57 protein-coding genes, 1 pseudogene and 1 riboswitch (1 of these 59 running past the window's edge) are annotated in these 57,671 nt (G+C 47.5%); of the genes and pseudogenes, 45 read left to right on the top strand and 13 right to left on the bottom strand.

Annotated elements, in window-relative coordinates; genetic code table 11:
• Positions 1 to 34: the start of an ABC transporter permease gene (locus tag QUB77_RS17970; RefSeq protein WP_333175563.1), read on the bottom strand. Its footprint begins 818 nt before the window's first position; only the first 34 of its 852 coding nucleotides appear in the window; the start codon lies at positions 32 to 34; its stop codon lies off the left edge, out of view.
• Between the two features lie 106 nt (positions 35 to 140).
• A complete protein-coding gene (locus QUB77_RS17965; RefSeq protein WP_333175566.1) occupies positions 141 to 1,208 on the bottom strand; it encodes an ABC transporter substrate-binding protein in 1,068 nt (355 codons plus the stop codon).
• A gap of 144 nt (positions 1,209 to 1,352) precedes the next feature.
• A riboswitch (guanidine-I (ykkC/yxkD leader) is annotated at positions 1,353 to 1,507 on the bottom strand.
• A 512-nt stretch (positions 1,508 to 2,019) separates the two neighbouring features.
• Here QUB77_RS17965 and atzF point away from each other — a divergent pair.
• From atzF to QUB77_RS17935, 6 genes are all read left to right on the top strand, one after another.
• Positions 2,020 to 3,834 (top strand): allophanate hydrolase, encoded by a 1,815-nt coding sequence (gene atzF / locus QUB77_RS17960; protein ID WP_333175568.1) that lies wholly within the window; start codon positions 2,020 to 2,022, stop codon positions 3,832 to 3,834.
• A gap of 40 nt (positions 3,835 to 3,874) precedes the next feature.
• Positions 3,875 to 4,618 carry a calcium-binding protein gene (locus QUB77_RS17955; RefSeq protein WP_333175570.1) on the top strand — a complete coding sequence of 248 codons (744 nt, stop codon included), beginning with the start codon at positions 3,875 to 3,877 and terminating at the stop codon, positions 4,616 to 4,618.
• Positions 4,619 to 4,906: 288 nt separating this feature from the next.
• A complete protein-coding gene (gene truB / locus QUB77_RS17950) occupies positions 4,907 to 5,848 on the top strand; it encodes a tRNA pseudouridine(55) synthase TruB (RefSeq protein WP_333175574.1) in 942 nt (313 codons plus the stop codon).
• 149 nt (positions 5,849 to 5,997) lie between these two features.
• The gene (yidD, locus tag QUB77_RS17945; RefSeq protein WP_333175577.1) at positions 5,998 to 6,228 is read left to right on the top strand and encodes a membrane protein insertion efficiency factor YidD; all 231 of its coding nucleotides are present in this window, start codon (positions 5,998 to 6,000) and stop codon (positions 6,226 to 6,228) included.
• 216 nt (positions 6,229 to 6,444) lie between these two features.
• Positions 6,445 to 7,659, top strand: a complete 1,215-nt coding sequence (locus QUB77_RS17940; protein WP_333175580.1) for a response regulator — start codon at positions 6,445 to 6,447, stop codon at positions 7,657 to 7,659.
• A gap of 105 nt (positions 7,660 to 7,764) precedes the next feature.
• On the top strand, positions 7,765 to 8,763 hold the full coding sequence (locus QUB77_RS17935; protein WP_333175582.1) for a glycosyltransferase: 999 nt from the start codon (positions 7,765 to 7,767) through the stop codon (positions 8,761 to 8,763).
• Positions 8,764 to 8,899: 136 nt separating this feature from the next.
• Here QUB77_RS17935 and QUB77_RS17930 read toward each other — a convergent pair whose 3' ends face one another.
• From QUB77_RS17930 to QUB77_RS17920, 3 genes are all read right to left on the bottom strand, one after another.
• Positions 8,900 to 9,472: a Uma2 family endonuclease gene (locus tag QUB77_RS17930; protein ID WP_333175696.1), complete on the bottom strand. Its 573-nt coding sequence runs from the start codon at positions 9,470 to 9,472 to the stop codon at positions 8,900 to 8,902.
• Positions 9,473 to 9,480: 8 nt separating this feature from the next.
• Positions 9,481 to 9,810, bottom strand: coding sequence for an iron-sulfur cluster assembly accessory protein (locus QUB77_RS17925; RefSeq protein WP_333175585.1), 330 nt, complete (start codon positions 9,808 to 9,810; stop codon positions 9,481 to 9,483).
• 102 nt (positions 9,811 to 9,912) lie between these two features.
• Positions 9,913 to 10,332, bottom strand: a complete 420-nt coding sequence (locus QUB77_RS17920) for a cupin domain-containing protein (protein ID WP_333070612.1) — start codon at positions 10,330 to 10,332, stop codon at positions 9,913 to 9,915.
• A gap of 1,102 nt (positions 10,333 to 11,434) precedes the next feature.
• Here QUB77_RS17920 and gltB point away from each other — a divergent pair.
• The 3 genes and pseudogenes from gltB (at position 11,435) to QUB77_RS17905 (ending at position 17,489) form a co-directional block, all read left to right on the top strand.
• Positions 11,435 to 16,021, top strand: a complete 4,587-nt coding sequence (gene gltB, locus QUB77_RS17915) for a glutamate synthase large subunit (protein WP_333175589.1) — start codon at positions 11,435 to 11,437, stop codon at positions 16,019 to 16,021.
• Positions 16,022 to 16,108: 87 nt separating this feature from the next.
• Positions 16,109 to 16,663: a GNAT family N-acetyltransferase gene (locus tag QUB77_RS17910; RefSeq protein WP_333175592.1), complete on the top strand. Its 555-nt coding sequence runs from the start codon at positions 16,109 to 16,111 to the stop codon at positions 16,661 to 16,663.
• Positions 16,664 to 16,797: 134 nt separating this feature from the next.
• Positions 16,798 to 17,489 (top strand): annotated as a pseudogene (locus tag QUB77_RS17905) (IS1 family transposase).
• Positions 17,490 to 17,621: 132 nt separating this feature from the next.
• Here QUB77_RS17905 and QUB77_RS17900 read toward each other — a convergent pair.
• The 8 genes from QUB77_RS17900 to QUB77_RS17865 form a co-directional block, all read right to left on the bottom strand.
• Positions 17,622 to 18,572: a DUF5996 family protein gene (locus QUB77_RS17900; RefSeq protein WP_333175595.1), complete on the bottom strand. Its 951-nt coding sequence runs from the start codon at positions 18,570 to 18,572 to the stop codon at positions 17,622 to 17,624.
• 34 nt (positions 18,573 to 18,606) lie between these two features.
• A complete protein-coding gene (locus QUB77_RS17895) occupies positions 18,607 to 18,882 on the bottom strand; it encodes a UBP-type zinc finger domain-containing protein (protein WP_190440354.1) in 276 nt (91 codons plus the stop codon).
• A 36-nt stretch (positions 18,883 to 18,918) separates the two neighbouring features.
• Entirely contained in the window at positions 18,919 to 19,497 is a 579-nt protein-coding gene (locus tag QUB77_RS17890; protein WP_333175598.1) for an antibiotic biosynthesis monooxygenase, read from the bottom strand.
• A gap of 69 nt (positions 19,498 to 19,566) precedes the next feature.
• Positions 19,567 to 21,123, bottom strand: a complete 1,557-nt coding sequence (locus QUB77_RS17885; protein WP_333175600.1) for an iron uptake porin — start codon at positions 21,121 to 21,123, stop codon at positions 19,567 to 19,569.
• A 159-nt stretch (positions 21,124 to 21,282) separates the two neighbouring features.
• The gene (ycaC, locus tag QUB77_RS17880) at positions 21,283 to 21,945 is read right to left on the bottom strand and encodes an isochorismate family cysteine hydrolase YcaC (RefSeq protein ID WP_333175603.1); all 663 of its coding nucleotides are present in this window, start codon (positions 21,943 to 21,945) and stop codon (positions 21,283 to 21,285) included.
• A 162-nt stretch (positions 21,946 to 22,107) separates the two neighbouring features.
• Positions 22,108 to 22,806 (bottom strand): hydrolase, encoded by a 699-nt coding sequence (locus QUB77_RS17875; RefSeq protein ID WP_333175604.1) that lies wholly within the window; start codon positions 22,804 to 22,806, stop codon positions 22,108 to 22,110.
• A gap of 236 nt (positions 22,807 to 23,042) precedes the next feature.
• Positions 23,043 to 23,198: a hypothetical protein gene (locus QUB77_RS17870; protein ID WP_333175606.1), complete on the bottom strand. Its 156-nt coding sequence runs from the start codon at positions 23,196 to 23,198 to the stop codon at positions 23,043 to 23,045.
• 91 nt (positions 23,199 to 23,289) lie between these two features.
• Positions 23,290 to 23,610, bottom strand: coding sequence for a WD40 domain-containing protein (locus tag QUB77_RS17865; RefSeq protein ID WP_333175608.1), 321 nt, complete (start codon positions 23,608 to 23,610; stop codon positions 23,290 to 23,292).
• A gap of 75 nt (positions 23,611 to 23,685) precedes the next feature.
• Here QUB77_RS17865 and QUB77_RS17860 point away from each other — a divergent pair, with 75 nt between their 5' ends.
• The 36 genes from QUB77_RS17860 to QUB77_RS17685 all read left to right on the top strand — a co-directional run bounded on the left by QUB77_RS17860 (position 23,686) and on the right by QUB77_RS17685 (position 57,158).
• Positions 23,686 to 24,867, top strand: a complete 1,182-nt coding sequence (locus QUB77_RS17860; RefSeq protein WP_445251756.1) for an RNA-guided endonuclease InsQ/TnpB family protein — start codon at positions 23,686 to 23,688, stop codon at positions 24,865 to 24,867.
• Between the two features lie 150 nt (positions 24,868 to 25,017).
• Positions 25,018 to 32,043, top strand: a complete 7,026-nt coding sequence (locus tag QUB77_RS17855; RefSeq protein ID WP_333175611.1) for a PAS domain S-box protein — start codon at positions 25,018 to 25,020, stop codon at positions 32,041 to 32,043.
• A gap of 12 nt (positions 32,044 to 32,055) precedes the next feature.
• Complete coding sequence (locus QUB77_RS17850; protein WP_333175614.1) at positions 32,056 to 32,685, top strand: response regulator transcription factor; 630 nt, start codon at positions 32,056 to 32,058, stop codon at positions 32,683 to 32,685.
• Between the two features lie 218 nt (positions 32,686 to 32,903).
• A complete protein-coding gene (locus QUB77_RS17845; protein WP_333175617.1) occupies positions 32,904 to 33,461 on the top strand; it encodes a DsbA family protein in 558 nt (185 codons plus the stop codon).
• Positions 33,462 to 33,648: 187 nt separating this feature from the next.
• A complete protein-coding gene (locus QUB77_RS17840) occupies positions 33,649 to 33,831 on the top strand; it encodes a hypothetical protein (protein WP_333175620.1) in 183 nt (60 codons plus the stop codon).
• The gene (locus QUB77_RS17835; protein WP_333175623.1) at positions 33,828 to 34,655 is read left to right on the top strand and encodes an SDR family oxidoreductase; all 828 of its coding nucleotides are present in this window, start codon (positions 33,828 to 33,830) and stop codon (positions 34,653 to 34,655) included. Before QUB77_RS17840 ends, QUB77_RS17835 begins: the two co-directional genes overlap by 4 nt.
• 89 nt (positions 34,656 to 34,744) lie before the next feature.
• Positions 34,745 to 35,101 (top strand): AraC family transcriptional regulator, encoded by a 357-nt coding sequence (locus QUB77_RS17830; protein ID WP_333175626.1) that lies wholly within the window; start codon positions 34,745 to 34,747, stop codon positions 35,099 to 35,101.
• Between the two features lie 135 nt (positions 35,102 to 35,236).
• The gene (locus QUB77_RS17825) at positions 35,237 to 36,136 is read left to right on the top strand and encodes a pirin family protein (protein ID WP_333175630.1); all 900 of its coding nucleotides are present in this window, start codon (positions 35,237 to 35,239) and stop codon (positions 36,134 to 36,136) included.
• Between the two features lie 113 nt (positions 36,137 to 36,249).
• Positions 36,250 to 37,272 carry an LLM class flavin-dependent oxidoreductase gene (locus QUB77_RS17820; RefSeq protein ID WP_333175634.1) on the top strand — a complete coding sequence of 341 codons (1,023 nt, stop codon included), beginning with the start codon at positions 36,250 to 36,252 and terminating at the stop codon, positions 37,270 to 37,272.
• A 58-nt stretch (positions 37,273 to 37,330) separates the two neighbouring features.
• Positions 37,331 to 37,519, top strand: coding sequence for a hypothetical protein (locus QUB77_RS17815; RefSeq protein WP_333175637.1), 189 nt, complete (start codon positions 37,331 to 37,333; stop codon positions 37,517 to 37,519).
• A 100-nt stretch (positions 37,520 to 37,619) separates the two neighbouring features.
• Positions 37,620 to 38,213: a nuclear transport factor 2 family protein gene (locus tag QUB77_RS17810; protein ID WP_333175640.1), complete on the top strand. Its 594-nt coding sequence runs from the start codon at positions 37,620 to 37,622 to the stop codon at positions 38,211 to 38,213.
• Between the two features lie 74 nt (positions 38,214 to 38,287).
• Positions 38,288 to 38,776 (top strand): RidA family protein, encoded by a 489-nt coding sequence (locus tag QUB77_RS17805; RefSeq protein WP_333175643.1) that lies wholly within the window; start codon positions 38,288 to 38,290, stop codon positions 38,774 to 38,776.
• Entirely contained in the window at positions 38,773 to 39,849 is a 1,077-nt protein-coding gene (locus QUB77_RS17800) for a zinc-dependent alcohol dehydrogenase family protein (RefSeq protein ID WP_333175645.1), read from the top strand. The genes QUB77_RS17805 and QUB77_RS17800 overlap by 4 nt, the downstream gene beginning before the upstream one ends.
• A gap of 245 nt (positions 39,850 to 40,094) precedes the next feature.
• Positions 40,095 to 40,448, top strand: a complete 354-nt coding sequence (locus QUB77_RS17795) for a nuclear transport factor 2 family protein (RefSeq protein ID WP_333175647.1) — start codon at positions 40,095 to 40,097, stop codon at positions 40,446 to 40,448.
• Between the two features lie 129 nt (positions 40,449 to 40,577).
• Positions 40,578 to 41,333 (top strand): SDR family oxidoreductase, encoded by a 756-nt coding sequence (locus QUB77_RS17790; RefSeq protein ID WP_333175648.1) that lies wholly within the window; start codon positions 40,578 to 40,580, stop codon positions 41,331 to 41,333.
• A gap of 132 nt (positions 41,334 to 41,465) precedes the next feature.
• Positions 41,466 to 42,149, top strand: coding sequence for a type 1 glutamine amidotransferase domain-containing protein (locus QUB77_RS17785; RefSeq protein WP_333175650.1), 684 nt, complete (start codon positions 41,466 to 41,468; stop codon positions 42,147 to 42,149).
• Between the two features lie 135 nt (positions 42,150 to 42,284).
• Entirely contained in the window at positions 42,285 to 43,205 is a 921-nt protein-coding gene (locus tag QUB77_RS17780) for an NAD(P)/FAD-dependent oxidoreductase (RefSeq protein WP_333175653.1), read from the top strand.
• Positions 43,206 to 43,530: 325 nt separating this feature from the next.
• Complete coding sequence (locus tag QUB77_RS17775; protein WP_333175654.1) at positions 43,531 to 44,427, top strand: alpha/beta hydrolase; 897 nt, start codon at positions 43,531 to 43,533, stop codon at positions 44,425 to 44,427.
• A gap of 57 nt (positions 44,428 to 44,484) precedes the next feature.
• The gene (locus QUB77_RS17770; protein ID WP_333175656.1) at positions 44,485 to 44,679 is read left to right on the top strand and encodes a hypothetical protein; all 195 of its coding nucleotides are present in this window, start codon (positions 44,485 to 44,487) and stop codon (positions 44,677 to 44,679) included.
• Positions 44,680 to 44,753: 74 nt separating this feature from the next.
• On the top strand, positions 44,754 to 45,617 hold the full coding sequence (locus QUB77_RS17765; RefSeq protein ID WP_333175658.1) for a dioxygenase family protein: 864 nt from the start codon (positions 44,754 to 44,756) through the stop codon (positions 45,615 to 45,617).
• Between the two features lie 30 nt (positions 45,618 to 45,647).
• Positions 45,648 to 46,112, top strand: coding sequence for a lipocalin-like domain-containing protein (locus QUB77_RS17760; protein ID WP_333175660.1), 465 nt, complete (start codon positions 45,648 to 45,650; stop codon positions 46,110 to 46,112).
• A gap of 592 nt (positions 46,113 to 46,704) precedes the next feature.
• Positions 46,705 to 47,274 (top strand): DUF981 domain-containing protein, encoded by a 570-nt coding sequence (locus QUB77_RS17755; RefSeq protein ID WP_333175662.1) that lies wholly within the window; start codon positions 46,705 to 46,707, stop codon positions 47,272 to 47,274.
• Between the two features lie 50 nt (positions 47,275 to 47,324).
• Complete coding sequence (locus tag QUB77_RS17750) at positions 47,325 to 48,242, top strand: dioxygenase family protein (protein ID WP_333175664.1); 918 nt, start codon at positions 47,325 to 47,327, stop codon at positions 48,240 to 48,242.
• 255 nt (positions 48,243 to 48,497) lie between these two features.
• On the top strand, positions 48,498 to 49,334 hold the full coding sequence (locus tag QUB77_RS17745; protein WP_333175666.1) for an alpha/beta hydrolase: 837 nt from the start codon (positions 48,498 to 48,500) through the stop codon (positions 49,332 to 49,334).
• A 105-nt stretch (positions 49,335 to 49,439) separates the two neighbouring features.
• Positions 49,440 to 50,333 (top strand): pirin family protein, encoded by an 894-nt coding sequence (locus QUB77_RS17740; RefSeq protein ID WP_333175669.1) that lies wholly within the window; start codon positions 49,440 to 49,442, stop codon positions 50,331 to 50,333.
• A complete protein-coding gene (locus tag QUB77_RS17735) occupies positions 50,326 to 50,739 on the top strand; it encodes a hypothetical protein (RefSeq protein ID WP_333175670.1) in 414 nt (137 codons plus the stop codon). The genes QUB77_RS17740 and QUB77_RS17735 overlap by 8 nt, the downstream gene beginning before the upstream one ends.
• Positions 50,740 to 50,797: 58 nt before the next feature.
• Positions 50,798 to 51,187, top strand: a complete 390-nt coding sequence (locus QUB77_RS17730) for a cupin domain-containing protein (protein ID WP_333175672.1) — start codon at positions 50,798 to 50,800, stop codon at positions 51,185 to 51,187.
• 17 nt (positions 51,188 to 51,204) lie between these two features.
• A complete protein-coding gene (locus QUB77_RS17725) occupies positions 51,205 to 51,516 on the top strand; it encodes an SgcJ/EcaC family oxidoreductase (protein WP_333175674.1) in 312 nt (103 codons plus the stop codon).
• 30 nt (positions 51,517 to 51,546) lie between these two features.
• Positions 51,547 to 51,735 carry a hypothetical protein gene (locus tag QUB77_RS17720; RefSeq protein ID WP_333175676.1) on the top strand — a complete coding sequence of 63 codons (189 nt, stop codon included), beginning with the start codon at positions 51,547 to 51,549 and terminating at the stop codon, positions 51,733 to 51,735.
• 183 nt (positions 51,736 to 51,918) lie between these two features.
• Positions 51,919 to 52,644, top strand: coding sequence for an alpha/beta hydrolase (locus QUB77_RS17715; protein WP_333175678.1), 726 nt, complete (start codon positions 51,919 to 51,921; stop codon positions 52,642 to 52,644).
• A gap of 255 nt (positions 52,645 to 52,899) precedes the next feature.
• Complete coding sequence (locus QUB77_RS17710) at positions 52,900 to 53,325, top strand: RidA family protein (protein ID WP_333175680.1); 426 nt, start codon at positions 52,900 to 52,902, stop codon at positions 53,323 to 53,325.
• Positions 53,326 to 53,695: 370 nt separating this feature from the next.
• Entirely contained in the window at positions 53,696 to 54,271 is a 576-nt protein-coding gene (locus QUB77_RS17705) for a TMEM175 family protein (protein WP_333175682.1), read from the top strand.
• A 207-nt stretch (positions 54,272 to 54,478) separates the two neighbouring features.
• Positions 54,479 to 55,228 (top strand): SDR family oxidoreductase, encoded by a 750-nt coding sequence (locus QUB77_RS17700; RefSeq protein ID WP_333175684.1) that lies wholly within the window; start codon positions 54,479 to 54,481, stop codon positions 55,226 to 55,228.
• Positions 55,229 to 55,298: 70 nt separating this feature from the next.
• A complete protein-coding gene (locus QUB77_RS17695; RefSeq protein ID WP_333175686.1) occupies positions 55,299 to 56,231 on the top strand; it encodes a zinc-binding dehydrogenase in 933 nt (310 codons plus the stop codon).
• A gap of 69 nt (positions 56,232 to 56,300) precedes the next feature.
• Positions 56,301 to 56,678 carry a hypothetical protein gene (locus tag QUB77_RS17690; RefSeq protein WP_333175688.1) on the top strand — a complete coding sequence of 126 codons (378 nt, stop codon included), beginning with the start codon at positions 56,301 to 56,303 and terminating at the stop codon, positions 56,676 to 56,678.
• A gap of 78 nt (positions 56,679 to 56,756) precedes the next feature.
• Positions 56,757 to 57,158, top strand: a complete 402-nt coding sequence (locus QUB77_RS17685) for a RidA family protein (RefSeq protein WP_333175690.1) — start codon at positions 56,757 to 56,759, stop codon at positions 57,156 to 57,158.
• Positions 57,159 to 57,671: the final 513 nt, after the last annotated feature.

Genomic DNA, 57,671 nt, shown 5'->3' with positions numbered 1-57,671 from the left:
ATTGGATCGATCGGGATTCTGGATTTGGTGGCATGATTTAATGGCCGAATGGTTGAGCGAGTAATTTTAGTAGCTTTTTGGTATAAATAAATAATAAGGTTGAAACTTTGTTGTGTCTGCCAAATCGTAAATTCGGCCTCCTAGCTTTTGCCTTCTGCATAAGCTTTGATAAAGCGATCGTCAAATAATGTGCTGATATCGGGTTGGGTTTTTGCTAAATTTACATCAACGAGAAATTTAGTCATTTCTGCCGCCGCAAACTGTAATGATGTCATGTCATTTCCCGGTTGAAAGGCTTTCAAGTTTTCCTCGATCGTAAATATCTTAGTGCCGTTTTCATATTCTTTGTATTCCTCAACGCTAACTCCGGCGCGGTTGGCGAGAATCTCGTAAGATTTGTCGGGATTTGATTTCATGTAGTCCAATGTTGCAAACCATGAATTGACCAGGGCTTGCACTCGATCGGGGTGTTCGTTGATAAACTTTCGGGTGAATACCAAATGGTCGGAAATCGCCCCCGGAAAATCTTTTGAACTAAACAGTTCCTTGCTGTTCGATCGTTTTAATGCCTGCGTGGTAAACGGCGCAAATACTGCCACCGCATCGACTTGCCCTCCCACGAAAGCCGCCGCAGCTTTGCCAGTTTCCAGCGGTACAAATTGAATATCTTGCACTGATAAGCCTGCTTTTCTCAGCCCTAACAACAATAGAAAGTGATCGACTGTACCTTCCTCGGCTGCCACTTTTTTGCCTTTCAAATCGGCAACGGAATTGATGCCTTCGGCGACAATCACTTTGTCATTTCCCGTCGAGTTGTCGTTGACTAAAACAATTACTTGGTCGGCACCGCCCGATATGGAGTTTACGGTATCGCCGAGGGTTTGGCTGTTAGCATTTATCTGTCCTGCTGTGAGGGTGCTGATGGATTCTAAGTAGCCGTCAAACCATTTTAAGTCTACAGCAACATTGTTGGCTTCAAATATCTTTTGTTCTTTGGCAATTTGCCAAGGAAACCAGCCGGGCCACGCGCTGAATCCGAGGCTAACTGCATCAGCGCTTACTGAAGAAGCTGCTTCGCTTTCTGTCGTAGTTTTGATATAAATTGCCGGGTTGACGCAGCCGACAGCGAAAAACAAAGTGATGAAAAATAGGGCACAGTAGGATAAAGGCGATCGCGTTATTTTTGGGGAGCAATATCGGATATTCATAAAATATTCTGGTTGCTGGTTAGAGGTGAATATGTCGATCGAGCTTTTGCACCTTCTTTGGCTTCCTTAGCTTCTGCAAACCCCCCTGATATATAAGGATAAAGCCCGAGAGCTAACGAACCGAGTCTTGATGACCGATCGCGTTTCTCCCGGGCTTTTATCCCGCCGTGTAACTGGCTAGTGTTCCCCTCAAATTAATAAAATTTTGGGACAACCAGTCTGCTTCTCTCGGACCAGCACTTGAACTTTCTAAGCTGAGTTAGAAACAGATTCAAATCGGAACCCTAGAAGCTGTTAAATTTTTTCCGTTTTTGTCTGTATAAGTCCTGTTTGCAACCCAAGGAGTTATGCGAGACTGTCACTTACAGCAATCTACTTAGCTTTTTGAAAGGTAAGCATACTGTAGCTTGCAATCTTACTAGATTGCTACGTTTCAAACGGTAACAGCAAACTTGATGATAAAATGTGTAAAAGGTTACAAAAAACGGTTTTTCTCGGATTTGTCAAATTAAAGTTTTTGGAAGATTAAACCCGGCGGTTGGAAATCGGGAAGTTTACGGGTACACAAAGACGAAACCCGCAAGGTCAGGGTTGAATATTTCTTGAGAAATACTTCGAGCGCCATAGACTAGATGCGAGTATGGGTGGGGGCGGGTTTATGAGATTGTAGATTATGGGCAATTATTGCTGGTGAACCCGCCCCTACAAAATTTAACATCATACCAGTCCGAATCTCTCCGGAAATGATATGAAGTCAACTCTTCAATCTAAAATCTAAAATCTAAAATCTAAAATCGACTGACGGTGCACTATGGAAAAATTTAACTACAGCAACAGTCTGGACATTCATTCGCTGCTCGATCGCTACCGCACAGGGTCGATCGCGCCTGCAGATGTAATCGCCACCGTGTACGATCGGATCGAACGCTATGCAGATCCGGCAGTATGGATTTATTTAGCACCGCAGGCGGAAACCCTCGAACGCGCCAAAGCCTTGGAAAACCTAGACCCGCAAAAATTGCCGCTTTACGGGATACCTTTTGCGATCAAAGATAATCTCGATTGGGCGGGCGTTCCCACTACGGCGGGATGTCCGCAGTTTGCTCGCACTCCAGCGCGATCGTCCGCAGTTGTAGAGCGTTTGTGCGCGGCAGGTGCGATCGCGGTCGGCAAAACAAACATGGATCAGTTTGCCACAGGATTAGTCGGAACCCGCACGCCTTATGGAGTTTGCCGCAATCCCTTCGATTCGCGCTACATTCCGGGCGGATCGAGTTCCGGTTCCGCAGCAGCAGTCTCGGCCGGATTGGTGAGTTTTGCTCTGGGTACCGATACCGCAGGATCGGGGCGCGTTCCCGCTGCTTTTACCAACATTGTCGGGCTGAAGCCAAGTTGCGGCTCGATCGGCACTCGCGGCCTGCTGCCGGCAGTGCGATCGCTCGATTGCGTTTCTGTGTTCGCTCTCACCTGTGCGGATGCAGCCTCCGTGCTGCAAGCAGCCAGCGGTTTTGACGCTGAGGATGCGTTTTCTCGTCGCCCTGAAACGAAAGTTTTGCCGGATTTATCCAGCTTGCGGGTGGGGGTTCCCGGAGACGGGGAACTCGAATTTTTCGGGAATGCAGAAGCCGAACAGCGCTACCGGGATGCGATCGCGCGCTTGCAATCTTTGGGCTGCACGATCGCACCTATTGACTTCAAACCCTTTGCGGATGCTGCCGAACTGCTTTACGGCGGGCCTTGGGTAGCAGAAAGGTTGGCCGCGATCGGCGATTTCCTCGACGCGCACCCAGATGCGATCGATCCGATAGTCTACGAAATTATCAGCGGCGGCAAACGCTACGATGCCGTCTCTGCCTACCGCGCGTCGTACCGGTTGGCCGAACTCCGCCAACAGGCAGAAATTCAGTGGCAGTCAATGGATGTGTTGGCGGTTCCCACGACAGGCACTATTTATACTGTCGCAGAAGTTGCAGCCGAGCCGATCGTGCTCAACACCAATCTGGGGCGCTACACAAACTTTGCAAATTTGCTCGATTTGTGTGCGATCGCAGTTCCCAGCGGGTTTCAAAGCAGCGGATTGCCCGCAGGATTAACACTGATGGCTCCTGCGTGGCACGATTTATCGCTCTGCAGCCTGGGATCTGCTTTCCACGATCGCTTGGGGGGAACTATGGGCGCAACCAACCTGCCACTGCCAACAGTCCCCGAACCCGCCAGCGCAGCCAAATCTTTCTCAGAAGAACGAGTCAAAATAGCTGTAGTTGGCGCTCATTTGAGCGGTGAGCCGCTGAATTATCAACTAATCGAGGGGGGAGGCGTTTTGGTTCGCGCCTGCCGTACCAGCCCGATTTACAAGCTGTACGCTTTGACGGGTACTGCTCTGGGCAAGCCGGGATTGGTGCGTCAGATAGAGGGCGGTAGCGCGATCGAGGTGGAAGTTTGGGAGTTGTCGATCGCCGCTTTCGGCGGATTTGTCGCTAAAATTCCCCCGCCGCTGGGAATTGGTACGCTGGTGCTGGAGGACGGCTCCACGGTGCAGGGCTTTTTGTGCGAATCTTATGCTGTGGCGGATGCGATCGATATTTCTCATCTCGGCGGTTGGCGAGGTTATAAATTCCGCTTTTAAGTTAAGTTAGAATGGCAAATTTCTACGCATCTTCAGAATCATGCCAATAGCAGTGCCACTTGTACCAATTCCCGTCACAACCCCAACCCCCACCGGCGGTACCAGTCCCGGAGGGACACCTGGCGGCACTCGTGGCACCAGCGGCCCCGACTCTCTCAGGGGTAGTGCGGGCGCTAACTTGATATTTGGTTTGGGTGGCCCTGACAGCATTTTTGGCTTAGGCGCAGACGATAGCCTCTACGGCGGCGACGGCGATGACTCACTGCTGGGCGACGTTGGCGATGACATACTGTTCGGGGGTGCCGGCCGCGACAGCGTTTTGGGCGGCGCCGGCGACGATACTTTCTACGGCGGCAAAGGTTCTGACTCAATGCTGGGCGACGTTGGCAATGATTTGCTGTTTGGCAACCAAGATACCGATACTTTGTTGGGCGGCGCGGGTAATGACACGTTTTTTGGGGGTGCCGGCGATGACTCGCTGTTTGGTGGCATCGGCGATGACTGTTTATCGGGCGATCGCGGGCGAGATACTTTAACTGGCGGCACCGGAAACGATACTTTTGCGATCGGGCGTCAGGCAGATGGGGATGTGATTACAGACTTTACTGATGTTACCGATCGAATTCGCTTGACTGCCGGCCTCACCTTTGGCGAACTCACCATTTCCGCTGGACCCGGAACTACGACCAGTACAATTATTCAGCTTACAAGCAGTAAGGAAACTCTGGCTACTTTATTCGGAGTTGCGCGCACTTCTATCAGTCAGGCGGACTTTATTTTTTAATGGGTAATTGGGAATTGGGAATTGGGAATTGGGAATTAATAATTGGGCTGGCGGGTACTTTGTAGTTTTAAGTTTTCAATGTTGAACTTTTTAACTCTAAACCGCTTTCTCCTTGTGAGTAAAGTTAGCTTTAGTGTTCCCAAACAAAGCAATCTCAAAAATTTTCATCTTCCTTTTTCCTGCTTCCTTCTCTCCGTTAAATGTCGTACACTGATTCGTTGCCTTCTTCCTTCTTCCCTCTTCCCTCTTCCTTCTTCCTTCTTCCCTCTTCCTTCTTCCCTCTTCCTAATGACTACTGACGGTTTTCTCAATCTCAACAAACCTGCCGGCATGACATCTCACGACTGCGTGGGGCGAGTGCGCCGGCTATTGAAACTCAAGCGAGTCGGACACGGAGGAACCCTCGATCCTGCTGTGACTGGCGTTTTGCCGATCGCCCTGGGCAAAGCAACCAGACTGCTGCAATATCTCCAACACAATAAAGCTTACCGAGGCACGATTCGCTTTGGCTTAACTACTGCTACTGACGATTTAGAAGGAGAAATTATCCATTCTCGACCGGTGCCAGAGTTGAGTTTGGAAAAAGTGCAAGCTGCACTGCCAAAATTTATAGGAAAAATCGATCAATTTCCACCGAGTTTTAGTGCGGTTCAGGTGGGAGGAAAACGCCTTTATGAGTTAGCTAGAAAAGGCGAAACTGTAGAAGTTGCTGCTAGAAATGTTGAGGTTTTTCGGCTGGAAATCTTGGATTGGCGGCCGGGGGATTTTCCTGAATTGGATTTGTCGATCGCCTGCGGGGCGGGTACTTACATTCGGGCGATCGCGCGGGATTTGGGTGCGGTGTTGAATACAGGCGGTACTTTGGCTTGTTTGACTCGCACCGAAAGTAGCGGTTTTTCGATCGAGGAAAGTCTCAGTTTTGAACAATTGGAACAGCAATTGCAGGAGGATAAATTCTGCCCGATTTTGCCATCGGCGGTTTTGGGACATTTAGGTGCGATCGTCCTTTCCCCTGAATATACCAAACGCTGGTTTCAAGGACAGCGCCTCCCGATTCCCGAAACACCCATAGGGGGAGAGGAGAAAAGTACGAAGAATCCCCCCGACAACCCACTAATCCAACCTCCCTATCCCTTGCAGGTGTACGATCGAGACGGTAATTTTTTAGGTATCGGTCAAGTAGCAAACTCAGAGACAAGTACCATATTATCTCCTCAAATTGTGCTGTAGCTATCTAAAATAAAAATGAAAATAGGTATAATTGGTACGGGAAAAGTTGGCGGAACTCTAACCGCTGAGAATGTCTTCGATTCACCTAGCTGACAGCGGTACGGGACGAGATTTTGCTATTAATCTAATCAATCGCTGAGGTAAAAATTGTGAAAATATTGCTGATCGGATTAATCCGAGGCTACAAAATGGGGATTTCTCCTTACCTGCCTAACGCCTGTAGATTTCAGCCAAGTTGTTCGCAATACGCGATCGAAGCAATAGAAAGATTTGGGCCTGCCCGCGGCAGCTCAATGGCAGTTAAGCGAATTTTGCGCTGTCATCCTTTTCATCCAGGAGGTTACGATCCAGTACCTCCCAAAGATAGCGATGGCAATTAGTTATTAGTTAGAAGCCGGATTTTAGTTATTAGTTAATAGTGCAAAGAGGCGTGGCATCCTACTGGCTAAAACTACCGAGGGGAATCAGTCCCTGATGGGGTTGAATTCGCACAATTAGTGGTTTTTCTTAACCCAAATTCAGTAATATCACTGTTATCTTTCAAAACTCAGCAGCTATATAATGGTACAAACAGAGTACAGGGGATGCGAGTTGATATGTCTGCTACCGCAATCGGATACAAAATGTTGTCCCATACTCTGGCTGTACTCAGCCAGAAACAAGCAACAGGGAAACTGCTGTTAGAGCAAGGAGAACAACAGTGGCAACTTTACTTTTTTCAGGGTAGTTTGGTGTATGCCACGGGAGGAGCGCACAGAGCGAGGCGCTGGTACAGGGCGATCGGGCAACACTGTCGAAACTTTCAAGTGGATCTCAGAAACATCGATGCTGGAGAACTGTGGGAATATCAACTGCTTCAGCGAGGGATAGCAGCCAGCGAAATGAGTCTCGAACAAGCTAGGGCGATCGTCCACACCAGCCTTTCCGAAGTCTTATTTGCTTTGATCGGTCAATCGGGTTTGCGCCGGGAGTGGCGTCCGTCCCAGAAATATTTTTCTACAATTACTTCTTCTTTGCTGCTGTCTTTAACAGAAGTAGAGAAAGTTCTGTGTTGTACAGAAGAAATTTGGCAGAAGTGGAAAGCAATGGGTTTGTGGCTGGTAGATCCAGAACAAGCACCGCTTTTAAAACCGTCGGCCCAGTTGCAGCAAAATCGATTTAGTTCTAATTCTTTGATTGCTTTGGGTAACGTATTCAACGGCGAGAATACTCTTTGGGATATTGCATTTAAGAAAAAGCAGTGCGTGACAGTGGCAACTCGCGCTTTAGTTAATTACATCAAACAAGGTTTAGTAAATTTCCGAACAGTACCAGACTTGCCGTCGCCTATAGAACAGTGGCGCCTGGCCGCAGCTATTGCAGGGCCGGGTCGCCCTTTGATTGCCTGTATCGATGACAGTCCGACAGTATGCGAATTTTTAGAGCAAATTTTGTTGCCGGAGGGTTATCGAGTCCTAAAAATTCAAGACCCGATGCAGGGAGTTGGTATCCTCGCCAAACAAAAGCCTGCTTTAATTTTTATGGACGTGGTGATGCCGAAGACAAGTGGCTTTGCTTTGTGCAATTTTTTGCGAAAAACACCTGCTTTTCGGGAAACTCCGATCGTGTTTTTGACCGGTCAAGACGGTATAATTGACCGCACGCGAGCGAAATTGACAGGTGCTTCGGATTTTTTGAGCAAGCCAGCCAATCCCGAACAGGTTTTGCAAATAGCTGACAAGTATTTGAAGGTAAAAGGCGATCGCTACCCTTTCGCAATTCGCCCCAATGATTTACTGAACTCGCACCAACTTTCCTTGGCAAATTCTTGACCCCAAATTAATGAACACAAGAAGCCCTTACAGGGTGCGTCAGGAACTGACGCACCCTAAGCTCATTGTAAAATAGAGACGCAATCGAATTTAAGATAATTAATTATGAATAATGTTACGATCGATCGCACTCCGCAAGTGAGCGTAGTAATTCCGGCTTACAACTGCGCGGATTACGTCGGCCAAGCAGTAGATAGCGTTCTGCACCAAACCTATACAGACTGGGAAATTATTGTAGTAGACGACGGCTCCAAAGATGACACTAGATTAGTTTTAGAGAAATATGGCGATCGAATTCGCTACATTTACCAACAAAATCAAGGAGTTTCGATTGCTAGAAATCGCGGCATCGAGCTAGCCAGAGGAGAATTTATCGCTTTTCTTGATGCTGACGACTACTTTTTTCCCGACAAATTAGCAGCACAAATGGCTGTATTTGCAGCGCGACCAAATCTAGGAATAGTCCACAGCGGCTGGCGTCTAGTTAATAGTATAGGCGAACCCCTAAAAGATGTCAAACCCTGGCAAAATGTCCCTAAATTAGACTTAGAAATGTGGCTGCGGTGGAAACCAGTATTACCCAGCGCGATGGTATTTCGCCGTCAGTGGTTAGAGCGCGCCGGCGGATTTGATCCTCGATTTCCCCCGGCGGAAGATACAGATTTAGTGCTGCGTTTAGCCTTAATGGGATGCGAAGCAGAGTGGTTGCAGCAAGTAACTGTTTGCTACCGCCAACACGAACAAAGCGCCATGTACAAAGGTTTACCGCAGGCTAAATCCCTCGCCGCAGTCATGGACAATTTTTTTGCCCGCCCCGAATTGCCGGATAAAATACGTTTGTTGGAAAAGCAAATCAAGTACAGTACCTTAGTTTGGATTGCTTGGTATTTGTACCGCACCGGTCATTCTGTTGAGATGGGAGACTTTTTGCAGCGTTCTTGGAATTATACGCCTTATTTGCCTGTGGAAACAGTAATTAATTGGGCGGAAGCTTTCGCCGAGTTTTCGCAGGATGCGGGAAATGAATTCGATGCAGATTTATTAGCTCAATCTCCTGAGTGGCAGCAGTTAATGCAGTGGGTTATTCTCGGTACACCAGCTTGATTAAAAGCTTTTCCATTGCACTCATATCGTTTACGGTTGCAGAGGAATTATTTAACCGCAGAGAGCGCAGAGGACACAGAGGAAGAGAAGAGAGGCTTTTGGCATTTCTTGCAATGTCAAACCTGCATAAACTCGATCAGGATTCAATTTGAGTTTCTGCTTCTGTAAAAATTGGTGGCCACAGTTCAGAAATTGGCAATTCCCAACCAGGGAAAAGTTCGGCTACTGTCAAAATATCTTCATTTCCTAACACAATTGGTTCACCTTCCTGACGATAAACTGTTACAGTTTCTTCGTCCGGGTCAATCAGAATTCCCACTTGTGCTCCGAGTTCTAGAAAATTTAGAATCTTTTTTTCGAGCGGTTTAATGCGATCGCTCTGTGATTTAATTTCTACTACCAAGTCGGGGACTAATTCTCCGAAATAACGCGGACTTTGCCTGAGACGTGCAGCCCGCACAAAAGAAACATCAGGTGCTGTGAGGTTAGCATCGGGTAAAATAAAGCCGCCTGCGGAGTCAAAAACTCGACCCAGACGGCGAGGATTTACCCAAACGAAAAGAAAGGCACTCAAGCGAATGCCAATTTCACTAGATACAATATCTGACGGCCCCACAATGATAATCTTCCCGCTTTCTAGTTCAACTTGGTAGTCTTGACCGGCTTCTTTGAAGGTTTTTTGGACTTTTTCTAAGTCTTTGAGTGTCATCATATTGATTATTCCTTAGCCGAAAAGGAGTTGCCACAGCTACAGCTTTGGGCGGCATTGGGATTGTGAAATCGGAAACCTCCGCCCATCAAGTCTTCTGAATAATCCAAGGTGAGCTCATTGAGATATTTTAAGTGCTGGGGGTCGATCGCCACTTGAACTCCCTCCGACTCGCATACCGCGTCTTCTGGGGCTGGCGCATCGTCAAATGCCATTGTATAAGACAAACCGGAGCAGCCGCTCGATTCCACACCCAGACGAAATAAAGCATTGGGGTTTGGATGCTTCGACTTGAGGCGCGTTACTTCTGTCGCTGCTGTTTTGCTCAGATGAATCATTATGAGTAATTTGTAGTTTGTAATTTGTAAGTGGAATGTAGGGTGCGCAATGCGCACCTTACCCGCAGTAGGGTGCGCATTGCGCACCTTACTTTGAGTTAGTTACTTAGCCTTTTCATTACGAGCATAATCGTCTTGAAAGCGGATAATATCATCTTCTCCGAGATATTCACCATTCTGCACCTCAATTAAAACCAGGGGGATAACTCCCGGATTTTCCAGGCGGTGAGAAGTGCACTGAGGAACGTAGGTAGACTGATTTGTAAACAGAACTTGTTCAGTGTCGCCACAAGTAACTTTTGCAGTACCTGAAACCACAATCCAGTGTTCGCTGCGGTGGTGGTGCATTTGCAGGCTGAGGCGGTGTCCCGACTTAACTTCGATCCGCTTAATTTTATATCCTGGGCCTTCTTCTAGAGTCGTAAATGAGCCCCAAGGCCGCAATTCTGTAGCGGCTATTGCGTTGGGTGCTGCAGGTGCGTGCAGGGTAGATACTTGAGAAATTTCTTGAATCTGAACCATGATTTTTACTCCTTGAGGATTGCTTGCTGAATCCTTTGGTAAACGACGTTGTTTTTTGAGATTAACTAATCTATAGTTAAAACCGAAGCCCACCTGCGGGGACTGGTTAGCCGACTGTAGAGTTTTGCAAGAGTTATGCTCAGCCCGATCGACTTGCCTTAACAACCATAGCAAAACCAACATAGCTGTTGTCACCTGTTATTAGATTGATTGCCCCAATCTACATCAAATCTTCATAGAAACGGCGCTGGTTCTTGAATATTGATTAAAGGTGAATCCTAATCCAGCTCTTGAGACTGCTGTGGCAAAACTTCTAGCATCTGGTTAGAGACCCTCTGGGCTCAAACCTAGTATAATAGTTAGACTTGAATAAGTTTGGATAATTTCTGTGAAGCAGTGATAAGTAAACCGAACGTCATATAGCGATCCTCGCATCCTTTGTGAATTTCTTACTCCCTCCCCTTGATAAGGGGAGGGTTGGGGTGGGGTCAAAAATTTACGACTCCTGCAAGGATTGCTATAGAGTTTTTTCAATTCTGCAACCAGGGTGGGAGAAAGCAGCCGAAAGCTATCTAACCAGGCTTTGAGTCGATCGACTTTTTGCAATTTTTCAGAAATACTCATTGCTGATGAGAAGGCAAAATGCTGGTCGAGAATGTCACCCACACGCTGAGGATACAGTCGCATTAACAATGCTATAAACTCATTTCTCAAGAACAGGCTTTCCGGCCTGTTCCACAGAGAGTAAATTTTGTGGGCTAGGCATCTTGCTCGCCCTTGAAAAGCTTATTAACAAGGGTGCAAGATGTGAGTTGGTATCGGAATTACTCATCTCTCTTCTCTTTTTCTGCGCTCTCTGCGGCCTCTGCGGTTTAATAATTCACAGAATTGAAGAGTCTTTAAGCATAAATCTTTAATCTCCGGGTTCCCTAGTTAAATTATCGGCTTTAACTATTTTTTACTCGGATGGAATAAGCTTTGATTTTTGGGTACATCTACCCAATTGAGTAGATCCACATATAATACATGATACTAGAGCGATCGGCATCCCACCCTCTACTCTAGATCAACATCTTTTCGCCACTTTGACAGGAGCATCAAAATGAACAGCAACGGACTGCCACAAAAGCAAGGTCTGTACGATCCGCAGTTCGAGCACGACGCTTGCGGAGTCGGATTCATCGTACACATGAAGGGTAACAAATCCCACGAAATTGTCGAGCAGGCACTGACAATCCTCTTGAACCTCGACCACCGGGGCGCGTGCGGCTGCGAACCCAACACCGGAGACGGGGCGGGGATTTTGATGCAGGTGCCCCACAAGTTTCTAAAGAAAGTAACAGCGGCCCTAAACATCGAACTTCCCGAAGCCGGCGAATACGGCGTTGGCGCGATTTACTCGTCGCCAAATCAAACTGAACGGGAAAACGGCAAACGCATTTTTGAGGAAATCGCCGCCGAAGAAGGCCAGGAAGTGCTCGGCTGGCGCGATGTTCCCACCGACAACTCCTCCCTCGGCGACACCGCCAAATCTAGCGAACCCTTCATGCAGCAAGTGTTCCTCCGGCGCGCCGCAGGTATCGATGAGGCGGCTTTTGAGCGGAAACTGTACGTCATCCGCAAACGGGCTCACAATGCCATCCGCAGGACTAACACAGACCCATACTGGTATAATTCCACACTCTCTTGCCGAACGATCGTCTACAAGGGTATGTTAATGCCGGTGCAAGTGGGAGATTACTATCCCGAACTGCACGACCCCGACATGGAAAGCGCTCTAGCCCTGGTTCACTCGCGCTTCAGCACGAATACTTTTCCGAGTTGGGAACGATCGCACCCTTACCGCTACATCGCTCACAACGGCGAAATTAACACGATGCGCGGCAACATTAACTGGATGCACGCGCGACAATCGCTGTTCGAGTCGGAACTATTCGGCGATGACTTAAAGAAAATCCCCAATTTAATCAATATCGAAGGCAGCGACTCGACGATTTTTGACAATGCTTTGGAATTGCTGAATTTGGCCGGGCGTTCTTTGCCGCACGCTGTAATGATGATGATTCCCGAACCTTGGACAGCCCACGAGTCCATGAGTGACGAGAAAAAAGCTTTCTACGAATACCATTCTTGCTTGATGGAACCTTGGGACGGCCCAGCTTCGATCGCATTTACCGATGGTACTTCGATCGGGGCCGTGCTCGATCGCAACGGTTTGCGCCCTTCCCGCTACTGCGTCACCAAAGACGACTTGGTAATTATGGCATCGGAAGCGGGAGTTTTGCCGATCGCCCCAGAACGAATTGTATCAAAAGGCCGCTTGCAACCGGGGCGGATGTTCCTGGTAAATACCGAGGAAGGCCGCATCGTCTCTGACGAAGAAATTAAGACCAAAATCGCCACAGAACACCCGTACCGCGAGTGGATCGACCAACACATGGTCGAAATCGCCAAACTCAAAGATGCGCCGGCAGTAGCAGAATCTCATCCCGAAACATTATTGCAGCGGCAAATGGCCTTTGGCTACACCTTTGAAGAACTGCGGTTGCTGTTAGCGCCGATGGCGAAAGATGGCGTGGAAGCTGTCGGCGCGATGGGTGCGGATACGCCGCTGGCGGTGCTTTCCAATCGGCCAAAACTGCTTTATGAATACTTCCAGCAGTTGTTTGCTCAAGTTACCAATCCGCCGATCGATTCTATCCGCGAAGAAATTGTAACTTCTGCCGAAACTACGATCGGCGCTGAACGCAATTTGCTCAAACCGGAACCGGAAAGCTGTCATTTAATTGAACTGAAAACGCCAATTCTCAGCAATGAAGAATTAGCTAAGCTCCAACACGTAAATGAGGGCAATTTCAAGTCACTCACCGTGCCGATTTTGTTTGACCCCAAAAGCGGTGTAAAAGGTCTAGAACAGGCGTTAGAAGACGTTTTTGCAGCAGCAGACAGCGCGATCGCCTCCGGGGTGAATATCCTCATTTTGAGCGATCGGGGTACCAGTCCAGACAAAGCCCCAATTCCGGCGCTGCTGGCAGTTGCGGGCCTGCACCACCACTTGATCCGTAAAGGTACGCGCACGCGGGCGGGACTCGTGCTCGAATCCGGCGAACCGAGGGAAGTGCATCACTTTGCGACACTTATTGGATATGGTTGCGGCGCGATTAATCCGTATTTGGCCTTTGAGACGATCGCCGATTCGATCCGCGAAGGATTGCTGCTAAATGTCGAGTACAAAACAGCTTGCAAAAACTACATCAAAGCCGCAACTAAAGGCGTGACGAAAGTTGCCTCGAAAATTGGGATTTCCACAATTCAAAGTTATCGCGGCGCGCAGATTTTTGAGGCGATCGGCTTAAACAAATCCGTAGTCGATAAATACTTTGCTTGGACAGCCTCGCGGATTGAAGGCGTAGACCTCGAAGTCATCGCCCAAGAAGCTATTTTACGCCACAATCACGCATTCCCCGATCGCCCAGCCAGCGGACATACTCTCGATGTTGGCGGCGAATATCAGTGGCGGAAAGAAGGCGAGGCGCATTTGTTTAGTCCGCAGACAATTCACGCCCTGCAAAAGTCGGTGCGCGATGGCAGTTATACGCTTTTCAAACAGTATTCTGGGCTGGTAAACGAACAAAACCAACAGCATTTTACCTTGCGCGGTTTGTTGCAATTCAAACAGCGGGAATCGATACCCATTGAGGAAGTTGAACCGATCGAATCTATTCTCAAACGCTTTAAAACTGGGGCGATGAGTTATGGTTCGATTTCTAAAGAAGCCCACGAATCGCTAGCAGTAGCGATGAACCGCATTGGTGGCAAATCGAACACCGGTGAAGGCGGCGAAGATCCCGATCGCTACACTTGGACGAACGATCGCGGCGACTCGAAAAACAGCGCGATCAAACAAGTTGCTTCCGGGCGTTTCGGCGTTACCAGCTTGTACCTTTCCCAAGCGCGGGAACTGCAAATCAAGATGGCGCAAGGCGCGAAACCAGGTGAAGGCGGACAGTTGCCCGGTAAAAAAGTATACCCGTGGATTGCCAAGGTGCGAAACTCGACTCCGGGTGTGGGTTTGATTTCGCCTCCTCCTCACCACGACATTTATTCGATCGAAGATTTGGCCGAATTGATTCACGACTTGAAAAATTCCAACCGGGAAGCGCGGATTAGCGTCAAATTGGTGTCGGAAGTTGGAGTCGGGACGATCGCGGCGGGTGTTGCGAAAGCCCACGCCGATGTCGTGTTGATTTCCGGCTACGACGGCGGTACCGGCGCTTCGCCGCAAACTTCGATCAAACACGCGGGATTACCTTGGGAATTGGGACTGGCGGAAACTCACCAAACTTTGGTACTCAACAATCTCCGCAGCCGGATTGTGGTGGAAACTGACGGTCAAATGAAAACCGGCCGCGATGTAGTAATTGCTGCACTGCTTGGCGCTGAGGAATTCGGTTTTGCGACGGCGCCGCTGGTGACATTGGGCTGCATCATGATGCGCGTTTGCCACCTAAACACTTGCCCCGTGGGCGTTGCAACGCAAGACCCGCTGCTGCGGAAAAACTTTACCGGCGACCCAGAGCACACGGTAAACTTTATGACCTTCGTCGCGCAGGAAGTCCGGGAAATTATGGCGCAGTTGGGCTTCCGCACGCTAAATGAAATGGTGGGGCGGACTGATGTTTTGGAACCTCAGCAAGCTGTGGAACACTGGAAGGCTAAGGGTTTGGATTTCTCGAAAATCCTTTATCAGCCGGAAGTTGGGGCGGATGTCGGGCGCTATTGCCAGATGGCGCAGGATCACGGGTTGGAAAAGTCTCTGGACATGAGTGTACTGCTGGATTTGTGCAAAGGTGCGATCGAAAATGGCGAAAAAGTACACGCCAAACTGCCGATTACCAATGTCAACCGCGTTGTCGGCACAATTCTCGGCAACGAAATCACCAAACGCCACTGGGAAGGTTTGCCGGATGACACGGTGCACCTGCACTTCCAAGGCAGCGCTGGGCAAAGCTTTGGGGCTTTTGTGCCCAAGGGTGTCACCCTGGAGCTCGAAGGCGAAGCTAACGACTATTTGGGCAAAGGGCTCAGCGGTGGCAAAATCATCTTGTATCCGTCGCCAGATTCTACCTTCGTCGCAGAGGAAAACGTGATTGTCGGTAACGTAGTGCTTTACGGCGCGACTTCCGGCGAGGTTTTCATCCGAGGGATTGCGGGGGAACGTTTTGGGGTGCGCAACTCCGGCGTTAATGCAGTAGTTGAAGGTGTGGGCGATCACGGTTGCGAGTACATGACTGGTGGCAAAGTTGTAGTTTTGGGTGAAACCGGGCGCAATTTTGCAGCGGGTATGAGTGGCGGTGTTGCTTACATTTTGGATGAAGCGGGGGATTTTGCTACTCGCTGCAATATGTCAATGGTGGATTTGGAAAAATTGGAGGATGTTGAGGAAATTAGCGATTTGCGGCAGATGCTTCAAACTCACGTTGATTTGACGGGAAGTGCGAAAGCATCGAAGGTTTTAGCCAATTGGGACTCGATGGTGCCGCTGTTTGTGAAGGTGATGCCGAGGGATTACAAGCGGGTGTTGCAGGCTATTGAAAGGGCGATCGCATCGGGTTTAAGCGGTGATGATGCGCTGACGGCTGCGTTTGAAGAAAATGCTCGCGATGTCGCTCGGATTGGCGGCAGCTAGGGTTAGGATGGGTGCGCAGTGCGCACCTTACCGATGAAACAAGGGGCTTAAAGCCCCTTGTCCGAGTTCCTACACACTATGTTTGCAATGGAAGATCTAATTTTTAGAGAAGCCGATCGAGATGACATACAGGCGATCGTCAATATTCACAATTCTAATGCGCGCGGTCAAAATACGTCGATCGAGCGCGGCTTTTTGCTAACAAAAATTACTGAAGATGAGATTGTCAAAAGCTTAAATAATTCAGGCAGATATTTTGTTGCAGCTACAACCGATGGGGAAATTCTGGGATTTGTGGCTATATCACAACCCAAAATATCTGATGAAATGTTGAATAAAATTATCTGGAAAGATGAGGCTTTTAAGAAAAGAGTCACAAGCGATCGGCATTTTTATCTCCAAGTAGTAGCAACAAAGTTAGATTGCATGGGTAGAGGTGTTGCTCGATTTATGTATGAAAAAATTTATAAGATTTTTCCCAATTCATTCATTTCGCTGTTTATTGTTACCCACCCAATAGCTAATAATCGTTCACTCATGTTTCACCAAAAGCAGGGATTTGAACAAATAGGAAATTTGCAAATAGACCAATTTCTAGATTTACCAAATTATGAAAGTATTTTGCTGTTTAAAGAAACTTGAATCTGAGGATACTATAAACTATATAGCAATCCTAAATCATTATCAAGACTATAATAGAATTATATACAATACTTAATTGTGATCATAAAAAAATGGGCGTTGCATAATAGTGATATGAATTGAGGTTAAATCTAATGAAATGTCCTGAATGTGGCTCCAGCCATATCCGTAAAAAGGGCAAGATGAGAGGGAAGCAAAATCATATTGGTGTCGATTGTCATCGTCAGTTTATTGATGTTTACACAATCTCCAAAGGATACTCAGATGAAATTAAAGCGCAATGTTTGAAAATGTATGTCAACGGCATGGGATTTCGAGGTATTGAGCGCGTCACAGGAGTCCATCACACCACCGTCATTAATTGGGTCAGACAAGTAGGAGAACGCCTACCGTCCGCCTATGACGAGCGAGACCACTCCAGAAGTGGGGGAGTTGGATGAACTAGAAACTTTTGTAGGGCAAAAAAAAATCTGGTTGTGGACAGCAGTAGACCACTTTAAGCCAGAAATCTTAGGGTGGGTTTTGGGCGACCGAGCATGCGAAGACCTTTGCCCCCTTGTGGGAGCTTGTAGCAACATGGAATTGTTATTTTTATGTCACGGACGGCTGGCCAGTCTATCCAGGATTTATTCCAGATGGAGATCAGAGCCCACCGCAAGACTTACATGACCAGGGTAGAAGGTGAAAACACACGGTTACGGCATTACGAAAGCCCGACTGCATCGCAAGACACTTTGTTATTCAGTCGTCAGATGAAATGCTGAGACACTCGATCAGATTGTTGCTACACTACGTCAAGTTCTGGGATGTGCCAATTCCTCAATGATTCATGGCATCATTCAGCAACGCCTACCTTGTCGTTGCAATCCCCAACTTTTTTCCACTATCGCGTCCAATAAACCAGTCTGCGAAACAGTCCTACATTTCACCATTTAAGATCTGCCAGTTAAACGTCAATTTAAGGATGCAGTTGCGACTTAAATGTCAACTGCTTGAGTTCTTCTTGATTCCAGTTGCCGAACTTGGCGGCAGCTTCGTAGGTGCTTTGCAAGAACTCTAACAACATCTGATCCGGTGATTCTGCCTCGCGGACAGCGTCATAGGGCAAAATAAACTCGCCCAATTCTTGACTGTAAAATGCAGCATCGGGACGAATCGTAGCCTGCTTAAACCCATCGGGTTCTGGGTACGCATAGGAATAAAACGCTGGGTATGATAATCCGGCTCCGGGCCAAAATCCGGCACTACTGACTTCCTGGGAATAGGCTTCCTTTGCTACAGCATCTGGTAGATTTGGCACCCCTCCTGGATGTTCAGGAGCCGATCGCCCAGAAAAGCGAGTCACTGCTAAATCAAAACTTCCCCAGAAAAAATGAACCGGACTAACCTTGCCGGAAAAATGTGAACGAAATTCTCGAAAGACTCGATCGGACTGTAGCAGCACTCGCCAGCATCGATTGGCATAATCCGCATCATAAGCGGCATGAGTTTCATCCTGCTCAAATCGAATTGGGTCTGGGACTTCATTCGGTTTGGTGTTGATCGTGATGTGAATATCCAATGCTCTGAGAGTTTCCATCACGGTTTGATAAAAATCAGCGACCGAGCGAGGGTAGAGTGCGATCGCTCGTCTTGCCCCTTCGCTGGTTTGAATCAGCAGCTCATGATCAATGAAATCAAAGTCGATCTGAAAGATGCGGCTGCCATAGGGAATCGTGGAAGTGGTCAGTCCCCGAACGGTTAAATAGAGGGGAATATGCCAGGAATGATTAATCCACGGAGTTTGGGCAAATCGGATTTTGCCGATGATTTGAGTCCACATGTGCAAGGTGGCATAGGTCTCTTGCCATGCGTCCAGGGGTAAACTCGGCCAAATATCCGTTGAGGTCAGGGTAGGCTGATTTGACATTATGGTTTCCTCGCGAGTAGAAAAGGGCGCGCAATCAATAGTTCTTCTGTTGTTCATCGGCAAAACACCACAGCCATTGTTCTCCCAATTCGGCTGAACTGATCACCGCATGTCCGCTTTCTTCGTAATGACGGCGTGCGTGCTGATTTTTAGACGAGTCGCAGCACAACATTTTGCCGCAGGTTTGACAAATTCTTAAATGTACCCAGCGATCGCCAACTCGCAGGCATTCCTCACAGCGGAATACCGGGTAATTGGCTTTTGAAATCATAGTCTCTAGTGTCAGTTCGTTCAGGTGTTGACAAGACATGGAAGATTCCTGTGAATGTGCAAGATATGTACTCGATCAAGTGGAATACAGCCATTTGCGAAAGAGGTGAGTGAGGCGCGGCATAATCACATAGGTCAGCAGGGCAACCGTTAGACCTGTCACCAACAACGTTCTGAGCAATACCGGAAGCCCCGCTAGGAGTGGTACTAGCAAACGATTGAGAATAGATATCGTAAAAAACACTGCCAGCCATGTGACGATCGCCATTTTGTAGCGCGGGGGTGGAGCCTTCATCGGCTTGTCAGGAAGCGTAAACCAGGTTTCCAGCCCAGTCAGGGTTTGAATTGCTTCTGGCTTTTCAATTAAGGGTTGTAGTCGCTCAATCCATTCTTGCCGAATATCTGATTCAATCCAGGTTTTGAGATTGTTGTAGCAATCGAACTTGAGAATGACCACGTATTCAGAATGATCGTGATCATGAGGTCGAATCGTGCTGACACCTAAATGTCCCTTGAATTTTCGTGCATCTGCGGCGATGCCATGAAACCATGCTTCATAACCTTGTTCACGTCCTGGTTTCACGATATGAGAAATCACGGCGGTGACTAGATAGTTTTCTTGACTGGTATTGCTCGCCAATGGTTCTTCCAACATAGAATTTAACAGTCCGGGAAATTGGATGGTTAAAACAGGAAAACAGCTCTTACCGTGCCTGTATAGACTCTAAAACTGAAACGTCGTTCGAATGGTGCCAACAAAAATCGTGTCATTATTGCTGTTGTGTTCAGGGTTGGTAATGACGATTACACCAGGAGTGATGGAGAGATGGTCGTTCATTTGAAACCGGTAGAAGATTTCAAAGTGCAATGAGGTGCTACGATCGATTACTCCAAACTGATTGCCGATCACTTTAGGCGGTTGTCCAAAAACAAAACCTAATAAGTTTCCTTCCTTACCCAAATCTGGAAATCCAAAATTAACTGCGTAATAAAAAATCTCAGCAGTAGGAGCATTGGAGAGGTCTTGCGCCGATGCCCGGAGATATCCTATCCATCCTCCCAATCTGAAAGCAGGGTTAACAAGCCAGGAAGCCGTAAGACTATAGCTATCCCCAACAATGCTGGTACTGTTTCCATTAAACGGATCATTGGTAATGGCACTACTTGTACCAATATCAATTGAATTCAAAGAACGAGCATAGGTTAAGCCCAAACTTAAGGATTCTGTGGGTTTGAGTGTCAGTTGTGCTAAGGCAGAGTAAGAACCATCAAATAATCCAGCTCCCGCAGTCGGGTTGTTGGCGTTATTAGCAAGATAAACCAGTGTCAAATTGATGGCTGAGTTAAAGTTATGGTTGATACCAACACCTGTCCCACCTGTTTCTTCACGATAGATAGGGCTACGCACCCCAAATGCGGAAATCGAACCTCTGCCATCACTTCCCAATAGAGGGTTAATCGTATCAACCATATCAAACAAAGTGCCCTGTGCGATCGCAGTCACCCTAGTATCTGACCCGATGGGAAATTGATAATAAAGTTGATTGAGAATGAACTGATTGTCTGTATTACCATCAAAACTTAGGCGAGCCATATTGGTTCCTGTGGCTTCCCTGAAGTTTGGAATATTACCAGCCTGAAATCGAATTCTCAGTAAATCTTGCCCCGTAAAACTGGTATCCAAGATCAACCGCGCACGACCGCTAAAAATGATAGTGTCACCGATCTCACCCCTAGAACCAGGTGTTTCTCCTGGTGGTACAGCTCTATCACTACCAAATGCACCGCTCACAGCAAAAACGACCTCTCCAGTCAATTTTGTTGTAGGAGAGAATAGCTGAGACTCTAATCGAGTTGTGCGGGTTTCTAAGGAATCTACCTGTCCACGTAATGTTGAGAGTTCTGATGCAAATTCCGCTTGAAGTTTTTGTAGTGTTTGTAGATTTTCTCTTTCCACCAGATCTACTGTTGCACTGGCTAGTAGCTGATTTAGCTGATCTAGACAAGCATTTAGCCCAGCAGCAAACTCATAACGAGTAATGGCTCGATTGCCCTGAAATAGTTGATTTGGATAACCAACCATACAGTCGTAGCGATCGACTAACGCTTGTAATGCTGCAAATGCCCAATCGGTAGGTTGCACATCAGCCAGTTGATTCACAGAGGTGACTTGACCTTGCAAGGTATCCTGGGCAATGGCAGACTCAACCAGGCATGGGTGAATCAGAGAGCCTCCAAAGAGCAGACACGATGAGAGAATCGACTGAAAGAGAAGTTTCATTGAGAATCAATCCCTTCAAAACACGGCATTTCTTGGCAATTTTCGGCAGCAGTCACCTTGGCTAGGAGCGATCTCTGGCGATCGTTCCTAGCCTCCACGAAATCATCCAGTGCTGCTGCAAATAAACTGGATCACTGAGCAATGACAACATCCACTCAGTTACACACGAGTCATGAGGCGTTCACGATTGGCAGAGCCAGCATTTGATGTTACTGCATAGCTCGTCATTAGGTTGTTGTAGTCAGGAATAAACTCTGCAAGGAGATTACCTAGCCCTTCAATATCGTTACGCCAATCACGGTGTAATTCACACACAACGCTAAACCAATTGACCAACTGAGCGCCAGCACGAGACATCCGATCCCAAGCTGCATCGCGACAGGCTTCATCGAAGGTGCCAGAGGCATCGGTGACCACAAAAACGTCATAACCTGCCTCCAATGCTGAAAGCGCGCAAAAAGTGACACAGACATCCGTGACAATGCCAGCAATAATCAATTGCTTCTTACCCGTTGCTTCTACGGCTTTAACAAATTCCTCATTGTCCCAAGCGTTGATCTGTCCGGGGCGCGGAATGAAGGGAGCATCAGGAAACTTCTCCTTCAGTTCCGGCAGGATGACTCCATTAGGGCCGTCCTCAAAGCTAGTCGTCAAAACAGTAGGCAGGTTGAAAAACTTGGCTATACTTGCTAGCGCTAGCACATTATTTTTGAAGTCGGCAGCACCAATATCACGCACAAGCGAGAATAGTCCAGTTTGGTGATCCACCAGTAAAACCGCAGCATTATTCTTGTCTAGACGATTGTACTTGAATGTAGACATTAGGTAATTCTCCTATTTGAGTGATTGGTGAATGAGGAATTGCAGGATGGAATCAGGGATAAGAGAGTTTCTGTCCCTAACCTGCTGTTTGTCATAGCAGGGACGAAGACTGTGTTTAGAGAGGATTTCCCTCGCTAATCTTCTGGTGGCAATGGGATTTTACTATCGACCCATGAAGATGGAGGAATTGCTGACCTGGACAGGTTTGCCGTCCGCTGGAGGGGTTGTTGCAAGGAGCTGAAGTTCCCATGCAAGGGCAACCGCACTAGCACCGCCATGCTCAAGAAGAATCTCTGATACACCCGCAGATGTTTCTGTGCGTGCCCAGTCACGTTGCCATTCAGCAAGTACAGCCATCCAGTTGATTGGAACTGCACCCGCCTGAACCATACGGCGAACCGCCATGTCATGAGCTTCCGCAGTAACACCGCCCGAAGCATCGGTAACGATGAATACGTCATAACCTTCACCCAGCGCCTGGATTGCTGGCATTGCGAGACAAATCTCGGTCCAAAGCGCAGCAAGTATAAGTTGCTTGCGGCCACTTTTCTTCACTATATCTGTCACATTAGGATCTTCCCAGGTATTGATGAAAGTGCGGTTAATCGGTTTTTGATCGGGAAAAACATCCTGTAGTCCCTTAATGATATAACCCCCTCTTTCTTCAATGACTGTGGTCAGGATTGTGGGTACGTTGAACACCTTTGCCGATTTGGCAAGACCAATAACATTGTTAATGATCATCGTAGGTTCATGGCTGTTCAAGTTGGTGAACTGATAGGGCTGATGGTCAATCAGTACCAGGATGCTATCTTCTGGACGAAGCAGTCCTTCTAGACCGATTTTTTGATTTTTAGACATTGAAATCTCCTATTTGAGCGATTGGTGAATGAGGAATTGCAGAATGAAATCAAAAGCTAAATATCTCTGCTTGTGCTTTTAAATGAAACGTCTGTTTACCCTCAAGGGTTGATGAAGTAAGCGATCGCGCCATGAACTGAGTCTGCAAGACAACCCCAAATTTCACCACTTAAGATCCGTGAGTTAAGCATAGAGTTAAGGTGTTCGCGTCGCTTGCCCAAAGGGCGATCGCTTCACTATGAAATTGCTCCTAATGCTTTCAACGTCGCTGCTTGAGCGTGCGTTAATCCAGTTGCACCTTGAATATTCATGCCTTCAAGCATGGAACCGTGCAATTTACTTGCTCGATCCATTTGCATGACTGTTTGCACAAATTCAATATAGGTGGTCACCTTCAAGCTGTCGCCTATAGCAAGTTAAATTTTTTACAGTGCAAATTGATAGATTAACCGTTCCATCGCAGAGTAGAAGGCTGGCTCTAACTTAAGTTAGAATCCGAATTCGATCGAAAGTACATTCATACAATTGATCGACCATCAATGTCTGAATGCAAAATCCGGTAGCGATGTCCCACACTTTAAGGGTGCGATCGTCACTGCCACTGATTAAAAACTGACCATCTGGGCTAAAGCTGACTGACGTGACCCAACTGGTGTGTTTGTGCAAGACGTTCAAACAAGATCCAGTTTGCAGATTCCAGAGCCGAATAGTCCGATCGCCACTGCCACTCGCTAATAGTTGATTATCAAGGCATACAGCAACCGACCAGATCCCACCCGTATGTCCCCGCAAGACTTTTACCAAAAACTTGGGTTTAAAGCCCCGTCCTTATAGGACGGCTTTGTGTTAGAGTTTTAACGTAGCAAGTTCTCACGTAAGATGTTCGTTTTAGAATTCAAGGCTAAAGGCAAACCAAATCAGTACGCAGCAATAGACGAGGCAATCAGAACTGCTCAATTCGTTCGGAATAAGTGCATCCGATTTTGGATCGACAACCGAGGAGTAGGGCAAAAAGACTTGTACCGTCACAGCACTGCGCTCAGAGAAGAGTTCGCCTTTGTCAAAGATTTGAATTCTAGTGCTTGCCAAGCTTCTGTGGAAAGGGCTTATTCTGCGATTGCTCGGTTCTACGACAACTGCAAGAAAGCCGTTCCGGGAAAGAAAGGTTATCCGACCTTCAAGAAAAACAGTCAATCTGTTGAGTACAAAGTCAGCGGTTGGAAACTTTCGGAAACTCGGAAGCAAATCACATTCACTGACAAAAAGGGAATTGGCAAGTTCAAACTAAAAGGTACGTGGGATCTTAATTTCTACCAGATTGACCAGATCAAGCGAGTTCGCTTAATACGTCGCGCCGACGGCTACTACGTTCAGTTTGCAATCAGTGCCCAGAACAAGGTAGATACAACGCCAGCAGGTAAAACACTTGGATTGGATGTAGGGTTGAAAGAGTTTTATACAGACTCCGATGGTCATACTGAACCGAATCCCAAGTTTTACCGAACAAGCGAGAAACGGTTGAAGTTTCGACAGCGACGTGTCTCTCGCAAAAAGAAAGGCTCTGCCAACCGAAAGAAAGCAATTAATCGATTAGGGCGAGTACACCTCAAAATAAGTAGGCAACGTGAAGAACACGCTAAGAGACTAGCGCGTTGCGTAATCCAATCTAACGATTTGGTCGCCTACGAAGATTTGAGGGTTAAGAATCTTGCAAAGAATCACTGTCTGGCTAAATCGATTAACGATGCTGGTTGGTATCAATTCAGGAAGTGGTTGGAATATTTTGGAGTAAAGTTTGGCAGGGTAACGGTTGCTGTCAATCCTGCTTATACTTCGCAGAAATGTTCTAATTGCGGTGCAATCGTCAAAAAATCCCTATCAGTAAGAACTCACGCTTGTGAATGCGGATTTGTTATGGATAGGGATTGGAATGCAGCGATTAACATTCTGAAATTAGCCTTGAGTACGGTAGGGCATACCGGAACTTGGGTCAAAGACCCGAACGCTTTGGGAGATTCGACCTCTACTTTGGCTGGAGAAATCCAGTCGCAAGCAAGTTGAGTCCGTGAACAAAGAATCCCCTCGCCTTGATAGCAGGGGAGTGTCAAAAGTCAAGATATAAATATCTACACAAGGAGCTTTATATTCTGGAGTTAGGCAAGCGATATACTTTGGGAAACGGATGACAGTCCTTTATCGAGGGAGCATTCAATGATTACCCTGCCTGGAATTACTATCCACAGCAAAATCTATCAGAGCTTAGTTTCTTTAGTGTATCGGGGCATCAGAGAGCAAGATAATTGTGCAGTGATTGCCAAAGTTCTCAAGCAGGATTATCCCTCTCCTCATGAATTAACTCGCTATCGGCAGGAGTATGAAATTACTCGTTTTCTCAACCTAGAAGGCGTAGTCAAGGCATACAGCCAACAAGACTACCAGCGCACGCTGGTTCTTCTTTTGGAAGACTTTGGTGGAGAGTCTTTAGAATGCTGGATGCGGCAACAATTAGACTTCTCTCCCATGCCGTTGTCGGTTTTTTTGAATATGGCGATCGCCATTACTGATACTCTAGGCAAAATCCATGCGGCTCATGTCATCCATAAAGATATTAATCCTGGCAACATTGTCTTTAATCCCAGGACTGGCGTTGTCAAAATCATTGATTTTGGCATTGCCACTCGCTTCAGTCGTACCAATCCCACATTCAAAAGTCTCCATCTTCTAGAAGGAACCCCCGCCTATTTGTCGCCAGAGCAAACCGGACGAATGAACCGGATGCTCGACTATCGCACCGACTTTTATTCACTGGGTGCAACCTTCTACAAACTGTTGACGGGACAATTGCCGTTTCCCACCAGTGATCTCCTGGAACTAGTTCACTGTCACATTGCTACACCGCCGATTCCCCCGCACGAATTGAATGCCACGATTCCCCAACCTGTTTCAAACCTGATTTTGAAACTGATGGCAAAAAATGCAGAGGATCGTTATCAAAGTGCCTGGGGCATCAAAGCAGATCTAGAGCGCTGTGCCCAACAACTGGCGGAAATGGGTCAGATTAACGCCATATCGTTGGGACTGCAAGATGTTTCCGAGCAGTTCTGCATTCCTCAAAAACTGTATGGGCGAGAAGCGGAGATTTCAGCATTATGGGTGGCGTTTGACAGAGTGGCAGGGAGTAAGGGAGTCCGTGAAATAATGCTGGTCTCTGGTTACGCTGGCGTTGGTAAAACAGCATTGGTACAGGAACTCTTTAAACCGATCACCGCAAAGCACGGCTATTTTATCTGGGGTAAATTTGACCAATTCCAGCGCAATATTCCCTACAGCGCGATCGTCGATGCTCTGCAAAAGTTGGTGCAGCAACTGTTGGGTGAACCCAATGAACAGGTGGAAGTATGGCGATCGCGTTTACTCAGTGCTTTGGGAAGCAACGGACAAATTATCATAGATGTCATTCCCGAAGTTGAGTTCATTATTGGCAAGCAGCCACCTGTGCTCGAAGTTGGAGCAACAGAAGCACAGAATCGCTTCAATCTCACGTTTCAAAGGTTTGTGCGGGCGTTTTGTGCAAAAGAGCATCCCCTAGTCATCTTTTTAGACGATCTACAGTGGATTGATTCTGCGACGTTGAAGTTAATTGAACTCATATTGCTTGACGAGCAAACTCAATCCCTGTTTTTGATCGGAGCCTATCGAGATCGTGAAGTGTCTCCAACGCATTCATTAATTTTGATGCTGGAGAGCTTGCGAAATCAGGGTGCAGCGCTTCAAGAAATCACCCTGACTCCTTTAACATTGGAATCGTTGACTCAACTGGTAGCTGAGACATTACATCGCAATCCTGATACCGTTCGTTCCTTAGCCCAAGTCGTGTTGCGTAAAACCGAGGGCAATCCTTTCTTTGTTGGTGAATTTTTGAAGCTGCTGTATGGCGAAAACCTGTTGACCTTTGATCCTCAACAGTTGAGTTGGCAGTGGAACCTAGCTGAGATTGAAGCTCAAGATATCACTGCTAATGTGGTGGAGTTGTTGTTGCGTCAGTTGCAGAAATTGCCGGAAGCAACACAGCAAGTTCTCTCCATCGCTGCTTGTGTTGGGTCTGAGTTTGATTTAGAAACGTTGGCGATCGTTTGTGAAAAATCACCGAAATCAATTTTTCAGGATCTACTAGCAGCAATAAAATCGGAATTAATTCAACCTCTGTCTGAATTGGACGAAGATTTGTTAGTTCAAGAGTATAAGTTTCTGCACGATCGCGTTCAGCAAGCGGCTTATGCTTTGATTGATGAATCGCAGAAACAAGTGGTTCATCTCCAAATCGGTCGTAATTTGCTCGACAAAACTTCACCAGAGCAACGATCCGATCGGTTGTTTGAAGTCATCGATCATTTCAATCAAGGAATTGAGCTAGTCACTGCTCGATCAGAACGAACTGAAATTGCCAGATTGAATTTAATGGCAGGTCAGAAAGCAAAGGCAGCAACGGCTTATGAAGCAGCTTTTAAGTATTTCACTACAGGGCTTAAACTCCTCAATTCAGAGAGTTGGAAGAGTGAGTATTATCTGACCTTAGCGCTGTACTCAGAAGCAGCAGAAGCGGCGTATCTCCAGGGTCGCTTTGATGAGATGGAACAGTTGGTAGAAGTGGTACTCGCTCGTGCCAAAACAGTGGTTGACAAAGTGCAAGTTTACGATAGCAGCATTCAAAGATATTTGTCACAGGGCAACCTGAAAGAAGCACTCAAAATTGGCTGGGAAGTGTTGAAGCTCCTGGGAGTGATTTTACCAGAAAATCCAAGTGAGTTAGATATTCGAGGCGGATTGGAGTCAACGGCTGCACTACTTACTGAACGAGAAATTGAAGACTTGATTAATTTACCAGAGATGACTGCACCAGAACCGCTAGCAGCAATGTCAATCCTAGCGAATATAGGGTCTGCTGCATTCATAGTATCACCAGCACTGTGGATACTGATTACGTTCAAAACGGTAAATTTATCAATCAACTACGGGAATGCTATCTGGTCATCACTGTATTATGCCTGCTACGGGTTGGTTCTATGTGGAGTTGTTCAAGATATTGAACTCGGCTATAAATTTGGTCAATTGGCTCTTACCTTGGCAGAACGATTGAATACCAAAAAAGGCAAGGCTAAAGCATTACACGTATTTAGTGACCAGATTATGCAATGGAAAGTACATCTTAAGGAGACGATACCACTGCTGGTTGAGGTTTATCAGGAAGGAGTGGAAACCGGAGACTTTGAATCTGCTGGTTATGCTGCATATGAGGTGTGCTACCACTCGTTTTTTGTCGGTGAGGAACTCACCCAACTGGAACAGAAAACGGCAACCTACAGCAAAGCGGTTGATCGAATCAGACGGGAAAGTCCCTCAACTTGGATTGCAATGGTGTGGCAGACCATTCTTAATTTGTTAGATAGGTCTGAGAATCCCAGTCGCTTAGTTGGTCGGGTGTTTAATGAAGAGGAGGCGTTATCACACGCTATTGCAGTTAAAGATGGAACTGCAATTCAAATGCTATATCTGCACAAAGTCATACTATTTTATCTATTTGAAGAATATCATCAAGCTGTACAGACTGCCATTTTGGCAAGGCAACATTTTGAAGAAGCGAGGGCAATAGGAGTTTTACCGGTATTCTGTTTCTATCATTCGCTGGCGCTTTTGAGCCTATTGCTCGATGCTTCAAACTCTGAAAAATCAGCTTGGCTAAACTCTTTTAACACCCACCAAGAAAAGATGCAAAAATGGGCGAGTCATGCCCCGATGAATTATCTCCATAAATTTCATCTGGTCGAGGCAGAGAAAGCGCGAGTTTTAGGGCAGTTTCTTGAGGCTGAAGAGTTCTATGAACAAGCGATCGCAGGTGCTGCTGAAAATGAGTATATTCAGGAAGAAGCACTCGCTTATGAATTAGCGGCTAAACATTATCTAGCGCGAGGTCGAGAAAAAATTGCTCAAACCTACATGAAAGAGGCGCACTATTGCTACGATCGCTGGGGCGCAATCGCTAAAGTTAAAGACTTAGAAACTCGCTATCCACAGTTCTTTTCTCAGTCGTCTAGAGCCGCTTCCACATCAATTCCTATTACTGCTGAAACTATCTCTAATTCCTTCCATACCGCTTTCGATTTGGCAGCAGTGATGAAAGCTTCACAGGCAATTTCACGAGAAATTGAACTGAAGCAATTGCTGCGATCGCTGATGCAAACTTTAATTGAGAATGCTGGCGCACAAACCGGATATCTGATTTTAGAAAAGTCAGGAGAATGGTTGATTGAAGCGGCTTGTGAACTCAATGCCGATGAGAATGCTTGTGCGACTCAGGTGTTACAGTCTATTCCAATTGCCGATCAATTGCCAGAATCAATCATTCAATATGTGATTCGGACTCTGAAGCCTGTCACCTTAAATGATGCGACTCGTGAAGGTGCTTTTATTAATGAGCCATACATTCAACAGAATCAGCCTCAATCTGTTTTCTGTTTGCCGCTGCTGAATCAAGCCAAGCTGGTCGGTGTATTGTATTTGGAAAATCGGTTAGCAGCTAGAGTATTTACACCAGAGCGATCGCAGGTCTTACAGCTATTATCGACTCAAGCAGCGATCGCCATCGAGAATGCCAACCTTTACTCAGAACTGCAGGCTAAAGAAAGCAAGATCACCCAGTTCCTTGAAGCGATTCCGGTGGGAATTGCGATCGTGGATGCGAAGGGTTGCCCTTACTATGCCAACCAATGCGGCAATCAACTCGTGGGCAAAGAAACTGATCCTTCCATAGCACCAGAGCAGATCTCAGAGGCTTATCAGCTTTATGTAGCGGGAACGGATCAAATCTATCCAGCGGAGAGCTTGCCTATTGTGCGGGCATTAAGAGGCGAACGCATCAGGACTGAAGATATAGAAATTCGTCGAGATAATGTCACAATTCTACTTGAGGCACGGGGAACGCCAGTTTTTGATCGACAGGGCAATATCACTTATGCGATCGCTACTTTTCAGGACATTACAGAGCGCAAACAAGCCGAGAAACTCCTAGCCGACTACAACTGCACTTTAGAGCAACAGGTCGCAGAACGAACTGCTGCGTTACGACAAAGTGAGGCTAATTACCGCAACCTGCTACAAACCGCGAATTCAGTCATCCTTCGCTATGACACGCAAGGACGGATTCATTACATAAACGATTATGGGGTGAAACTTCTGGGCTATCAAGAACACGAGCTTTTAGGGCGAACCCTATTTGAAACAATCATTCCAGACATCGAAACCTCTGGACGCGATGTCAAACCCTTTATCCATGATTTACTTCGGAATCCCCAATTGTACCCGAAAGGCGAGAGTGAAAACCTGTGTCGAGACGGTCGGCGAGTTTGGCTTGCCTGGTCTAATCAAGCCATCTTCAATGACCAGGGAGAGTTCGTTGAAATCTTATCGGTTGGAATGGACACCACCCAGCGTAGACAAGCAGAAGAGGCATTACAACGCAGTGAAGTTAAGTTCAGAACTATTTTTGAAAACTCACAGGTTGGCATCTTCCGTACCCGCCTCTCGGATGGATTACTTCTCGATGCCAATCAATGCTATGCCAATCTGCTTGGCTTTGATTCATCAGAGGAGATGATTGGGCTTGAACACGCCACAGACTACTATGTAAATCCCAGCGATCGCCAACAATTCCTTGAGGTGCTGAAGCGGGATCGGGAAGTGCGAAGCTATGAAGCACAGGGGCGAAAACGAGATGGGACAGTGTTTTGGGGACTTTTCTCTGCTTATCTGAATGCAGACGATGACTACATTGAAGGGGTGATTGCGGATATTAGCGATCGCAAACAAGCAGAAGCCGCTCTACAAACGAGTGAAGAACGACTACGCTTAGCATTAACCGCTTCAAATCAAGGACTCTACGATCTCAACATTGAAACTGAAGAAGTTGTGGTTAACCCAGAATACGCTTTAATGCTGGGCTACGATCCAGCAACATTTCACACGACCAAATCTAGTTGGATTCAGAGTTTGCATCCTGACGACAGAGAATCAGTGGTTGCAGCTTACGATGCTTGTATTACTGGAGAAGTCCCCAGCTATCAAGCAGAGTATCGCCATCGTACCCAGGATGGTCAGTGGAAATGGGTTTTTGCTGTCGGCAAAATTGTTACCTGGAATGAATCCGGTGAACCCATCCGAGCGTTGGGAGTTGTTACGGATATTAGCGATCGCAAACGAGCAGAAGAAGCCCTACAAGCCTCAGAGTCAAAGCTACGGACTCTCATTGAGGCAATTCCCGATCCGCTGTATGTACTAACTGCTGAAGGGCAAGTACTCGATGCAGTCGAGAGAGATCCCAATCAGTCATGTAGACCAATCGAGGAGCAGATTGGTAAAACACTGCATCAACTCCTTGCCAAGGAAAAAGCCGATGAATTCCTGAGTTGCATGCAGCAGGTGCTGAGAACCCAGCAAATCCTTACCATTGAATACAGCCACTGGATAGCTGGACGAGAAATGTGGTTTTCGGTTCGCATTGCCCCGGTTCGGCACGATCGGGTGATTTGGTTAGTGCGAGATATTACGGCGCTGAAGCAAGCAGAAGAAGCCTCAATTTTAGAGGAGCGCAACCGCATGGCACGCGAAATTCACGACACACTCGCTCAGGCGTTTACAGGCATTCTGGCTCAGGTGGGAGCTGCAAACCAGGTGCTAACGGACGATTTAGAAGCAGCTCAGGCACACCTGGATCTGATCAAAGAATTGGCGCGAACTGGACTGACTGAAGCGCGGCGATCGGTCGTGGCACTCCGTCCCCAGCTTTTGGAGGAGGGCAGTCTACAGAGCGCTCTACATCGTCTCATCGCTCAAATCAGAACTGCCGCAATGGATGTCACTCTATATTATGAGATTGAGGGTGCAGTGTATTCTCTACCCACTGAAGTCGAGAATAACTTACTACGGATTGGGCAGGAAGCATTAACTAATGCGATTAGATACGCCAATGCTGACGAAATTCGAGTGGAGCTAGTCTACGATCGCGATCGGTTTTGCTTGCGCGTGAGAGACAATGGACAGGGCTTTGGAGTTGGCAGTATTTCAGCCTCTGAGGGTTTTGGCTTACTCGGCATGAGCGAACGGGCTGAGCGCATCGGCGCACAACTCACGATTAGGAGTCAACCTGGACAAGGAACAGAAATTATTGTCACCGTCAACCTTTGAGTGAGCATTACAATGAGCCAAGCTACGACCATTCGGGTTCTGATTGCGGACGATCACGCCATTTTTCGGCAAGGATTAGCCACGATTATTAACCGTGACCCAGATATGCAGGTGATTGCACAAGCCGAAAATGGGGAACAGGCGATCGCCGCCTTTCGGGAACACCAACCAGATGTAACGCTAATGGATCTGCGAATGCCTGAAGTGGAAGGAGTTGCCGCCATTGGTGCAATTTGTGCGAGCGTTAAATCTGCTCGAATTATTGTACTGACCACGTATGATAGTGACGAAGATATTTACCGGGGATTGCAGGCAGGCGCAAAAGGATATCTATTGAAAGAAACTGAACCTGACGAGCTTCTGAATGCGATTCGTACCGTTCATCGGGGCCAGAAGTATATTCCGCCCGATGTGGGAGCAAAGTTGGTACAGCGCCTCAGCAATCCAGAACTGAGTGAAAGAGAACTACAAGTACTCCGCTCGCTGGCACAGGGGATGAGTAACGCTGAGATTGCGGCTGCTTTGAGCATCGGTGAAGGTACTGTTAAATCCCATGTCAATCGGATTTTGAATAAGTTGGATGTGAGCGATCGCACTCAAGCGGTGATTGTTGCCGTTAAGCGCGGCATTGTCAGTTTGTAGGGTGTACTTTCGATCGAGTTGAGAGTCTAACTTAAGTTAGAGCCGGCCTTCTACTTTGCGATGGAACGATTACTCTATCAATTTCTACTGTCAAACTTTTAACTCACTATAGACGACAGCTTGAAGGCGATCTCCTATATTGAATTTATGCAAACAGTCATGCAAATGGATCGAGCAAGTAAATTGCATGGTTCTATGCTTGATGCAGATGTAAAAAGATGAGCGACGATCGTAGCCACAGGTCTTTACTTGTACCACCTTCAACTCAAGATTGGATTCAAGGTATTCTGAGTGCCAAGGTAGTGCTGGTGATGTACGGAGATTATCAATGCCCTAGAAGTGCGGACGTTTACAAGCTGATTAAAGCGATCAAACGAGAGCTTAGTGCTGCTTTTGGAGAAGATTATTTATGCTTCATCTTCCGTCATTTTCCACAAACACAGATTCATCCCCATGCTCAACGGGCAGCCGAAGCCGCCGAAGCAGCCGCCGCCCAAGGAAAGTTTTGGTTAATGAGCGATACCTTATTTGACCATCAACAAAGGTTGGAGAACGGTTATCTTGTCGAGTACGCCAATGATTTAGGGCTTGACATTCCTCAATTTCTCAAAGAGTTGTCTAAACAAGTGCATGTCGATCGCATCAACGAAGATATCGAAGGCGGAATAGAGAGTGGAGTAACGACTGCCCCAGCCCTGTTTATCAATGGAATTCGGTATACCGAGCGCTGGAACACGACGGAGTTGATGGCTGCCATGATTACTGCAAGTCATTAAGTTCCCCGATCTTTGCTCTCAATTCATATCTGACTTGCCTGTAAGTGCTGTAAGCCATCTAATTTTGATGGCTAGATTTTGCCTATTCTGCTGAACAAAATTACCGCTTTTTGAACCATGCCAAAAACTGAATTCCTGCGTATGGATTTAGTGAATTACAAATCAGTATTTCATTGAGGATAATTCTATGACACGTTTACTAGTACAAGGCAAGAATAATTCTGGGCATGAAGGTACACCTCAGACTGATTCTCTTCAGGACTCCTCAGTCAATCATGCCCTGATGGCGATCGCGCAAGAAGTCACTGAGTTGCTAAGACAAATTTACCCGATACAAACTGACGAAATTGAAACGGGAGAAACAGAATGATACTGCAAGATAAAGTGGCGTTAGTCACTGGTGGTACATCGGGAATCGGCAGAGCAACGGCGATCGCTTATGCCCAACAACAAGCAAAGGTGGTAGTAGTTGGTCGTCGAATTGATGAAGGTGAAGAAACGGTTCGATTGATTAAGAAAGCTGACGGAGAGGCGATTTTTGTGCAAGCAGATGTCACGAAAGAAGCCGATGTTAAAACAATGGTTGATAAAACGGTTGACGTTTTTGATGGGTTGGATATTGCCTTTAATAATGCAGGAATGGGCGGCGAAAACCCCTCATTGATTGAGCAAACAGAAGCTGAATATGACCGCACTATGAATGTCAATGTCAAAGGTGTTTGGTTGTCGATGAAATATGAAATTGCTCAGATGTTGAAACAGGGAAGTGGTTCGATCGTCAATATGGCATCTGCGGTTGGAGTCATTGCACTTCCTAACATACTCCTCTACACCGCGAGTAAACATGCGGTAGTAGGCTTAACAAAAGCTGCTGCGCTCCAATATGCCAAAGCGGGTATTCGCATCAATGCCGTTGCACCAGGGTCAATCAAAACAGATATGTTTGAAGCTGCTGCGCTCCAATATGCCAAAGCGGGTATTCGCATCAATGTCGTTGCACCAGGGGCAATCCAAACAGATATGTTTGAAGCAGTTACAGATGAAGCTAAAGCTTACTTGACAGGACTTCACCCGATCGGACGAGTTGGCACACCGCTTGAAGTTGCAAATGCAGTCCTGTTTTTATCATCTGACATGGCATCGTTCATAACAGGTGAAACGTTGATGATAGATGGTGGGTATGCAGCGCAGTAGTCGATCGGCAATGCAAAATATTGCAGTGATCGAATGCGCGATGGCTAGCTTTTGTCTGTTTTGTTGAGCAAATTGCCAATCTTTGAACCATGCTAACAATTACAACGCCAACCCTTAAAGCCAAGCACAAAGGCTTAACGCATAGGCGATTACAGCCAGTACTCGGGTATATTCGTACTCACCTTGATCGAGATTTGTTACTGACTGAGCTTGCAGAAGTAATCAATATTAGCCCAACTTACTTTGCGAGTTTATTTAAGCAAACAATGGGAATTTCTCCTCGTCAGTACGTGATTCAACAGCGCGTGGAACAGGCGAAATTGATGCTGTCGAAAACAGATTTGGCGATCGCGGACATTGCCCTGCAAGTCGGCTTCTCCAGCCAAAGCCATTTGACGCAGCACTTCAAGCGATTCACAGGGAAGACCCCCAAGCAGATTCGTTAACGCCATAAGAATCTGAAAGAAATCGAGCCTTGGAACTCATTACATTGACATTGAGTTAGGCAAGAATCTGAAGCAGAAACAGAACTAAGGTTGTATCTTCGTCCACAACGTCAACCAAGAAGGGATCGTACAAAAATGAGTATTCAGCAATTAATCACGCCTGAAAAGCACGACTTAGGTGGGTTTAGCGTACAGCGCGTCTTACCGAGTGAAACCTTAAAAATGGTTGGCCCTTTCATTTTCTTCGATCACTTAGGGCCAGCTATTTTCCCGGCTGGAAAAGGCGTCGATGTTAGACCTCATCCCCACATCAATTTAGCGACGGTTACCTATTTGTTTGAAGGAAGCCTTCTGCATAGAGATAGTCTAGGGACAGTACAAGAGATTTTTCCGGGCGAGGTGAACTGGATGACAGCGGGCAAAGGTATTGTTCATTCTGAGCGATCGCCTGAGAGCTTTAGAGAGAAAGAATCTACTCTTCACGGCATTCAGACCTGGATTGCCCTCCCCGAAACCGCTGAAGAAGTTGAACCCAGCTTTTCACATTATCCGGCGACTGATTTACCGAGGTGGATTCAAACAGGCACCAGCGCGACCTTGATCGCCGGTAGCTACCAGTCTCACCAATCACCCGTTAAAACCTACTCTGCTACTCTTTACCTAGCGCTTGTTTTCACAGAGGGTAGTCAATTTCAGCTAGCGCCAACAGAAGGTTTAGAAAGGGCCGTTTATAGCGTCACATCCGGTCTGTTCGTAAATGGAGAGCCGTTAGAGCCATATTGTCTAGCCGTTTTAGCGCCGGATGAATCAGTAGATATCCGGGCGGAGGCTGAGGCAAAAGCAATGATTATCGGCGGGGCACCAGTGGGCGATCGCACAAAGTACTGGAACTTTGTGTCGAGCCGCTCCGCGCGTATCGAGCAGGCAAAACGAGATTGGCAAGACCGCCGCTTCCCGGCGGTTCCCGGTGAAACTGAATTCATTCCGCTCCCTGATAATTCAGATCGCGATAGTAGCGCGCCCCCTCTGAGCTGACGACGGTTAGGCGTTCTTTGCTGAGCGAGAGAACAGCAGCTTAACTCGTACAGCAAGGCTTTCTACTGTTTTGAATCAAGTCAATTTCATTTGCAAAACGCTTGGGAAATGATATGGAAGTTGGAATTGACAGTTTTGCCTCGGTTGGAACGAGTGAGAATGGTGAAACGGCGGATGCCGCGCAGTCTGTCGCCGAACTGCTGGAGAGAATAGAGCAGGCGGATCGTTCCGGCTTGGATATCTTCGGTATCGGCGAGCATCATCGCCATGAATTTTTAGATTCGGCAAACGCGGTTATTCTCGCCGCTGCCGCCGCACGCACCGAGCGCATCCGTCTAACCAGCGCGGTTACGGTGCTGAGCGCGGCTGACCCGGTGCGCGTGTTTCAACAATTCGCCACCCTCGATTTGATTTCAAAAGGTCGCGCCGAAATGGTGGTTGGGCGGGGCTCGTTCACCGAAGCCTTTCCGCTATTCGGATTTAGTCTGGGCGATTACGACGAGATTTTCGCTGAAAAGCTCGAACTCTTGCTCAAAATTCGGGACAATGAAACGATCGATTGGTCGGGCAAATTTCGCCCCGCGCTGGAAAACCAAGCGATTTATCCGCGTCCGCTGCAAAAGCCGTTTCCCATCTGGATCGGGGTCGGCGGTACGCCGCAGTCTTTCCGCCGCGCCGGAATGCTTGGACTGCCGCTCGTGATCGCCATTATCGGTGGCGAAACGCATCGCTTTCGCTCGCTCGTCGATTTATACCGCGATGCCGGAGCGCGCGCCGGACACGCGCCCGAAGCATTGAAAGTTGCATTGCATTCAATCGGTTATGTCGCCGACACGACCGAGCAAGCCATTGAAGAGTTCTTTCCAGGCTACGCCGAAACTTTCACTAAAATCGGCAAAGAGAGAGGCTGGCCGCCTGTTACGCGCGCCGCTTTTGACGCGCAGCGCGGCACAACCGGCGCGTTACTCGTCGGCAGTCCCGAAGAAGTGGCGGAGAAAATCCGCCGTCACAGCGAATCGCTCGGCGGCATTTCGAGAGTAACGTTTCAAATGGACAACGCGCAGATGAATCACGCCCAACTGATGCGCTCCATTGAACTGATTGGAATGCGAATGTCGCCACTCTTGAACAATTAAAATATGCTCACGATCGTAGACACCTAACCATCGTTCTATATACAGGTCACGAGATTCGATGCAGCTATTCGTCGTGATGAAACGCGATCGAGATTGGCAAATTGAAGGGCTACTCAATGCCCGGAAGTTGACGCTAGAACGGCAATTTTTCCTGGACGAGTTTGACTCGCTGAGTGAAGAGGCTCAACGTCAAGTAACCGAGCTCGTTATAGATATCAAGCAGGCTTCACTTCAATCGCGTGAGTAAACAAAGAATTCGGCAACGATCGCGAATGAAATAAGAATCTGAAAGAAATTAAGCATTGGAATCAATACAGTTGAGATAGAACAAACTAGGAGAATCTAAGGTGGTCAAAGAGCAAACTGTAGACAAACAAGCAAATGTACAGGCAACTCCCAACCTGACACCTGCTCAGGAAGCTTTACAAGCGGTCTGGGAAGAGCATATCGGGCACGAGTTTGGTACTCACAGCCCTGAAGATGCTCTCGCTACAATGGTTGACGACGCTTACGTGAATCACATTCCGGTAATGACTGGGGGAGTAGGGAAACCGGCACTGCGTGAGTTTTATTCCAAGTACTTCATTCCACAGATGCCGCCGGATATAGAACTGGCTCCGGTCTCGCGCACAATCGGAACCAATCAACTCGTCGATGAAATGCTGGTTAAGTTCACTCATACCATCCAGATGGACTGGATGCTACCCGGCATTGCTCCGACCGGGAAACAGGTTGAAGTGCCAGTGGTCGCGATTATTCGGTTCCGTGACGGCAAGTTAGCCCATGAACACCTCTACTGGGATCAGGCGACTGTATTGGTTCAACTCGGCATGCTCGATCCGGTGACGCTGCCCGTTGTAGGGGTTGACAGTGCACGCAAGGTACTTGATCCGGGCTTGCCCTCAAACGCACTGCTCGATCGTGCCAGCGATCGCGACTAAAGGTTAGAACAAGCTTTCCATCAATGCTTAGATCAGCGATCGCAGGTCTAAAAGTTTCTCAGCGATTGACTGGAATGACATTGAAACAGGTTTGCGATCGCATTTGGTGCGGTGGGTGCAAAGTAGTCTTCTCTGACAGACGCGAAGGAAATAGGAACACCATGAATAAGCCCAAGTTTTTTGTTACCCCCGGCTATGGGGAATATATGCTGAATAACTTGCATTACTCGCAAGCGGTAAAAATTGGCGATCGCGTAGAAATATCTGGACAAGGTGGCTGGGATGACAATCTGCAAATTCCCGAATCGCTTGCGGAGGAGATTACTCAAGCATTTCGGAATGTGGAGCGAACCTTAGCAACTGCTGGAGCGGGTTGGGAGCATGTCGTCCACGTTAATTCCTACCATGTTGGCGGGTTTCCCCCGGAGGTTAACGAGGTGATGGTCAGGCTATATCGCCATTACATGCCCAATCATGCTCCTATTTGGACACAGGTAGGAGTCGCGGCGCTTGGACTGCCAACGATGCGGATTGAAATCCGCGTTACGGCAATTGTTCCGTGAGTTTTGCACAAGCGGCAACGGGCTACTGCGAAGTTAGGGAGTTACTTCCGCTGAGTGATATCGAAATCCCATCACTGTTTATTCCAAAAGGAGGGTTGGCACAGATGGAATCTATGAAGGCAGCCGTATTAACTGCGTTTGGTGATGCTGAGAAGTTTGAGATTCAAACTATTCCCATACCAACATTGAAAGCGAATCAGGTGTTAGTCAGAGTTTGTGCAACCTCGATTAACCCGGTCGATTACCAAACTCGTCGTGGTGATTACAAGGAACTGGTTCAACTACCTGCCATCCTTGGAGTCGATGTTTCAGGAGTGATTGAGGCAATTGGCGAAGCTGTGACTGATTTCAAGGTGGGAGACAACGTATATTACTCGCCGCAAATTTTTGGAGAATTCGGTAGCTACGCTCAGTATCATGTGGCTGATGCAGCGATTGTTGCATTGAAGCCTGCAAATCTATCGCACATTGAAGCAGCTTCTTTGCCGCTTGCAGGCGGAACTGCTTGGGATTGTCTAGTGACTAGGGGCAATCTACAAGTTGGTGAAACAGTTCTCATCCATGCGGGTGCGGGTGGAGTGGGTTCGATCGCAGTTCAACTCGCCAAAGCGATAGGGGCATACGTCTTTGCGACGTGTAGTTCTAGAAACCGAGATTTCGTGACCGAACTGGGCGCCGATCGGGTGATTGATTACAAAAATGAAGATTACGTAGAAGTCATTCGTCAAGAAACAAATGGACTGGGTGTGGATTTAGTTCTAGATACGATCGGCCAAGAAACAATTCAGCGTAGTCTAGAAATTATTCGTCCCTTTGGTAGGCTTACAAGCATTGTAGACATTGCAATACCGCAATCGCTTCTTGAAGCATGGGGTAAGAATCTGACGATTCATTTTGTTTTTTCACCCCAGTACCGAGCAAAATTAGAGGCTTTGACAAAACTCATCGAGCGTCATCAGCTTCGCCCAGTGATTGATTCAGTATTTTCTTGGGATCAGGTCGTTCTGGCACATCAGCGTATAGAGCAGGGAGGAACACGGGGCAAAATTGTGCTGAAGTTTACAGAAAGTTAGACCAGCTTTACGGCGTTGGTAATTGCTAAACGGATCGGAGTTTGACTGTGTGCTGAAGGTCAACATTGATTGGAACTTGCATAACAATCCCGTTGCACGCCAACCATACAAAGATAGTTAGTTGAGTACGAAAGGTTGCTAGCGGCAGATGATGGCGGGCGCTCGCTGACTACGCTGAGGAGAAGAATGCGCTGGTAGAGAGACCGTTCCGTTAAAGCATCCACTTGAACAGAGGAGAGATTCAGATGTCAGAGAACAATAAAGCTGTCTTAGAAGCGGCAAATGCGGCGAACGCAGCAGGCAACTATGAAGGATTCTTGTCATTCTGCACCGACGACACGCAATGGACGTTTGTAGGCGACAAGACCCTCAACGGAAAAGAAGCCGTTCGCCAATATATGGCAGAGACATACATAGAGCCGCCAAAGTTTACGGTCACCAACTTAATCGCTGAGGGTGATTTCGTCACGGCACTCGGCGACATCACACTGAAGGACGAAGACGGGAAGGCGGCTCATTACTCGTACTGCGATGTCTGGCGCTTTCGCGGCGACAAGATGGTCGAGTTAAGGGCTTTCGTCATCAAAACCTCGGTCTGACCCGCTGTCGTCGTTCACGTCGTTTTCAACCTGCTCACTATCCCGGTGATGGCAATCGCTGGCATGGGCTGAGATGCGATCGGAGTTCAATTTTTGAAAGTCAATATTGATTGAAACAGGAGAAACAGGATGATACTGCAAGATAAAGTGGCTTTAGTGACTGGCGGAACATCAGGAATTGGTCGTGCAACCGCGATCGCTTATGCCAAACACCAAGCAAAGGTGGTGGTAGTTGGTCGTCGAATGGATGAAGGGGAAGAAACGATTCGATTGATCGAGGAAGCTGGCCAAGAGGCGATTTTTGTACAAGCAGATGTTACGAAAGAAGCCGATGTTCAAGCAATGGTTGATAAAGCGGTTAGCGTTTTTGGTCGGTTAGATATTGCCTTTAACAATGCAGGAACTGTCGGCGAAAATCCCTCATTGATTGAGCAAACAGAAGCTGAATACGATCGCATTATGAACGTCAATGTCAAAGGCGTTTGGTTGTCGATGAAATATGAAATCGCTCAGATGTTGAAGCAGGGAAGTGGTTCAATCGTCAATACGGCATCTGCAAATGGAGTAGTTGCACTTCCTAGCGTACCCCTCTACACCGCGAGTAAACATGCGGTAGTCGGCTTAACAAAAGCTGCTGCGCTCCAATATGCCAAAGCGGGGATTCGCATCAATGTCGTTGCACCAGCAGCTATCGAAACAGACATGTTTGAAGCAGCTACAGGTGGGCAGGATGAAGCCAAAGCTTACATGGCAGGACTTCACCCGATCGGACGGGTTGGAACACCGCTTGAAGTTGCAAATGCAGTCCTGTTTTTATCATCTGACCTGGCATCGTTCGTAACAGGTGAAACGTTGATGGTAGATGGCGGGTATGTAGCGCAGTAGTCGATCAACAGTGCGAAACGTTGCATCCAAGTCGCGATCGACACCGATATGTTCTCACACCAACACTGAAGGCGAATTAGGTTTTATGCAGCGAGAAGGTTCGTGTTTGAGTTCTTAAAAAGGAGGTTTGCTATGAAGATTCTCATTGTTCTCACGTCTCATGACCAACTTGGCGATACCGGAAAGAAAACTGGTTTCTGGCTGGAAGAGTTTGCTGCTCCCTATTACGTGCTGAAGGATGCGGGAGCAGCGATCGCGGTGGCCTCACCGAAGGGCGGTCTGCCGCCGCTCGATCCGAAAAGCGAGGTATCCGAGTTCCAGACCGAATTAACGAAGCGCTTCCGCACAGACACCGCAGCGCAGGCTGAACTTGCCAACACGAAAAAGCTAGCCGACGTGTCCGCAGACGATTTCGACGCAGTTTTCTACCCCGGCGGACATGGCCCGATGTGGGACATGCCCGACAACGCGACATCCATCGCACTGATCGAAGCCTTCGTGAAGGCCGACAAGCCAGTCGGTGCAGTGTGTCACGCGCCGGTGGCGTTGATCAATGTGCGCGGAAAGGACGGCGAGTATCTAATCAAAGGCAAGCACGTGACCGGGTTCACGAATGCAGAAGAAGAAGCGGTGGGCTTGACCACGGTCGTGCCTTTCTTGTTGGAAGACCGGCTAAAGGAACGGGGTAGCATCTACAGTAAAACCGCCAACTGGGTCCCCTATGTCCAAGTGGACGGGAGGCTCGTGACCGGACAGAATCCGGCTTCTTCGGAACCCGCAGCGGAAGAGTTGCTGAAGTTGCTTCGCTCTGTTTGATCTGTGCGGTAGTAGGCTTGACAAAACCTGCTGCGCTCCAATATGCCAAAGCGGGTATTCGCATCAATGTCGTTGCACCAGCAGCAATCGAAACAGATATAACTGACTGTCTATCCAGTTAGAGAACAGAAAAAGATGATGAACCAAAACAAAGAGATTTACGAGTGCGTCATTGTCGGTGGCGGTTCCGCTGGACTCAGTGCGGCACTGCTTTTAGGCAGAAGTCGCCGTCGCGTGTTAGTCTGCGACAAAGGGAATCCGCGTAACGCTCCCGCACACGAGTCGCACAGTTTTTTCACCCGCGATGGCATCAGTCCACATGAACTTTTGAGCATCGGGCGCGACCAACTCAAACCTTATAAAAGCGTTGAATTTCAAGCGATCGGGGTCAAGGAAATCAACCCATCCGGCAATCAATTTGAAGTTGTGTTTGAGGATGGCACGATTAAAAAAACGCGCAAAATTTTGCTGGCTTTCGGGGTAATGGATGAATTTCCAGCTCTCGAAAACTTTGGTGATTTCTGGGGCAAAAGCGTGTTTCATTGTCCCTATTGCCATGCCTGGGAAGTGCGCGACGAGCCGCTTGCCATTGTTGGAAATGGCGAAACGGGCATCGAAATGGCGGCATTGCTGAAAAATTGGAGTGCTGATTTAGTCCTCTGCACCAATGGCAAAGCCGATCTAACCGCTGATCAAAGGACACTCTTGGAAAACCACAAAATCCTTGTTCGCGAAGAGAAAATCATCCGACTTGAAGGCGATAACGGACAATTAGAAAACATCGTTTTTGAGACAAACGAGAAAATTGCGCGTCGCGGAATACTAATCCGACCAAAGCAAACACTCCGTTCAAACCTAGCTGAAAAGTTAGGCTGTGAGTTGAATTCATTCAATTTAATCAAGACGACTAATGTTTTTAACGAAACTAGCGTCAAAGGTGTTTATGCGGCAGGTGACATCACTTCACCCCTGCAAGTGATCGCCGCTGCTGTTTTTCAGGGTAGCCTTGCTGCTGGCGGCTTAAATCACTCTCTGATTATGGAAGATTTCGTCTAAGTTAAGGTAATTCAATCTTCATCAGAACAAGCATCGTGGCTGGTCTAGTTTCATAGACCAAGAGAGTAGGGAAAGTCATGCGTGTTAATTACATATCAAGTCTACAGAGCGATCTAATGATGCAGTCTTTGTGGTGGTGGGTTGGTAGCGCAGTAGTCGAACGACAGTGCGAGATGACAACACTTGCAGGCAAAGTTGCACTGGTAACAGGTGGTTCTCGCGGTTTAGGAGCGGCGATCGTAGGGTATGCCAAAGGTGTCCAAGATTCCAAATCTGAGCGTCGAAGCTCGGTCGGAAGAAAATCAAAAACAGAGAGAATCGTACGATGAAAATACGCTACGGGTTTCGACAGGTCGGCGATGTCGAAGTGTTCTACCGTGAGGCGGGGTCAAGCGATGCGCCAGTAATACTGCTGTTGCACGGCTTTCCAACCGCTAGCCATATGTTCCGTGACCTGATCCCTCTCCTTGCCGATCGCTTTCGGCTCATCGCGCCCGATCTACCTGGTTTTGGGCAGACCAAGGCACCGTCACGCGGGACGTTCGACTACACGTTCGACCGCCTTACCGACCCGATCGAGGGCTTCACCGATGCTTTGTCGCTCGATCGATACGTACTCTACATCTTCGACTACGGTGCGCCAGTAGGTCTGCGTCTGGCGATGCGCCATCCTGAACGGATATCTGCGATCGTCTCGCAGAACGGCAACGCTTACCTGGAGGGTTTCAGTGACGAATGGGGTTCGTGGGAGTCCTATTGGCGCGAACCGAGCGCAGCGAACCGGGAAGCCTGCCGACCCTCGCTCGCACCGGACACAATCCGGAACTGGCAGTATGGTACCGGAGCCGATCCAACCCTTTTGTCGCCCGACGGCTACGAACTCGACATCGCCTACATGGGACGGCCGGACGCGGAGGAGATCCAGCTCGATCTGATCCTCGACTACCGCAACAACGTCGCGCTCTATCCAGCCTTCCAGTCCTACTTTCGCGAGCACCGTCCGCCGCTTCTCGCCGTCTGGGGTCGTCATGATCCGGCGTTTCTGCCCGCTGGTGCTGCCGCTTATCAGCGAGATCTCCCGAATGCAGAGATTCACCTGCTCGACGCCGGACATTTCGCGCTGGAGACTCATGCAGAGGAGGTGGCAACGTTGATCCGCGCGTTCCTCGACAGAACGCTCGGTTCCACGCTGCGTCTTGAAGGTGATTGCACAAGAATCTGACAAAACACCTTAAGAATCTGAAAGAAACCGAGCATTAGGAGTCATTACACTCAGACTATGAAAACAGCAGATAGGAAGCAAAAACACATTCTTCGCGATAAGGGACATTCCATGAAACTCTATCATCTGCCCGGTGCCTGTTCGCTGGCTGATCTCATCGTTCTTGAATGGATTGGTATGCCGCACGAAATCGTCAGGATGAGTCTTGAAAGCATCAAGTCACCAGACTATAGCTGTAGCCAATTAGATTAGGACACAGACTATAAGTCAAGGTAGTAGCTGTAAAACAACCATCATTAATCACGTAACTAAAAAGGAGTTTAATCGTGCAGAGCATCACAATTGACACTATCACTGAAGCCGTCATCAATCATGGCGATCGCGGCAAATCTCACCCGCGACTCTATGACATTTACACGAGCTTGGTTGGACATTTGCATGACTTTGTGCGTGAGGTGAATCTAACTGAATCAGAGTTGCAGCAGGGACGTAATTTTCTCAACCAGGCAAGTCATCACACTCAAGAGATTCCCACTGGAGAGATCCATCTGTTAACGGATCTACTAGGGATTTCAGAGTTGGTAGAATTGCTGCACGATAAGCATCGCGGTACAGAAAGCAATTTAGAAGGACCTTTGTATGTGCCGAATGCACCAGAACGGCAGATGGGCGATCGCTTGGGTATTGATGCAGAAGGAGACTCACTTTTCCTGTCAGGCAGGGTTTTAAATTTGAACGGTCAACCGATCGCCAATGCTCTGATTGATGTTTGGCAACCCAACTCCAAAGGATTATATGATATCCAAGATCCATCTGTGCCGCTGGGGAATTTTCGCGGACGTTTCAAAACGAACAAGAGTGGAAAGTATATGTTTGAAACCGTCGTGCCACTAGGTTACAAAGTGCCAAGCAGTGGTCCATCTGGCGAATTGCTGCGACTCTTGGGACGGCATCCCTGGCGGGCGGCTCACATCCATTTCAAACTCAGTGCTCCGGAGTATACTTCGCTGACAACACAAATTTTTATTGCTGGCGATCCTCACCTAGATTCAGATACAACCTTTGCAGTTCAATCGGCGATCGTTCAATTGCAAAAACATGAAGCACCAGACGAATTCAAGGCACACAATCAAAGTAAGCCGTTTTACACGACTGAGTTTGATTTTGTGTTGAAACCCACTACTCTCTAGCGGAGAATCATTAAGCAATGGTTGCACATTATGTCTACACCATCAATCCAGAACAATCTGCTAATTGGCATTTGGAAGTTAATTTCTGCAACTGCCATTTACGCTGATGGAACGGTGACTCCAGACGTGTATGGAACTCATCCGGTTGGCTACATCACTTACACATCAGATGGTCACATGATGGTGATGTTTTCTAGGAGCGATCGCTCACCGCTGAGTCAGGAGGTCAGATCACCGCTGACTCCCCAGATGCAATCTTTACCCGTGGAAGAGCTTGCTCAAGCATTTACAACATTCAATGCTTACGCTGGAACTTATACGTTGAGTGGCAACACAGTAACTCACCAGATCAAAATTGCATCAATTCCTAATCGGGTCGGTACAACGTTAGTTCGCACTTTTACTCTGAGTGAGAGCCGAGTGACGCTGAAAACGTTGCCAGTTTTGAGTGATGGTGTTGAGGCGGTTTTCGAGTTGGTGTGGGAGCGCATTTAATTGCTTTGTCATTGCACCGCAAAAGCCTTTCAGTTTCTACAACTTTGCGACACAGTATCAAATTTCATTCAAGCTTCAACCGCAAGCGAATGCAATCTGAATCAAGATTTTAGCGCTGTCAACCGTCTCTAACTTGTAGCTTAACTCAGCAAACTTGACTGTTCTGAATCAAATGAATGTTGAAGAATGAGGACAACGAAACACCTGTTTCTCAGACATCTACGTTGTAGAAGTCTTCGGTAATGACGTTGAGTTTCATTTACTCGATACCGGACATTTTGCTCTGGAAGAAGATGGGGATGCGATCGCAAATCACATCACGCAATTTCTCGCATCACGGCTGCAACCCATCCCTGTCTAATAAGTGCGAAGATTGCTGGGCAAGCGCTTTCGTATTGGCGATGTTCACCTGATGGTGATACAGCCTCGCCTGCCCCGCTACAAACTTGAGATTCTCGATCATTATCGTTTTAGTGCTGTGGTGAAAGAGTATTTATGAAGCCAAAACTGGTACACACAGCAATGCGACAGGCATTGCATACTTCAGTTTTTGTCTAAGTCTTAACAAAACCGAACATTTGCAGGAGGTCTAATGTTTATCGATTACCTGACACTCATGCTGATTAATCTATCGGCTGGACTCGCTCTGTTAGCTGCCTATGTGTATTTTGGTCTTGGTACTTCAAATCAGAAACGCTGGATTCCTGGTTTTGGTGTAGTCGGCGCGATCGCTTTAGTCACTGGCTTACACATGACTTTTACCTGGCCCATTATTGGTAGTTTCAATGTTGCCTATGGTGAAACAACTGTTCTGTTTGGCATTTTGTTTGTAGGAACTTCCCTAACTCTGGCAATGGGTTGGGAATTATTTACCCTGGGCATTTATGGATTCTTTGCAGGACTGGTATCGCTTCTAATTGGCTTTCGCATCATAAACCTGGGAATAACACAACTTCCTTTGCTGTCAGGAATTGGGTTCATTCTCGTTGGCTTAGGAGGAATTTTTTCTGTACCAACCCTCTCTCTCAAATCAACCCGGCTCTTGCGAACTATTGGAGCAATTGTGTTAAGTGTGGCAGCTCTCATCTTTGCTTATATCGGATTGACTGCCTACTGGGCGCATCTTGCGGACTTTTCAAAGTGGACACCCCTGCCAAGATAGTCGCCGTAAAACAACCATCATTAATCACGTAACTAAAAAGGAGTTTGATCGTGCAGAAAATCGCACTTGAAACTATCACTGAAGCCGTCATTAATCATGGCGATCGTGGCAAATCTCACCCGCGACTGTATGAAATGTACACGAGCTTGGTTCGACATTTGCATGACTTTGTGCGTGAGGTGAATCTGACTGAATCAGAGTTGCAGCAGGGACGTAATTTTCTCAACCGGGTCAGTCATCACACTCAGGAGATTCCCGCTGGAGAAATGCAGGCGTTAACAGATCTACTCGGAATCTCAGAGTTGGTAGAATTACTGCACGATTCGCATCGCGGTACAGAAAGCAATTTAGAAGGACCCTTGTATGTGCCGAATGCACCAGAACGGCAGATGGGCGATCACTTAGGCATTGATCCAGAAGGCGACACGCTTTTCCTGTCAGGCAGTGTTTTAGATGTGAACGGTCAACCGATCGCCAATGCTCTGATTGATGTTTGGCAACCCAATTCCAAAGGATTATATGATGTCCAAGAGCCATCTGTGCCGTTGGGGAATTTTCGCGGACGTTTCAAAACGAACAAGAGTGGAAAGTATATGTTTGAAACCGTCGTGCCACTAGGTTACAAAGTGCCAAGCAGTGGCCCATGTGGCGAGTTGCTGGGACTCTTGGGACGGCATCCCTGGCGGGCGGCTCACATCCATGTCAAAGTCAGTGCCCCGGAGTACACTCCGCTGACAACACAAATTTTTATTGCTGGCGATCCTCACCTGGATTCAGATACAACCTTTGCAGTGCGATCGGCGATCGTTCAATTGCAAAAACATGAAGCACCAGACGAACTCAAGGCACAAAATCAAAGTAAGCCGTTTTACACGACTGAGTTTGATTTTGTGTTGACACCCGTTACTTCAGCCGAAGACTATAAAGCAACATCTGAACAATATGCCTACACCATTGATTCAAAATAACCCGCTAATTGGCATTTGGAAGTTAATTTCTGCAACAGCAGAATCAAAGCCATCTTAGAGGCGGCAAACGCGGCGATCGCGCTCAGGCAACAATGAAGGATTCTTGTCGTTCTGAAGCGATGATACGCAATGGATTCTTGCCCCATCTTGAAGTCTGCTTAACACAGCATTGTTAAGACGGTGCTCGATCGCTGCATAAAAATTGTGATGCAACAGACAAATACACATCCTCAATTTACAACGGAGAAACCTCTCATGCCTTACATTACCGTTGGTCAAGAAAACTCTGCAACCATCGATCTCTACTACGAAGATCTTGGGACAGGTCAACCGATTGTACTGATTCATGGATTTCCATTGAACGGACATTCCTGGGAGAAGCAGGTCTTAGTTTTACTGAATGCAGGATATCGAGTAATTACCTACGATCGCCGAGGATTTGGCAACTCCAGTCAGCCATCATCTGGCTATGACTACGATACCTTCGCCGCCGATTTGAATACACTCATGACCAAGCTTGACTTGCAAAATACCGTGCTGGTCGGTTTCTCAATGGGAACAGGTGAAGTCACACGTTATCTTGGCAAATACGGCTCAGAGCGGGTGCAGAAAGCCGTGCTGATGGCTCCCGTTCCACCGTTTCTGTTAAAGACAGACGACAATCCAGAGGGTGTTGATCAAAGCATTTTCGATGGCATTATGAAAGCGATTGTTGACGATCGTCCAGCTTATTTCTCTGCCTTTTTCAAAGAGTTCTTTAATGTTGATGTATTGCTTGGCGATCGCATCAGCAATGAGGCAATTCAAGCCAGTTGGAATGTAGCAGCAGGGGCTTCTGCTAAAGGGACTTTGGACTGTGTACCCTCTTGGCTGACTGATTTCCGCGATGATCTGCCCCGCATTGATGTGCCGACTCTGATTATTCATGGAGATAGCGATCGCATTCTGCCGCTTGAGTCCACCGCAGCAAGACTCCCAAAGCTGATCAAAAACAGTCAACTGGTTGTCATTCCCGGCGGGCCGCACGCCATCAACTGGACTCACGCCGATCAGGTCAATCCCCTATTACTAGAATTTCTTCAGCAGGAATAATCAGTGATTTGCTGCATTTCTGGCTTTTGAAAAACCCTGTGATTCACCCCGTTGAGTCAGGCTCAAATGATACACATACTTGTCTAGTTCTGAAGAGGCAATTCTATGACTGTCCCCACTCAAACGTCTCGAACCGTTGCCGGAGTAATTAACAGTGTTGAAACACTCGAAGGGGCCGGATTTCTTGTACGTCGGCCCTTTCCCAAAAGTAGCTTCTCTGAATTTGACCCGTTTCTCCTCCTCGACGAGTTGGGTCCGATTAATCTAAAGCCGGGTCAGGCAAAAGGTGCACCCGATCATCCGCACCGGGGCTTTGAAACCGTCAGCTATGTCTTGGATGGACGGTTAGAACACAAAGATTCTGCAGGGCACGCCGGGCTACTAAATCCGGGTGATGTCCAGTGGATGACAGCAGGTGCCGGGGTTGTGCATTCCGAGATGCCGGAGTCAATGTTTACCCAAACTGGTGGACGACTTCACGGCATTCAACTATGGGTCAATCTGCCACAACGAGACAAAATGATGCCGCCCCGCTACCAGGAAATTCCAGCGGCTCAGATTCCGGTCGCTCAAACCGAAGATGGGTCTGTGACAGTGCGGGTGATTGCGGGAGAAGCGTTAGGGGCAAAAGCCGTAATTCAGACGCGCACGCCGATAACCTACCTCCACTTCACACTACAACCAGGGGCAACGATGATCCAGCCTGTACCAAAAGAGTACAACGCCTTTGTCTATGTACTGGAGGGGTCTGGGTTGTTTGGGACAGAGCCAGCGCCTGGTGATGATGGGCAGATGGTGCTCTTTTCTCAAGATGGAGAGGATGTGGTGATCTCCAACCCTGCTGATGCTCAGCGTCCTCTAGATATTCTGCTGATTGCAGGTGTACCCCTTAACGAACCAGTTGTGCGTTACGGTCCGTTTGTCATGAACACTGAAGCTGAAATCACCCAAGCGATCAACGACTACCAAGAAGGAAGGATGGGACGGATTTATGCCTAACACATTTCAACAACGGATTAGTCAACATCACCGCTTGAGTGAGTTACGAATCAAACTACTGCATCTGCACAAGCTTTTACTAGAGACTGAGCGCCTTACCTATGAGCAAGTTCGAGGGCACGTTTCTGGAGGTGAATTGCTACAACTGGCGATTAGTCATGAGCAGTTTGCTTGGTTGCATCGACTCTCAGCATTGATTATCCAAATCGATGAGTTGCTTCATGTCGATGAATCTGTTACACCAGAGGCAATTGAAGCGATCGACAGTGACATTCGTACACTGCTCAGCCCTGATGAATTGGGCAATGAGTTTGCCATGAAGTATAACACGGCACTTCAACGCCACCCCGATGTCGTATTAGCTCATGCGGATGTCGTGACGTTGCTGACCTCTGACAGTATTTAACATCCAAAATTCACAGATTCTGAACTTGCTCCGATTGTGTAATTGCAAACCTAAACGTATGCTGATCCAAAAACTAAACGACTGTGAAGAAATTATCGCTGGAGATGGAACTGTTCTGCGCGAACTGCTTCATCCTGACAAACAAGACATCAACTTGCGTTACAGTTTGGCGCATGCGATCTTACCTGTTGGCAAAACTTCGATTCCCCATTCTCTAAAGACTTCTGAGGTTTATTACATCATTAGCGGTGTTGGAGAAATGTCGATCGACAGTGAAGTTTGTCGCATTGAACCAGGTGATGCGGTTTACATTCCTCCCAATGCAATCCAGTTCCTTCACAACAACGGCGACGAACCTATTGTTTTCGTTTGTCTAGTCGATCCAGCTTGGCGCAAAGAAGACGAAACGATTTATGCACCTGAAATTGAGGCAACCGCATCACTCTAATCCAATTGCTCAAAACTATGAATTCACAAACAGCTCAAACCACCACTACTGCTGACGAGTCCGTAATCCGTACTTTCCATCGCCAGATGATTGATGCTTGGAATCGAGGCAGCGGTGAAGACTTCGCTGCTCCGTTTAGCGAAATTGCCGATTTCATCGCCTTCGAGGGAACGCATCTCAAGGGTCGAAAAGAAATAGCTGAATTTAATCAGCAAGCCTTCGACACAGTTGTCAAAGGAACACGCTTGGAGGGTGAGGTGAATTTCGTCCACTTCCTGAATCCTCAACTTGCTCTCATGAGCGGAGTTGTCCGGGCAGCATTACCCTGACAACCCGAAACTTCACCGTCACGAGATTCGATGCAGCTATTCGTCGTGATGAAACGCGATCGAGATTGGCGGATTGAAGGGCTACTCAATGCCCGGAAATTGACGCTAGAACGGCAATTCTTCTTGGACGAGTTTGACTCACTGAGTGAAGAGGCTCAACGTCAAGTAACCGATCTCGTTACAGGTCTCAAGCAGCGTCATCAAGTAGATCAATCTTGAGTTTTTAATAACGATCGCTGGTTGATCGGATTTGTGCCGAGATTGGCGACGAAATTTTAGGCACACCTGGAACTTTACCTTCCGCTGCTACAGAAACGTAATGAATTCGTTGCAGATAGCAAAGGAGAAACTTTTAATGTCATTAGAACAGAATATTCATCCCGCATTGCAAGGAGTCATCCAATGTCAACCTTTGTCTTAGTTCACGGCTCGTGGCACGATGGTTCTGCTTGGAACGCGGTCATCCAACATCTAGAAGCGAAAGGTCATCAGGCTTTTGCTCCCACGATCGCGGGTCATGGTAAAGGCGTGAATAAAAACGTCAACCATGCTCAATGTACCCAGTCGATCATCGATTACATGGTTGATAAAGACTTAACCGATATTGTCTTACTTGGACATAGCTTTGGTGGCAGCATTATTGCCAAAGTTGCTGAAGCAATTCGCGATCGCATTCGACGGCTAATCTTCTTCAATGCCTTTGTCCTGAATGATGGTGAGAGCCTCAGAGACAACATCCCACCTGACTCTCAAGCGTTATTCGACAAGCTAGCGAGAGAATCGGACGATAATACGATAACGATGCCTTTTGAGATTTGGCGAGAAGCGTTTCTCAACGATGCTGACCTCGACCTGGCGAAATCGAGCTACGCGCAATTATCGCCTGAACCGTATCAACCGTTTATTGACAAATTAGACCTGAAGCAGTTTTACTCGCTGCCCATTCCCAAAAGCTACCTCTACTGTACAGAAGACAATGTCTTACCTCAAAGGGAGGGGGGTTGGCATCCCAGGATGTCTAGCCGCTTGGGGCTATTTCGGCTCGTGCAAATGCCGGGTAGTCATGAGGTGATGTTTTCTAATCCTATCAGTCTAGCAGAAAATATTATTGTCGCAGGGCGCGACTAGCCGCGACAGTTCATCACAGCTATTTGAGAAATCATCGTAAGAATCTGAAAGCAATCAGGTACTTCGACTCACTACACTTTAGAGATGCCGAGTTCCAGTAGACAACCTAGAGGCTCCATTACGCTCAGTCACTCCCGAAGCGATCGAGCGAGTTTTGGCAGTGGCACCCAAGTATGGCATCGAATTCATCGCGTGAATTAGATTACAAACCTCTTTTCTACATAATAGACACAACGTACTGAACAAAGGAACACAATGAAAAAGCCCGAGTTTTTTGTCACCCCCGGTGATGGGGAATATATGCTGAATAATTTGCATTACTCGCAAGCGGTAAAAATTGACAATCGCGTCGAGACATCCGGCCAAGGCGGCTGGGATGACAATCTGCAAATTCCCGAAGCGATCGCAGATGAGATTGCTCAGGCATTTCGGAACATAGAGCGAACCTTGGCAACTGCTGGTGCGAGTTGGGAGCATGTGGTTCACGTCAATTCTTACCATGTTGGCGGGTTTCCCCCAGAGGTTAATGATGTGATAGTCAGGCTATTTCGTCATTACATACCCAACCACGCCCCAATTTGGACAGAGCTAGGAGTGGCGGCGCTTGGACTGCCAACGATGCGTGTTGAAATCCGCGTCTGCAATTGTTCCGTGAATTTTGCACAAGCGGCAACGGGGTGATTCGGCGACTACGCCCAGGAGAAGGACGCGCCCCTAATTTCAGATTTCACATCAGCCTCAATCATTTGGCCCAGTTTGCCCTTAGCAGCTTGGCAGGATACCTATGCAACGCTCCTTGCTTTTTTCCCAAAGCACCTATGAAGCAGCAGCCAACGTAGGGCATTGGGATCGAGTAGCCCTAGAGTGTTTCCCAACCGTGTAAGGCTAACAAATTGCAAATTGCTGAAGCGGATGGACTAGCGACCTTGATACAAAGTTTGAAGCGATCTGCTGTCACTTAGAGATACTAAATGGATAGTGGATAACCGGACAACCAATTTGCAAACGGCAGTTATACAACACGGTAAGCAGACAAGGAGCATACCCAAAAATGGTTAAAGGTAGGTTAGAAGCATTCAGTGATGGGGTAATTGCTATTATTATCACCATTATGGTGCTGGAGTTAAAAACACCTCATGAGTCAGATTTAGCTGCACTACGTCCGCTGATTCCAACCTTTCTAAGCTATGTGTTGAGTTTCGTGCATGTTGGTATCTACTGGAACAATCACCATCACCTGTTTCAGGCAGTCCGACAAGTGAATGGTTCAACTTTGTGGGCAAACCTACATTTGTTGTTCTGGTTATCATTATTTCCCTTTGTCACCGCATGGATGGGTGAAAATCACTTTGCTGCGTTGCCTGTGGCGCTTTATGGTGTGGTTCTATTGTTGGCTGCGATCGCCTACTTCACTCTGACCCGCACACTTATTTTTCACCACGGTCAAGATTCCACACTTGCGAACGCTCTTGGTCGGGATTTTAAAGGCAAGTTATCGGTATTGATTTATGCAGTTACAATTCCACTTGCTTTTGCAGCCTCTTGGCTTGCATGTGCATTATACGTTCTGGTTGCAGTTGTGTGGCTCATTCCCGATCGCCGTATTGAAAAGACGTTGAACTCATAAAGTTCCATGTTCGATGCAACAAAAATTAGCTAACAAACCCTCTGTACCAGAACGAATATAGGTTGTTGGTCACAGACAAAGGTGATCTGCGTCCGGTGAGCGGGAACGTTATGCCGGTTATGGATGTACTCACTCATCCTGGCATTTTACGCTCCAAGGGGCGGGGAATCTACCCACAGAGATTGAAACAGGAGAAACAAAATGATAATGCAAGATAAAGTGGCGTTAGTTACGGGAGGCACATCGGGAATTGGCAGAGCAACTGCGATCGCATTCGGTGCTGCTGGAGCAAAGGTAGTATTCTCAGGCAGACGCGATGCAGAAGGTGAAAAAACTGCCAAACTAATCCGTGAAACAGGTGCTGAATGTTTATATGTCCATTCAGATGCCTCAAAAGAGGAAGATATCAAAGCGTTAGTGCTTCATACGGTTGCAACCTACGGGCGACTCGACTATGCCTTCAACAATGCAGGCATTGAGGGTTTTTTTAAGCCTCTGCATGAACAATCAATTGAAGACTTTGACAACCTGATGGCCGTCAATGTTCGGGGACTGTTTTTGTGCATGAAGTACGAAATTCAGCAAATGTTGTCTCAAGGATCTGGTGTGATCGTGAACAATTCGTCAGCGAGTGGTCTCGTTGCGTTTCCGGAGACTTCTCCTTACGTTGCCAGCAAACATGCAGTAATGGGGCTGACACGCACTGCCGCACTCGACTATGCCAAACAGGGTATTCGGATCAATGCCGTCAATCCTGGTCCGATTGCGACTGACATCATGGCTCGTGCCGCCGACCAGTGGGGCATCCCGTCCGATGAACTCGGGTCTATGGTTCCAATGGGTCGGATCGGTCAGGCAGCAGAAATTGCTCAAGCGGTGGTGTTTCTCTGCTCCGACGCTGCCAGCTACATCACTGGGCAACCCTTAGTGATCGATGGTGGATATACAGCAAGTTGATTGAAACAGTTCTATCTAGAACATGAAACTATAGCCCTCTACACACAAGGATATGGCGATGCGTAGACTCGTGAGTTCACCAGATGCCGTTGGCAACCTCATCTTTCAAGACACTGAAGTTCCTACTCCGAAGGCTAACGAGTGCTTGATTCGCGTCAAGGCATTTTCGATGAATCGGGGCGAACTTAAGCGATCGCAAAATGCTCCACTGGGCACTCCAATTGGCTGGGATATCGTTGGCGTTGTTGAACAAACAGCACAGGACGGCAGTGGTCCACCCACAGGGACAAAAATTGTCGCCCTCTCCATCCGCTCGGAGGGCTGGGCAGAATATGTAGCAATTTCGACTCGCTTTCTAGCTATCATTCCCCAGGGCGTATCACATACCGATGCCGCTACACTGCCCGTCGCAGGGTTAACAGCACTGTATGCAGTGGAAAAGGGCTCTCGTTTACTAGGAAGTCGGGTGCTGATCACAGGGGCAACAGGGGGAGTGGGACTCTTCGCCATGCAGCTTGCTCGGATGATGGGAGCCAGCATCGTTGCCCAAGTTCGTCAGCCAGCGCAAGAAGCATTTGTGCGAGATTACGGCGCGGATGACGTGGTGGTGACCGAGACTGGGCAAGAAGCCGAGCAGTTCGCGCCTTATCGACTGATTGTCGATGGAGTAGGAGGTGAATTGGTCGGGAAGCTAACTACGTTTTTGGCTCAAGGAGGCACCTGCGTTTGTTATGGCAGTAGCAGCGGCAACGAGATGAAGCTGTCCCTGGCAGACTTCTATTCCGAGAATGGAGGACAGCGCACGCTTTACGGGTTCACGCTGTACACCGAAGTAGAGATGGAAAGTGCTAGTTCTGGGCTGGCTCGTCTACTGAGGTTAGTTGAGCAGGGGCGGCTCAAAACGCACATCGATCGAGCAGTTTCGTGGCGTGAAGCAGACGTAACGTCGGCTGATTTGATCGGGCGCAGATTTTCAGGTAAGGCTGTGCTGCATGTGGACTAATTGTTGTTCATCGGCTGAGTCATGTCAGCCACATAGGAATAGATTATCGCGGAGCTTTATTTGCAAAGAATGAAACGATTTACCTTGTTTACTTTCCTGTATCTGGCGCTGGGAGTTTGTCTGAGTGCGATCGCGCTTGGAGCCCCGAACCTGCCTTCGGGTCTTCAAACAAGCTTGTTCATTAGTGCAGGAGCGTCCTACATCGCTTGTATTCTCAGTACCTTTCCATTTTGGCGCGAGACAGCGATTCGCTTCTATCGCAGACGGAATTCAGCGGTAATTCTACCCTGGTTGGCGATTGGAGTGAATATTGTTGTGATGATCTGGGAGGTTCAGAGTCAGAACTGGACGATGGAAGCCATTTTACAAGCGTTTTCGCGGCTAATAGTTGTTTTACTGCTTGCAGAACTCATTGTGGTGACATGGCAAGTGAATTCTGAACATTAGGGTCTAAATCGGATGATGCCGAAACAAACTCGTTTCAGCAACGCGAGATAGAGTCAAACGTACTACATGAGGAACACCATGAATAAGCCCAAGTTTTTTGTTACCCCTGGTTATGGGGAATATCTGTTAAATCAATTGCATTACTCGCAAGCGGTAAAAATTGGCGATCGAGTGGAGATATCAGGTCAAGGTGGCTGGGATGACAATCTGCAAATTCCCGAATCGCTTGCAGACGAGATTGCTCAGGCGTTCCCGAACGTCGAGCGAACCTTGGCGACGGCTGGTGCGGGTTGGGAGCATGTGGTTCACGTTAATTCTTACCATGTTGGCGGGTTCCCCCCGGAGGTTAACGAAGTGATGTGCCAGCTATTTCGTCATTATATGCCCAACCACGCTCCAATCTCGACACAGGTAGGAGTCCCGGCGCTTGGACTACCCAAGATGCGGATTGAAATTCGCGTGACTGCAATTGTTCCGTGAGTTTTGCAAGCGTTAATAACACAATTTATGCTCCTCGAAAACTGGTCTAGGGGGTTAAGTAGCAGGAGAACAAGAACTCCCGTTAAGGGATGTACCAGTTGGGAGCGTGTCACTTTTGCAATAAATATAAATGCTTAAAGAAAGCAGAATAGTAGCTTTGAGCTATTGTTGAGCAAAATAGCCGAAAATATTAATGATGTCTTAATTAGGAATGAAAAATAAATAAGTTGATGAGTTATCAATTATAATGAAAAAAGTGCGCTTATTGCAATTTTCGCTCCTACAGAGATCAACTCACAACGGATTTTTCTACTTAACTCTTCTAATTTAGTTTTAAATCCAGGTTTTGCTGCCCTAATCTAGAAAGGTGGTATCTCCTACGGATAATACGACTTCATATTCTTCCACAGCTTCACAGGTCATTTGATAGTGAGGTTTATAGTCATTTCAAATAAATGTGAGACAAATGCAAGATGATGTAAAATGAAGAAAAATGGTTAACTCGGAGCTGAA

It is taken from the genome of Microcoleus sp. AT9b-C3 (assembly GCF_036705485.1).
Lineage (GTDB): Bacteria > Cyanobacteriota > Cyanobacteriia > Cyanobacteriales > Microcoleaceae > Microcoleus.
Note: the sequence above shows the minus strand (reverse complement) of the source record. Positions and strands in the feature narration are given on the sequence as shown.

Bases quoted from the DNA above. Each gene is read 5' to 3' on its own strand.
- QUB77_RS17965 (WP_333175566.1), bottom strand. From the start codon at position 1,208: ATGAATATCCGATATTGCTCCCCAAAAATAACGCGATCGCCTTTATCC.
- atzF (WP_333175568.1), top strand. From the start codon at position 2,020: ATGGAAAAATTTAACTACAGCAACAGTCTGGACATTCATTCGCTGCTC.
- QUB77_RS17955 (WP_333175570.1), top strand. From the start codon at position 3,875: ATGCCAATAGCAGTGCCACTTGTACCAATTCCCGTCACAACCCCAACC.
- truB (WP_333175574.1), top strand. From the start codon at position 4,907: ATGACTACTGACGGTTTTCTCAATCTCAACAAACCTGCCGGCATGACA.
- QUB77_RS17940 (WP_333175580.1), top strand. From the start codon at position 6,445: ATGTCTGCTACCGCAATCGGATACAAAATGTTGTCCCATACTCTGGCT.
- QUB77_RS17935 (WP_333175582.1), top strand. From the start codon at position 7,765: ATGAATAATGTTACGATCGATCGCACTCCGCAAGTGAGCGTAGTAATT.
- QUB77_RS17930 (WP_333175696.1), bottom strand. From the start codon at position 9,472: ATGACACTCAAAGACTTAGAAAAAGTCCAAAAAACCTTCAAAGAAGCC.
- QUB77_RS17925 (WP_333175585.1), bottom strand. From the start codon at position 9,810: ATGATTCATCTGAGCAAAACAGCAGCGACAGAAGTAACGCGCCTCAAG.
- QUB77_RS17920 (WP_333070612.1), bottom strand. From the start codon at position 10,332: ATGGTTCAGATTCAAGAAATTTCTCAAGTATCTACCCTGCACGCACCT.
- gltB (WP_333175589.1), top strand. From the start codon at position 11,435: ATGAACAGCAACGGACTGCCACAAAAGCAAGGTCTGTACGATCCGCAG.
- QUB77_RS17910 (WP_333175592.1), top strand. From the start codon at position 16,109: ATGGAAGATCTAATTTTTAGAGAAGCCGATCGAGATGACATACAGGCG.
- QUB77_RS17900 (WP_333175595.1), bottom strand. From the start codon at position 18,572: ATGTCAAATCAGCCTACCCTGACCTCAACGGATATTTGGCCGAGTTTA.
- QUB77_RS17895 (WP_190440354.1), bottom strand. From the start codon at position 18,882: ATGTCTTGTCAACACCTGAACGAACTGACACTAGAGACTATGATTTCA.
- QUB77_RS17890 (WP_333175598.1), bottom strand. From the start codon at position 19,497: ATGTTGGAAGAACCATTGGCGAGCAATACCAGTCAAGAAAACTATCTA.
- QUB77_RS17885 (WP_333175600.1), bottom strand. From the start codon at position 21,123: ATGAAACTTCTCTTTCAGTCGATTCTCTCATCGTGTCTGCTCTTTGGA.
- ycaC (WP_333175603.1), bottom strand. From the start codon at position 21,945: ATGTCTACATTCAAGTACAATCGTCTAGACAAGAATAATGCTGCGGTT.
- QUB77_RS17875 (WP_333175604.1), bottom strand. From the start codon at position 22,806: ATGTCTAAAAATCAAAAAATCGGTCTAGAAGGACTGCTTCGTCCAGAA.
- QUB77_RS17860 (WP_445251756.1), top strand. From the start codon at position 23,686: ATGTTCGTTTTAGAATTCAAGGCTAAAGGCAAACCAAATCAGTACGCA.
- QUB77_RS17855 (WP_333175611.1), top strand. From the start codon at position 25,018: ATGATTACCCTGCCTGGAATTACTATCCACAGCAAAATCTATCAGAGC.
- QUB77_RS17850 (WP_333175614.1), top strand. From the start codon at position 32,056: ATGAGCCAAGCTACGACCATTCGGGTTCTGATTGCGGACGATCACGCC.
- QUB77_RS17845 (WP_333175617.1), top strand. From the start codon at position 32,904: ATGAGCGACGATCGTAGCCACAGGTCTTTACTTGTACCACCTTCAACT.
- QUB77_RS17840 (WP_333175620.1), top strand. From the start codon at position 33,649: ATGACACGTTTACTAGTACAAGGCAAGAATAATTCTGGGCATGAAGGT.
- QUB77_RS17835 (WP_333175623.1), top strand. From the start codon at position 33,828: ATGATACTGCAAGATAAAGTGGCGTTAGTCACTGGTGGTACATCGGGA.
- QUB77_RS17830 (WP_333175626.1), top strand. From the start codon at position 34,745: ATGCTAACAATTACAACGCCAACCCTTAAAGCCAAGCACAAAGGCTTA.
- QUB77_RS17825 (WP_333175630.1), top strand. From the start codon at position 35,237: ATGAGTATTCAGCAATTAATCACGCCTGAAAAGCACGACTTAGGTGGG.
- QUB77_RS17820 (WP_333175634.1), top strand. From the start codon at position 36,250: ATGGAAGTTGGAATTGACAGTTTTGCCTCGGTTGGAACGAGTGAGAAT.
- QUB77_RS17815 (WP_333175637.1), top strand. From the start codon at position 37,331: ATGCAGCTATTCGTCGTGATGAAACGCGATCGAGATTGGCAAATTGAA.
- QUB77_RS17805 (WP_333175643.1), top strand. From the start codon at position 38,288: ATGACATTGAAACAGGTTTGCGATCGCATTTGGTGCGGTGGGTGCAAA.
- QUB77_RS17795 (WP_333175647.1), top strand. From the start codon at position 40,095: ATGTCAGAGAACAATAAAGCTGTCTTAGAAGCGGCAAATGCGGCGAAC.
- QUB77_RS17790 (WP_333175648.1), top strand. From the start codon at position 40,578: ATGATACTGCAAGATAAAGTGGCTTTAGTGACTGGCGGAACATCAGGA.
- QUB77_RS17785 (WP_333175650.1), top strand. From the start codon at position 41,466: ATGAAGATTCTCATTGTTCTCACGTCTCATGACCAACTTGGCGATACC.
- QUB77_RS17780 (WP_333175653.1), top strand. From the start codon at position 42,285: ATGATGAACCAAAACAAAGAGATTTACGAGTGCGTCATTGTCGGTGGC.
- QUB77_RS17775 (WP_333175654.1), top strand. From the start codon at position 43,531: ATGAAAATACGCTACGGGTTTCGACAGGTCGGCGATGTCGAAGTGTTC.
- QUB77_RS17770 (WP_333175656.1), top strand. From the start codon at position 44,485: ATGAAAACAGCAGATAGGAAGCAAAAACACATTCTTCGCGATAAGGGA.
- QUB77_RS17760 (WP_333175660.1), top strand. From the start codon at position 45,648: ATGTCTACACCATCAATCCAGAACAATCTGCTAATTGGCATTTGGAAG.
- QUB77_RS17755 (WP_333175662.1), top strand. From the start codon at position 46,705: ATGTTTATCGATTACCTGACACTCATGCTGATTAATCTATCGGCTGGA.
- QUB77_RS17745 (WP_333175666.1), top strand. From the start codon at position 48,498: ATGCCTTACATTACCGTTGGTCAAGAAAACTCTGCAACCATCGATCTC.
- QUB77_RS17740 (WP_333175669.1), top strand. From the start codon at position 49,440: ATGACTGTCCCCACTCAAACGTCTCGAACCGTTGCCGGAGTAATTAAC.
- QUB77_RS17735 (WP_333175670.1), top strand. From the start codon at position 50,326: ATGCCTAACACATTTCAACAACGGATTAGTCAACATCACCGCTTGAGT.
- QUB77_RS17730 (WP_333175672.1), top strand. From the start codon at position 50,798: ATGCTGATCCAAAAACTAAACGACTGTGAAGAAATTATCGCTGGAGAT.
- QUB77_RS17725 (WP_333175674.1), top strand. From the start codon at position 51,205: ATGAATTCACAAACAGCTCAAACCACCACTACTGCTGACGAGTCCGTA.
- QUB77_RS17720 (WP_333175676.1), top strand. From the start codon at position 51,547: ATGCAGCTATTCGTCGTGATGAAACGCGATCGAGATTGGCGGATTGAA.
- QUB77_RS17715 (WP_333175678.1), top strand. From the start codon at position 51,919: ATGTCAACCTTTGTCTTAGTTCACGGCTCGTGGCACGATGGTTCTGCT.
- QUB77_RS17710 (WP_333175680.1), top strand. From the start codon at position 52,900: ATGAAAAAGCCCGAGTTTTTTGTCACCCCCGGTGATGGGGAATATATG.
- QUB77_RS17705 (WP_333175682.1), top strand. From the start codon at position 53,696: ATGGTTAAAGGTAGGTTAGAAGCATTCAGTGATGGGGTAATTGCTATT.
- QUB77_RS17700 (WP_333175684.1), top strand. From the start codon at position 54,479: ATGCAAGATAAAGTGGCGTTAGTTACGGGAGGCACATCGGGAATTGGC.
- QUB77_RS17690 (WP_333175688.1), top strand. From the start codon at position 56,301: ATGAAACGATTTACCTTGTTTACTTTCCTGTATCTGGCGCTGGGAGTT.
- QUB77_RS17685 (WP_333175690.1), top strand. From the start codon at position 56,757: ATGAATAAGCCCAAGTTTTTTGTTACCCCTGGTTATGGGGAATATCTG.